Raw genomic sequence first — 40,619 nt, 5'->3', positions numbered from 1 at the left:
CAGAGGGGTGATTTTCTCGTTTCTCATGGCTGTACCTCCTGAAATGAAAATGCTCTAAGTGACTGCTTCACTAACCATGACAAAAACCATGATTAAGAAGTCACTTAGAGCATACATCTCCCGCCGCAAGTTTGTACTTCTTGTACTGCTTCACCGCAAAATGTTCCGGGTCTTTCTGCTCCAAGCGTTCAAACATGAGGTCAACGGGGTTTTGAAAGTCCTCGTCGTCCTCGCGGGCTTCCGACGCATTTATCATTTCAAGCAGCGTCGTAAAGTTTTTCTCGCTTTCGGGGGCTTCGTACCAGATGTACCCAATCAAAGCGGTATAGTAGAGCTTTTCAGCCTTAACCCAAAAATCCTCCCCGGACTTTTCGCCGTCGCCTTTGGTGTTGGCGATTATCGTATTGACGAGCTTCAAAATGTCTTTTTCGCTGCGGATATACACAAAGGGGTTGTACTTCATGCTTTTGCGGAAATTGATTGTATTCAGCACCTTGATATGGTAGCCGCCGCGCTGCAAGAGCTTTCCACACTCGATTAAAACCGTTCCTTTCGGGTCGGTTACAACATAGGAGCTGTGCATTTGCATAAGGTTTGGTTTTACAAAAAACCTCGTCTTGCCGCTGCCGGAACCGCCGATTACAAGCACGTTTTTGTTCCTTGCATACTTCGGGTGCTTCGGGCGGCTGCTCATCATCAGCCTTTCGGTCTGTGTCAGAATGACGTTGTTTTCAAATACGGGGTCTACATACGGCTTTATATCTTCTGCGCCGCCCCAACGTGCAGAGCCGTACTCCATGCCTTTCCGGTATTTCTTCGCGTTCTTGCCTTTCACATAGACCGCAAGCCGGATAACGACAGCCCCGATAATGCCGATAAGCAAATCCGCAGGGGCAAAGCTCGGCAGGACATTTGAAAAGGCAGCGGAAAAGCCGCTGCCAATGGAAAGCAGCTTGCCGGAGAGGTCGGCCCCCGGCGAGAGCCGCACCGCCTGTCCGACTTTATCAAAGAGATACACAAAGAGCAGATAGGGGGCGTTTAGGATAAGCAGCTTTTTGATATTCGGCTTCATAGCGACACCTCCCTGTCCTTGTTCTTTGTCTTTTGACGGTTTGCGTTAAGCTGCTTTGCCGCTTCCCGAAATGTGGCAAGTGCCTTTCGGATAGAGGGCTTTTGCTCCTTATTCAGTTTCTTTGCGGAAAACTCCTTGAAAGCTGCGGTCATAGCGTCCGCGTCCCGCCCCTTGAAAAAGACAAGGTACCGGGGCGGGGTTTCCGTCGCGTCCTTTTTCAGCGCAAAGTCAATCCCGTACTTTTTTGCCGTACTCTCAAAGGCTTTGATATTGTCGTTGGTAATCTCAATGTTGGAAACGCCCGCGTTCTGCCGCGTGAGCTGCTTTAGGGTCTGCTTGCCGTGGGGTATCTGCTGCTTGTCTATCTGCTTTTTTGCTTGCGACAGCATAAACTTTAAGGCTTTTTGCAGCACTTCGGCGGTCAGCTTTGTTGCCTTTATGGATATGGCAATCACTTTTTCGTTGACTTCATCTTGCATTTACCGTCCTCCTTTCGCGGTAGTGTGATAGTGGTTAGGGTGGTACGCCGCTTTTGGGCGCAAAAAAAGGACAGCCGTTTTCATAGCTGCCCCTGCGTATGCTGCGGCGCATGGTCTTAAATCCGTACCCGCAAGCCGGAGAGGTCGGCGGCGCGGACACCGACAAGATACCATTCCTGCGCCGGGTTCATCTCAATACGGGTAGGCTTCCATTTGCCGCCTGTGAATACGTCGAAACATTCCCCGCAATGCAAGCCGCCGTAGTAGTCGGCAAGGTCAAAGCGAATGTCGTATCGGTCGGTGGTTTCATCAAAAATCAAAGCTCCCTGTTTCTGCGTCATGTGGTCGTCCTCCTTTAGATTTTGCCGCTTGCCATGTCGTGAGCGACAAGGGCGGTATAGTAGTTGTCAATGGTGGACGGGGCATTGAAAAGCACCGCCCTTAAATACTGCTTGATGTTGCGGATTTTGGTTGTGTTCTCCCGCATACAATCAAGGGCAAACTCAATGTGGCTGCTGTTGAGCTTCATAAACTTTGCCTTGACAAGCTCGGCGGGGTAGTCGTCCCCGGCGATACGGATTGTTTTTCTTGCGCTGCATACCGTTTCAAGAATAAGGTCAAGGATTTCATTCAAGCGGTCTTTGTCAAGGGTGTTGTACTGCATGAGGTGGTCGTATTCGATATTGTCCTTGATGATTTCTTCATAGATTTTGTATGCGTCATTCGCTCCCGTTCCTTTCCGTTCCACGGCTGCGCTTGCGCTGCCGTTAGCTCCTGCCGCTGCGTCGTCCTCCAAAGGTGAGAGGTAAGGGGAAAGGATAGGAATGGAATGGATACTTGATATATCCGTATTTAATTTTTCTTTTTTGGGTAAGTCAGTTCTTTGTCTATCTTTATTTAATTGCGTTGGATTTTCCGACGTCGGATTATCCGGTGTCGGGTTTTCCAATATCGGCTTACCCGCTGTTGGATTTTCCAATATCGGATAGTCCAATTCCGGCGGCGTATCGGTGGGTTGCTGCGGCTGCTCATAAATGGTGTACTCGATAGCGGTCATTTTGCCTTTGTCGTCGCGTCCTTGCCGCCTTGTGATATAGCCCGCTTTTTCAAGCTCCCATATCGCGGTGCGGATTGCGTCAATGCTTTCCCGGTTGATGTAGGACAGTCCCGCAAGGGTGTAGTCCCAATCTTCCGGCAAGGACAGCATTTGCGACAACAAGCCTTTTGCCTTTAAGGTCAGGTCTTTGTTGCGTAGGTGGTGGTTGCTCATTACGGTATAGCCCCTGCTCTTTTCCACTCGGAAAACTGCCATAGCTTCATCACTCCTTTGCTGTGGATTTGTTACGCTGTTAAACGGCGATTTTGAGGGTAAAGGTATCAATCCCTTGCCCGGTCAAAACCGCGCCCGCAAAGCCGCATAAAATCAGGGCTTTTTTGCTCCTACTGCGTAACATAAGGGCATAAAAATAGCGGCGTTCCTGTTCTCCCGTTAAGAGAGTGAGAAACGCCGCCTGTGCGGGTCTGTATTTAATTTTCCTCGGCTATGAGGTCTTGTATGACTTCGCCAAAGTCTGCCGTAAAGGAAAAGATGAAGTATTCCAATGCGGCGGGGTCTGCGTCCATAGGCTCGGCTTCCTCGGAAAAGGGCAAGCCCATAAGCCCGTAAAGCATTTTGATGATTTTGAACAGTTTACCCCGGTCGGCGGGGGTGTTCATGGTAACGAGTATGTCCGTCAAACGGTTTACAGTTTCCATGTCGCCGCCTGTCGTTACCCATACCATTTCTGCGAATGGCTGCGTGATTGCTCCGGCGACAAGGTTTATCTTATCCTTGTTGATTTCGCCGGACGGGAGTATAATACCCTTATCCAAAAGTGTGTTTTTCATGTCGTCCTCCTTGTTTTTTCCCTTTGCGCGTGACGCTTTTTTGCCGCCCGCGCTTACAAAACGGATTTATGCGGAGTTATGACAGAATATAAAGAGAAACGGCAAAACCCTTGAAAACAAAGGCTTTCTCGCCGTTCCTATAAACACCTATAAGAAGTTATAAGACAATTTTCGTCTATAAAATCAATAAAATATAATGTAAAAAACGGAGGGCGCAGCTTTGTTGCAATATGAAATTCTTTACTATGCAGTTTTGTTCGGTTTGCCGTCAGGAGTGTTTATATGGTTATGTTGACGGAGTATATCCGATAGTCAGCGGCTTTTATGCTGTTTACCGTAAGAATAATGACGATCCTAATATTCGGAAGCTGATCAGTCGGATATTATCAGAAGAGGAACAGCGAACCGTATATGAAAGCGGTCATATTCAGGCGGAATAGTTTCATTTTTATTTCATAAGATCCTTTTTATTCAAAAGTTCTCTCCAATAATTTAAATGAGAATACCCCATGAAAAAACGTATATAATCCTTGACAAAACTTTAACAAAAAGGTACAATAAAAGCATAAGGATTGTTAAGATCAGAGTTTTATTGAGAGTGAAAGGAGAGAAACTCCTGATGAAAATGAGAGGCATTTATAATTCGGTTACGGATATAAGAAGAAAGGTATTTACAGAGGTTGCAAGGCTCGCATATGAAGGCGGGGATTACAGCAGGATAGATACTCTTCCGTATAAAATAGTACCGGGAAAGGTTGCGGTATACCGCGAGTCGATCTTTCTTGAAAGGGCTATCGTTGAAGAAAGGCTTCGTCTTGCTATCGGACTTCCGCTTCGTCCTATCGACCAGCATGAGTCTGTTTCAGACGGGATTGAGGAAACGGCTATTGCTGAAAAGTATTACGATCCGCCGCTTGTAAATATAATCAATTTTGCCTGCAATGCCTGTCCGGAAACTCATTATCACGTTACCGACTGCTGTCAGGGCTGCCTTGCACACCCCTGCAAGGAGGTATGCCCAAAGGGAGCAATTGAAATAGTTCACGGAAAATCGGTCATTGATCAGTCAAAATGTATTAAATGCGGAAGATGTCAGAGCGTTTGTCCGTATAACGCTATAAATAAAATGGAACGCCCCTGCGCAAGGGCCTGCGGAATGGACGCAATAGGCTCGGACGAAAACGGCAAGGCTAAGATAGACTACGATAAGTGCGTTTCCTGTGGAATGTGCCTTGTTAACTGTCCATTCGGCGCTATCGTTGATAAGGGACAGATATTCCAGCTTATTCATGCAATTAAAAAAGGCAAAAAGGTTATTGCGTTGGTCGCTCCTGCATTTGTAGGGCAGTTTGGACCTAAGGCGTCGCCTGAAAAGCTTACGGCGGCTATGAAAAAGCTGGGCTTTGACAGTGTTGTAGAGGTCGCAATAGGAGCAGACCTCTGTGCGGTAGAGGAAGCTAAGGATTTTATGCGGGAGGTTCCCGAACATCAGCCTTTTATGGCTACCTCCTGCTGTCCGTCCTGGTCTGTAATGGCTAAGAAGCTTTTTCCCGAGCTTGCGCCGTACATATCTATGGCAATGACTCCTATGGTTCTAACTGCAAGAATGGTAAAAAAAGAGAATCCTGATGCTTGTATTGCGTTTATCGGGCCTTGCGCCGCCAAAAAGCTGGAAGCCAGCAGGCGTTCGGTACGCTCTGACGTAGACTTTGTTCTTACCTTTGAAGAGCTTATGGGAATGTTCGAGGCTAAGAATGTTAAATTTGAGGATATTACGGACGATGAAACTGTTCCGCTCAGCGATGGAACAGGTGACGGAAGGGGCTTTGCTGTCAGCGGCGGAGTTGCAAAGGCAGTTGCTGACGTAATAAAACGTCTTGACCCCGACCGTGAAATAAAGGTCGCTTCAGCTCAGGGGTTGAAGGAATGCAGAAAGCTGCTCCAGCTTGCAAAGGCAGGAAAATACGATGGCTACCTTCTTGAGGGAATGGGTTGTCCGGGAGGCTGTGTAGCGGGAGCGGGAACGCTTCAGGCAGTAGAAAAGTCTACAGCTTTGGTCAATAAGTATGTAAAGGACGCAGATAAGCAGAATTCGCTGGATTCTGAATATGAAATTACACTCGGCTTCAAAAGAGAGTAATGGTCAGCATAAAATAGTAAAAATAGAGATCGGTCAGTTTATTAAAGCTGACCGATCTTTTCTATTTATATTGCCTGCCGTTTGCAAATTATAACTGCGGCGTTAAGATGAGCATTATTACAAACGAGCGACGTCAGGAGCGATCACGCGAATTGCGCCGTCCGCGCCAGGACTAGGACTCGGGGTAGACGGACATTATAGCGTCTATTATTTCCTGAAAGTTCCATGCAGGAGGCAGACTTCTGTCCATCAGTCCAAAGTTTTCACCTGCGCCTGCGGTCGCACCATTATCCCACCAGATACAGGGAACGCCAGCCTTCTTTGCCGTATTGAGATAGTATTTTGCACACTCAACTCTGTCCTCAATATTGTATTTGTTTACCGAACCGTATTCTCCGACTATAACAGGAATATTCTTGCTAAGGAATAAATCGTTAAGGTCTATGAACAGATTGTCGATAGAAGAACCGTCAGCTTCGGCATTGAATACGTCCGTACCCTTTGTATCAAGCGCAAAGGAATAGGGAAGATATGCGTGTACCGATACAATTACTTTATCGTCAAAGCCGGAAAGATCTATTGCTTCAAGACAGTTTCTTGAGGACGACGCAGCGTAGCCTGTGATCATAAGATGACGCTTCGGATTGTTTCCGCCGCTGTTTCTTACGGTTTCGTAAAATGCCTTTGCGTATTCGTTGACGATCGCCCTTGAAGCAGAATCGCCGCCTGTCCATTCGCCGGGAGTATTTCTGAGCCTAGGCTCATTCAACCCCTCGAAAATAAGGTGTTCGTCATAGTTTTTAAATTCGTCAGCTATCTGAGTCCATAAAGCCTTGAGCTGCTTGATGTCCTCCTCTTTGTTTTCTTCGGTCGGGAAATACCAGTCCTCATGGTGCGTGTTAAGAATTACAAACATATCGTTGTCAATGCCGTAATCTACTATTTCCTTTACTCTTGTCATCCAAGCTTCGTCAACGTTATACTCGTCGTCCATGTGAGTGCCCCAGGACACGGGTACTCTCAGTACGTTGAAGCCGCTTGATTTCAGCAGGTCTACCATCGCCTTTGAGGTTTCCTTGTTTCCCCAGGAGGTTTCAGCGTCAACTCCGCTTCCGCCGGTTGCGTCCATGGTATTTCCCAGGTTCCAGCCGGTCTTCATTTCCTTGACAAGATTCCATGAGGTTATGTCACGGATCTCCTTCGGTGTTTCCTCTGTCTGTGATGTGCCGCTTTCGGAGTCCTTTTCGCCGTCCTTGTCAGAGCAGGCAGCAAAGCCTGAAACGGCAATCGCCGTACCGAGAATAAGCGCCAGTGTTTTTTTGATCTTCATTATATTTATCCTTTCATCATTTATTTTACAGGTTATCTGTATTTTTCAGCTTCAAATTGGATCCTTTCCAGAGTAAGCGCTCCGTTTTTTACAGCTCCGATATAGTCTTGTGCACAGGCTATTTTGTTTTTTGTACATACCGCACAGAATTCTCCGCCGGGACAGTAATGATTATCCGTTCCGCCGGTAACAGGCAGACCGAACTGCTCTGCGTACCATTGCGCTCTTTTATTTGAAAGCTCGTCGCCGCTGTGGGTGTTGATTATTTCGACAGCGTCGGTATGATCGGGAACAAGCCTTATTTCACGGAGATAGCTTGCACGCCTAAATGGGTGAGCATGAACCAGAAAGCCTCCCGCTTCATGAACAAGCTCAGCATATCTGAAAAAGTCGTTGTCTTCAAGCTCGGGGTGAGAAAGAAGCCACTGCTTATCAACTCCGTAGGTAAGAAAATCAGCGCCGCCGTAGGTGTATTCAATTCCGAAAAGAACGGTAAGTCCTATCTCTTTTCCTTTTGCTTGTGCGTTTTCAAAGCCTCTGCAATAAGCGCTGACCTTATCGCTCCATTTAAGAGAGCGGTCAACTGCACTGTTACCGTTGAAAAAATGATCTGTTACAAATATAGTATCGTATCCCAGCGCCTTGTAGCGTTCTGCCTGCTGTGAGCCGCCTATTGAAGCGCAGGCGCTCCCCTCGCTTGTGTGCAGATGAGCTTCGCATAAATACCTTTTCATCAGAAGTCTATACCTCTCTTTATTACCTCAAGGCACATTCTTCCGTTGTGATACGGACATTTCCACGGGCCTACGATCTCCTTGAAGCCGTGGGGTTTATGCTCAAAGGAAACCTCGCTGTACCATTCAGAGCCGGGACGCTTGTCGATAATATCCGACTTTATGTATTCCCAGACCGATTTTGCAGCTTCAAGGAATTTCTTATCGCCGCTGTGCTGATACGCATTTATAAAACCAACGACAGACTCTGCTTCTACCCACCATACTCGCTTTCTGTCTATCTTATCGTTTTCACGCTCGTTGTTAAGAGCTCCGTTCTCCATTGCTGTATTAAGAATATTATTCGAGATATTCAGATCCATATCGGCAAACTGTTTTTTAAGCTCCTCGTCCTCCAGCGTATCGCAGGCAAGGTCCATAAGCCAGGTTGCTTCAATATCATGACCGTAGGAATGAATATCTCCGATCACTTCCAGCTTTTCATTAAAGAAAACCTTGAGGGCGTTTGTCTGAGAATCGAAAACCTTATCCTTTATTTGAGAAAGCTGAAATTTAAGACGCTTTGCAACTTCTTCATTTCTGTCAGCTTTATAAAGCTCGGTGTAAGCTTCGATCAGGTGAAGAATCGCATTCATAGTTTTATCTGCCATAAGGCCGTTTTCCGAAAGAGCATCGTTTGGTACAAGCTTCCAGTCAACGGTAAAAGCTTCACGGTAGCCGTATTCGTCGAGAGTATTTGCTTCAATATCGCTGAAAAGCTTATAGGCAAGGTCAAGAGCGAATTTATCGCCGACAGCGTTGTAATAAGCTGAAAGCGCATAAATTGCAAAGGCTATGTTGTAGGTATGCTTCATAGTATCCGACGGTTCGCCCTTAAAGCTTGTCATCCAGTAAACTCCGCCGTTATCGTAATCGACACAGTGATTTTTTATATACTCGAATGCATGATCTGCAAGCTCCCTGCATTTTTCGTTCTTGAGAACGGCATAGCAGCTTGAAAAGAACCACAATATTCTTGAGTGAAGAATAACTCCCTTATCGGCCTTTTTGTCAAGCTCAAGATCATAGCTCATATATCCGTAAAAGCCGCCGTTTTCCTCGTCCTTCAAATTTGCCCAGAACGGAATGATATGTTCCGTAAGCTCTTTTTTAACCTCTGAAATAATCATAGCTGATCTGCTCCTTTATATTAATGTGATGAACATTTGGTTTTTGTACGCTTCTGATATTTATCCACAATACTTTTGCAGTCATTCAGATGAATGATCTGGTGTTTTGTCAAAGGCATAGTAATTATCCCCGAAACAGTTTTCCTTCCCCAATAATTCATCAGTCCCTCGGTTTCCGGAATAACTGCACCCTCATCTTTTATTCTGATGATCTGTGACGGCAAAAAGGTTTTTGAAAGCTGGTCGAGGGTAAGCGTTTTAAGAAACTTTTTAGTTTTGCGTCCCACGTTTTCACGGTATGCGAACAATGCTTTGACAGAAAGACTCTCACTCAGCGAAAACACCTCTTCGTCGTTGCAAAGAAGAATGCTTGCGGTAATATCCTCAATTTTGGTTATATGCCATAAATCCCATGCCGGGGTCATGTTTCTTGCCGTAGGACAAAGCTTGAAGTTTTCCTCATTTATTCCTGCGACAATTTCATCAAAATAGGTATTGTTGATTCCATATACCGAACTGCTGTGAAGCTGTGAGTGAAGATACATTGCCTCTGCTTTTATAAACTCCGAATCGGCAGTATCTTTCAGCGCATCCTGCAAATTAACAAATCTCGGATATCAAAGTTCTTTAGGGTAATATGACATACTGCTCACTCTCTACTCGGCAATCTTTCTCGCTTCTACATAAAATCTTTTATCCTCGGCGTGACCCATTGAAAAGGTTTTTCTGGGGAGCGCTCCGTCACAGATGACCGTCGGGAAAAGCTCTGATTTCGCCATATCCGGCAGGATAAAGCCGATCGTATCCTCGTTCATCGAAAGCCTGTCTACAACTTCCGTGCCGTGTATATAGTCGATTTTTCCTCCCGCTTCGGGCAGCAGTCTGTCCAGTACTGTCTGAAGGCTTCCGACTGCAAGTTTGGAAAGCGGCTTATGTACATATTTTTCTTTGTGAACGCCGTTTTTTACGATAACGATCTTCTGTGCGCTTATACTATCGCTGAGTTCAAGCTCTTCAGTCACCTTTTCCTCAAGCTTTTGTGCGTCAACGCCGGTCACGATCCTATGGATAGCTTCAAATTCCAGGGCAGGCGAATGAAGATCAACTATTTCGGCAAGAGCGTACCTTGCGGGACTGTGCGCCATATCCTTATCGGGATATTTAGCCTTCAGTCTCTCATAATACTCTTTGGCGGTAGCAAGAGAATGATTTCCGTCGCCCATTGCGTAAACGAGCGGAGAGGTTTCGCTGATACCGTATTTTTTATTGAATGAATCAAGGTCGGCAAGCTTTTCAAGAGCAGCCAGCACATTGTCCGCGGATTTTTCATCAAGCAGCCAGCCCTTTATGCTTCCTCCGTTCTGCATAAGCTTGAAATCATAAAGCTTTTCCATACCGCCTGTTTTTTCAGCCAGCGGCTCTATTACCGTTTTTTCAGTATCGTCTATAAGAATCATAATATGAGGAAGCTCTATCTGCGCACCCTCGCGTACCTTTATTCTTGGCGGAATACGTTCTACTACCGTAGCCTCAGTGGCTCTTACCTGAGATCGAGAACCCTTTCGGTAATCATATTCTTCAAGGTCGATAGCTCCGACTATTCCAGATCTTACTTTTCCGTCGGACTGAGTACGCTCAATATATATAAGGGAATTTTTAAGCTCTTTAAAAGTATCCGTTTCAAGGTATTCGGTCATATTATTATGTATTTTCTCTATACGCATTTCAACGTCAGGGTTTTCCAGATAAACCTCCGGAAGTATCAGGTTTAGAGCGGATTTTGAACCGGCGGCAAGCCTTTCCGTTTCAGACCAGTATTCCGGCTGAGAGGTATACTGATCGCAGGCCACGACCGCCCATTTTGTCATATCAGTATTCTTGGGAATTAGAATATCGGCTTTTTTAAATGCAGATGACATAAATTAAAACTCCTGTCTTATGTAAGCGTTATAGGATATTGCTTTTTCATATTTTTTGATAACGTTTTCGTTCCGTATACTCCAAAACAGGACGGTAAAAAACCGTCCTGCAAGGCTTATTTATTCGTTTGTATTCTGTCCTGCTCCGCAGCATTTTTTGTATTTCTTTCCGCTTCCGCAGGGACATGGATCGTTCGGTCCGACTTTACTTGTTTTTCTCTGGATATTATGATGCTGAGCGCCCTCGTTGAGAACCTGTTCTCTCTTGGGAGCAGGCGCAGACTTTCTTACCTGAATGGTAAACAGCATTCTTACCGTATCCTCGCGTATAGCGTCGATCATAGCGTCGAACATATCGAAGCCTTCCATACGGTATTCAACAACAGGGTTCTTTTGACCGTAGGAGCGCAGACCGATACCGCGCTTCAGTTCTTCCATATCGTCGATATGAGCCATCCACTTTGTATCTACGACTTTAAGCAGAACAACACGTTCTATTTCTCTTAGAAGCTCTCTGCCGAGATCCTCCTCACGCTTAGCATATATCTTGTCGGCTCTGTCGTTGAGCATTTCTACAATATCCTTCTTGGATACCTCGTCAAGCTGCTTTGCGTCGTATCTGAAATCGCTGTCAACGGTAAACAGACCCATAAGATGATCGCGCAGGCCCTCCAGATTCCAGTCGTCGTGTATCTCGTCGTCAAGCAGGTACATATTGACCGTTGAATCAATGTATTCCTTGATCATTCCGACGATATAGTCGTGAATATCTTCTCCGTCGAGAACCTTCTGGCGCTGACCGTAGATAATTTCACGCTGGGTATTCATTACGTCGTCGTAGTTAAGAACGTTCTTTCTGATATTGAAGTTTCTGCCCTCTATCTTCTTCTGAGAGGACTCGATAACGTTGGCAAGCATTTTTGACTGGATAGGCGTATTTTCGTCGACCTTCAGCGCTTCCATCATAGCGTTTATCCTGTCGCCGCCGAACAGACGCATAAGATCGTCCTCAAGTGAAAGGAAGAACAGGCTTTCTCCCGGGTCGCCCTGACGTCCCGAACGTCCTCTCAGCTGATTGTCGATACGTCTTGACTCATGTCTTTCCGTACCGATAATAAACAATCCGCCGGCTTCCTTTACCTTTTCCGCTTTTTCGGCAACTTCAGCGGAATATTTGGCGTAAAGCTCCTTGTACTTAGCTCTCGCCTCAAGCACCTGCTCATTGTCTGTCTCCGCAAAGCCGGTCGCTTCAACGACGATTTCCTCGGGATAGTCCATTTTATAAAGCTGCTCTGTAGCAAGATATTCGGCGTTTCCTCCGAGGAGAATATCCGTTCCTCTTCCTGCCATATTGGTAGCTATGGTAACAGCTCCGTACTTACCTGCCTGAGCTACTATCTTAGCTTCCTTGTCGTGATATTTAGCGTTGAGAACCTCATGCTTTACGCCCTTATTTTTAAGCAGTCTTGACAGATATTCGGATTTTTCGATCGAAACTGTACCAACCAGAACCGGCTGTCCTTTTTTGTTGCATTCGATTATCTGCTCGATAACGGCGTTGAATTTGCCCTTTTCGGTCTTGTAAACAACGTCCGGATGATCCATTCTTACAACAGGCTTATTTGTCGGGACCTCGATAACGTCCAGCTTATAGATCTCCCTGAACTCGTCCTCTTCGGTGATCGCAGTACCTGTCATACCCGAAAGCTTTGAGTAAAGACGGAAGTAGTTCTGATAGGTGATAGTAGCAATAGTTTTGGACTCGCGCATTACCTTAACGCCCTCTTTTGCCTCGATAGCCTGATGCAGACCGTCGTTGAAGCGGCGTCCTATCATTATACGTCCTGTAAATTCGTCGACTATAAGTACCTCTCCGTCCTTTACTACATAGTCGATGTCCTTTCTCATTGTGCCGTTGGCTTTTATAGCCTGATTTATATGGTGCAGCAGAGTCATATTGTCGGCGTCCATAAGGTTAATTACGTTAAATACCTTTTCAGCCTTTTTGACTCCCGACTTTGTAAGGGTTGCAGTCCTTGCCTTTTCATCTATGATGTAGTCGCCGTCAAGAGCATCGTTATCCGCCTTGTCGTCCATTTCAACAACGGTAATCGGTTTAAGCGTTTTTGCAAAACGGTCTGCAAGAGTATAAAGCTCTGTAGACTTATCTCCCTGACCTGAAATAATAAGCGGGGTCCTCGCCTCATCGATAAGGATAGAGTCTACCTCGTCCACGATCGCAAAGGAATGTTCCCTCTGTACCTTGTCTTTTTTATAGATGACCATGTTGTCGCGGAGATAGTCGAAGCCGAACTCGTTGTTGGTTCCGTATGTAATATCCGCATTGTATGCAGCACGCTTTTCATCTTTGTCCATACCCGAAAGCACTACGCCTATAGACTGTCCGAGGAATCTGAATACCTTGCCCATTTCCTCTGACTGGAATTTTGCAAGATAGTCGTTTACCGTAACAACGTGAACTCCCTTGCCGTCCAGCGAATTAGCATAAGCCGCAAGACAGGCTACAAGGGTTTTTCCTTCTCCTGTCTTCATCTCGGCGATTCTGCCCTGATGAAGGATTATAGCTCCTATTATCTGAACCGGGAAAGGCTTTTTGCCAAGCACACGGAAAGCGGCTTCACGGCATACCGCAAGAGCGTCCGGCAAAACGTCGTCCAGAGAGCTAAGTCCGTCGGCGATCTTGTCCTTCATTATCTGAGTCTGTTCTCTCAGCTCATGATCGGACATCGGCTGATACTTTTCCTCAAGCTCAAGCACCTTATTCTTAATAGGCTCTATTCTTTTCAGCTCTTTTTTAGAGTAATTACCGAATATTGCTTCAATCAAACCCATTCTTTCATTCCACCTTTTAAATTTTCAGTCCTGAGAAATATATATGAAATCTGTTCCCAAATATATTATTTCAGTAAAGCTGCTGTTCCCTTTAAAAAGACTGCGTGTAAATTCAGAATAAAATACAGTATAACAGTATTTCAGCCATGAATCTTGTATACTTTTAATAAGGGCGTCAGTAGTAAGATATAAAAATACATATTAATTATAGCAAATAATTATCTGTTTGTCAATTGATTTTAATACAATTCGCTCAAATCAATTTTGCTGATCTCAGCAGGTATAATTTCAGGGCGCTTTTGCTTGTAAATAAACATAAGGCAAAAGCGGCGGACTGCATAAGTTATGCTGTCCGCCTGCTTATATAGCTTTACATTTTAGCTCTTTCCTTGGCTCTGAGGGTATTGCTGAGAGTTCTCTTTCTTATTCTGATATTTTTGGGAGTTACCTCAAGAAGCTCGTCGTCGGCGAGAAATTCAAGGGAATCCTCAAGACTCAGATTTCTCGGCGGGATAAGCCTTAAGGCATCGTCGCTGCCGCTTGCTCTGGTATTTGTAAGATGTTTTTTCTTGCAGACGTTGACAACGAGATCCTCAGCTTTCGGAGAAGCTCCGACTATCATTCCCTCATATACGGGAGTTCCCGCAGTTATAAACAGCTCTCCTCTTTCCTGAGCGTTGAAAAGGCCGTAGGTAACAGCCTCTCCTGTTTCAAAGGCAACAAGCGAGCCTGTGCTTCTTCTTGCGATTTCGCCTTTATATGGCTGATAGCTGTGAAATACCGAACTCATTATTCCCTCGCCCTTAGTATCGGTCATAAACTCGCTTCTGTAGCCGAAAAGCCCTCTTGCGGGGATCAGAAATTCAATTCTCATTCTGCTTCCTACAGGAGTCATCTGGGTAAGCTCGCCTTTTCTTGAACCTAGCTTTTCCATTACCGAACCTACGCAGCTTTCCGGAACGTCTATAACAAGTCTTTCAATAGGCTCGTTAAGCTTTCCGTCAATTTCCTTATAAAGCACATGAGGCGTAGAAACTGAAAGCTCGTAGCCCTCACGGCGCATATTTTCGATCAGTATAGACAGGTGCATTTCTCCTCTGCCGGCTACCTTGAAGCTGTCGGTTGAATCGGTTTCTGAAACCCTGAGGGAAACGTCTTTCAGAAGCTCCTTGAACAGCCTGTCCCTGAGCTGCCGAGAGGTTACGAATTTACCCTCTCTTCCGGCAAACGGAGAGTCGTTGACCGAAAATGTCATTTCAACTGTAGGCTCTGAAATTTTTACAAAGGGAAGTGCCTCAAAGCTGCCAAATTCGCATATTGTATCGCCTATAGTAATATTCTCAATACCGCTTATACAAACTATATCGCCGGCCTTTGCTTCGTCGCAGGGAACTCGGTTAAGTCCCTCTATCTGATACATTGTAACGATCCTGCCCCTGTATTCCTTTTTGGTCTGATGAAAATCGCCGACGGTAACTTCCTGATTAACTTTCATGACTCCGCGTTCTATTCTTCCTACGGCAATTCTTCCGACATATTCATTGTAGTCTATAGCCGAAACAAGATACTGCATAGAGCCTTCAGCGTCTACCTCAGGGGCAGGGATATAGTTCAGTATTTCGTCAAGCAGAGGAATAAGATCCTCTCCCTGCTCATTGGGGTGATAAGAAGCCGTTCCGTCCCTGCCTGAGCAGTAAAGAATAGGACTGTCAAGCTGCTCGTCACTGGCGTCAAGATCCATAAGCAGTTCCAATACCTCGTCGCCTACTTCGTTGAGTCTTGCGTCGGGGCGGTCTATCTTGTTAACTACAACGATTATTTTATGTCCAAGCTCCAGCGCCTTCTGAAGAACGAATCTGGTCTGAGGCATAGGTCCTTCCGCTGCGTCTACCAGCAGAATAACTCCGTTTACCATTTTTAGAACTCGTTCTACCTCGCCGCCGAAATCGGCGTGTCCCGGAGTATCTATAACGTTTATTTTAACGTCCTTGTAATGAATAGACGTATTTTTGGCAAGTATAGTGATTCCTCTTTCGCGCTCAATGTCGTTAGAGTCCATGACTCTGTCGTCGACCGCCTGATTATCGCGGAAGGTTCCGCTCTGTTTGAGCATTTCGTCAACGAGGGTCGTTTTACCGTGGTCAACGTGAGCGATAATAGCAATGTTCCTTAAATCTTTTCTTATCATAAATATCCTCCCTTTAAGCCTGTGCAGCCAGAACGGAGTCTGTACAAAGGACGGCTTAAATAAAATTCATATCTTTCCAAACATTTATTATACCACAAAAAATCTCTTAATGCAAATATAAATTCACTCTGAATAGAACTGCGGATTTGTGGATTATAACAACAAAATGCCGCAGAATGCGAAAATTATGCATTCTGCGGCAACAAAAGCTTAATAACTCGGGATTTATCAATAATTCTGGACTACAACTGATTCGCCGGTGCTTTTATTATATGCAACGCTGTAGCCGTGGCTGTCCTCTGTAAATATGTAGTAATACCTATAGTTCCCGTCGTCCTCTCTGAATTCATAGGAAGAGATCGTTCCGCTGATCTGTGATGAAACAGAAGCAATTATAGCGCTGTCGTCAAAGGTATCTGGGGCTGATGAAGTATCTGCCGCCGAAGACGTATCCGCTGATGAGCTGTCGCTTGTGGAGGAAGTATCTGAAACGGAGGAGGTATCGGGCAACGAGCTTGAAGCGTCAGCTTGTGAATGATCCGCAGCCGACGAATCTTCAGGCAAAGAGCTTGCTTCGGAGGAATCCTCAGGCTCGGAAGATGTATCATTTGATGAAGAAGCTTCCGGTTTGCTGTCTGATGAATTATCGGCAGAGGACTGCGGGTCTGTCTGCTGAACAGAGGATTTATCATCTGACGTATCGTTCAGGCTCTGAGAAGAGGAGGTTTTGTCGGAAAGTCCGTCAAGCTCGTCTGACGAATCATTTCCGCCTGAGAAGCCGAATATCTTATATCCGACTATAACGGCTATAATTACGATAACAAGTATACCTATTGTAATTACCGCAGCTATCATAAAGGTTTTCTTTGACGGGTCTATTTCGCCGTCGTCATCGTCGTATTCCTCATCGTAATCCTCATATTCGTTTTCATCGTATTCTTCATAGCCTTCAGTTTGTGGGCTGCCGTAATTATCCTCTCCGCCGTCTGAAGCGGAACGGCTGTTAAACTGCTCGTTTACCTGAGCTGCGGAAAAAATACGGGTCCTGTCATCGTCCTGCTGAAGCTGCTGCTTATTGAATACAATGGTGCTTTCTTCATCTGAGGGAACATCATCTTCTTCTGCGTTTTCGTTCTGATCGTCTATGAGAAGCGAATGGCAGAATTTGCAGAGTATTGCTTCTTCGGATATTTCCGCATTACAGTGAGGGCATCTTTTAGTTTTCATAGAAACAGTCCTTTCCTTTGCTTTTCAATACACTATTTATTAATATAATAGCATACTTCCTAAAAAAAATCAATGGATATCCTTTAATTTTCACCAAACATTCTTATTTCTCGATTTAATTCGGCAATCCGATGGTTTCTGACTGCAATAAGCAATACAAAAGGGCTTTGTGATATTGATAATTTGTGCAATATGCAGAAAGTTTCACTTACGCTTGACATTTAATATTAAAAAGTATATAATTATAACGCTGTCTGATGACGCAGACGCAGTAATGAGAGAAGAATAGAATATCCATTACGTGTGCAGGGTTCAGGAATTTGCTGCACACTATTCGTCAGCAACGGGGCGTAACTCAGTTTGGTAGAGTGCTTGGTTTGGGACCAAGATGCCGCAGGTTCAAGTCCTGTCGCCCCGACCACATAGCATAAAAACCACGCAAAATGCATGGTTTTTATTTTTATATACACGTTTTTATTTAAAATATTAATCTCTGGCTATCTCCTGCATATTAATAGCTTTGTTTGCAAGCAACGACGCATGAGAGCGCCTATAATCGTGTATGTGTATCGTTTTAATGCCTGCGGAATCAGCAGTTTGCACGGAAGTGTCACGCAGTGCCTTGATACATCCGCAAATTTTGTAATCATCCCTAAAACCGTCAATGCTTTTACAGCGTTTTCGGTGCTTATCCAGTATGCTGATAAGCGGATCGGGCAGCTGCATCGTATGTATGACGACTTGTTTTTAGGCGGAGTTATTCTGTAAATGAAAAGCTCTATTCTGCTTTCCCGTCTGTAGAACTGAGAAATGGCAGTCTTATGGAGATAATCGAATGTCAGGTCACAAAGGATAGTTCAGATACTGATATTAAGGAGTTGGAAAGCGATCTTCTCGGACAAACAAGTGAAGGCTGGGGCGAAGGTTTTGAGCAGCAGGAAATATCAATTGACGATGACAGGTCAATTTATTGCAGTTTCTACACTGGTTCTGCTGACGAGAGGCGGAGAAAGAATCAGCTCAGGATATTTCGGAAGATAATGATATGGATATAAAAATGTGAGGTTGAAATATTCGGCTGGGTGTGGTATACTGTTTGTAGTAAACGGAGTGACAAATCGGAATTGGTGGAGGAATATCCATGATAAAAGTGGAAAATAAATCAAGGAAAGAAATTGCAGACATTGGCAGAAGAATCGGTGAGGCATTTGCTGATGAAAAAGCCGGAACTGTTACGATGCTCACAAGAGAGCAAACAATAAAAGGTTTTGAGATTATGACGGAATGGTTTTACAGAGCAGGAACTCTGTATACCACATCGGAAATAGGAGAGGGATACCTTGCTTATTGGAGTAAGAGGGCAAAACCTTCAATGGGTCCGACCTTACATATGATCAAGCGACTTTTATGCGAGTTACCGCTTAAGGCACTGATAGCTATGGCACAAAGCGGAGACGAACAGTATGCGAAGATTTTCAAAAAAGAGCATGACTATATTGCAGTATCCATGGTTGTTGTCCTGCGAGAATTTCAGGGGAAAGGATATATGCGCAAAATTTTGGAGCAACCTTTTGCCGAGGCGGACACAAAGGATATTCCCTGTATTCTGGATACTGATACGCCGTTAAAAGTAAAAAAATATACTCGATGTGGAATGGAACTATGTGGCGAGAAAAAATTGAAAAATGGCATTTCACTGTATACGATGGCGTATAATAAAAATTAATATGGATAGTGGAAATGAAATGTTTCAAATGTTGGATGAACTAAGATGATAATTCTAAGTTGTAAAGGTGGAGCATTATGAAGAATATTTTAATTCATGGGCTAGGGCAAAATCATAAAAGTTGGAATGAAACCATCAAATTTTTAGAGATAGATAATATAGATGTTCTTTGTCCTGCACTTTTTAAAATGTCAAGTGGCAATAGCAATGATTATCAAAACATATTTTCTTCTTTCTCTGATTTCTGTAACAATCAGGAAGGAAAACTTAATTTATGTGGACTTTCATTAGGTGGAATATTGGCATTGGATTATGTAAAAAAGTATCCAGAAAAAGTAAACTCTATTATTATCATTGGAACTCCTTATGATATACCCAAAGTTCTTTTCAAAATACAAAGTATGATATTTCACTTCATGCCAGACTCACAATTTAATGATATGGGCTGTTCAAAAAAAGATTTTATTACTTTAGTAAACTCAATGAGCAATCACAATATAAAAAACGGTTTGGATAAAATTAATTGCAAAAGCCTAATATTGTGCGGAAGTAAAGATAAAGCGAATATGAAAAGTGCTAAACAAATTAGTCAGAGTATAAGAAAAAGTGAATTCAAAATAGTTAAAGATTCTTCCCATGAGGTTAATGTTGATAATCCAAAGGAACTTGCACACATAATTTATGATTTTTGGAAGGAATTTCTGTAACGCAAATTCCAATTTGAAAGGATAACCATTCATGACAGAATGTTTATTTCAATATGACAGACTATATCTGAACGCAGCCTACCACGAACCGGATGAACACAGACATCTTATGTCTCACATGATTATTGGAGTTTCTCAAAGAGTAAGGTGCAGTGTGAATCATTATGAATTTGAGGCAGATGGCGTCTGCATTGATTCTCATGTTCTGCATACAGCCTGCGTGACAAAGGGGGAACTGCTTATCTGCCTGTTCGACAAAACATCTTTATTTGCGGACGCACTCTCCCGCCGATACCTGAAAGAACAGAATTATGCTGTTTTGGGTGAAGAAACAGTTCAGATAATAAGAGATACATGGCTTGCGATCCACTCACTGGCGGCTGTGGACGAGGCGATTATCGGCATGCTTGGGATAAAAGACATATCTTTTTCCACGGACGAACGGATACAAAATGCTCTTGAAACGCTGAAAAATTATGAGGAAGCTGTCCCCTGAAACCCGGAAATGGACAAAAATAGTGTAATGCAATGATAACAGGTCAGCAGATGCAGAACAGTGTGAAACGACAAAATTATTTGAAACGGTTTCCGAAAATCTATTGACTATTTCAGGCTTTTTTGTTTTTTAATATTAAAGGTGAGTCCTACCTATAAGTGGAGGTCGTAAAAGCGTAAGAATCACCTCTGGTGATTCTTCATGGTGGCTATGCTTTTTAGCACAGCCACTTTTAATATCAAGGAGTTTTATGGAACAGGAAAGACTAAATCTATCCGGGAGATACGAAAGACGCAATCGAAGTGTTTCAACTGTATGAGGCACAGGGCGATTATTTTGATATCAGCAATCCATCAGAATCACTGTCTGCATTGTGGAAGTTGTGATAATGCCAATACTTGTAATTGTGACTGTTGTATTTGCAGCTTTATGCGTCGGTCTTTTTTGGAGAAGAGAGAAGAAGAAAGGAGATAAGTCCGCTTTACTTTGATTAAAAAGTATCGTATAGTAAACATTGGTTAATGACAACTAACTTGTGCAAAGTGTGGATTATAGGAGGTGCACTTGATATGAAAAATTCTATCGGGGTATTATCAGTAAGTAAGTTCTATCATAGTGCGGTTAAGGCTGAACTAAAAAGGCGTGGATTTCAAAAGAATACCGCAAAGAAAATAATAAAGACGCACAAAGAAATTATGAACAGGGCGAAAGAAATTGGCAACTCAAGGCTCGTGAGCAGTTATGTAATGGGAAGCTATTTTATTGCAATGAACCGCAGCACAGGTAAGTCGCCGGAGGAGAACTACCAGATATTCAGAGATGGACTTTGTGCTTCGTCTTTATTCAGGAAAGTGATGGGAGATGCGGAAAGCTATCTGTCGCCTAAGAAGATGGAAGGACGTTTGAAGTGGTCCGAAGAAAGTCATAAGAGAAAATATGAAAATGACTGGGTGGTTGATATATTACCGGGAAATGACGAGTATGATCTTGGATATGATTATCTTGAGTGTGGAATTTGTAAGTTGTGCAATGATGAGGGATGCCCGGAATTAGCACAATACTTGTGTCGTATGGACTTTGTGCTTGCCGATATTATGAACATGAAGCTTGTGAGAACGGGGACTATTGCCGAGGGAGCCAAATATTGTGATTTCAGGTACAGCAGACAGTAAAAATTCAGCTTGTAGAATTGGAAAAATCGAAATATGAAGGAGGAATATTTCAATGAGCTTTTTTGAAAATACCCGTAAGCCACAAGGATTCGGCGGAAAATTGATGACAAAGATGATGAACAGCGGCCACTCCAGGCTATCGCAATGGGGGTTCTCGAATATCTCTGTAAATACGGACGCTGAGGTGCTGGATGTTGGATGCGGAGGTGGTGCAAACATTGCGGTCTGGCTGAACAAATGCAGGAAGGGCCATGTGACAGGATTGGATTATTCGGAGGTTAGTGTGGCAGAATCTCAAAAATTGAACGCTGCTGCCATTCAACAGGGAAAATGCAAGGTCGTTCAGGGAGATGTATCTGCCATCCCATTTCCAGATGCAAATTTTGATCATGTCTCAGCTTTTGAGACGGTTTACTTCTGGCCAGAACTGAAAAAATGCTTTTCTGAGGTAAATCGTGTTTTGAAATACGGAGGAACCTTCCTGATTTGTAACGAGAGCGACGGAATGAATGCCTCAGACGATAAATGGACAAAGATAATTGATGGTATGAAGATTTATAATTGCGATCAACTTATCACCGCTTTAAAAGAAGCAGGTTTTATGGAAATAAAACCATATGCCGATGCCAAAAATCATTGGCTTTGTATTGTGGCAACAAAATAGATAAATTCCAGTTTGCCAACTTGCCCCTTGAGAGAGGAGAAATCCTTTTCTCAAAGGGGTTTTTCTATTTATACGGATAATCGCAAACTACAAGATAAAGCCAAAACTTTATATACTCTAAGCACAAGGAGGTTGCAAGTTATGGGATGCAGGAGAAAAGGGACTTATATTATCTGCTTTTGAATGGGAGAAGGATAGAAAAACGCTGATATATGGGCAGGTAGACTATATGTATGGAGAAGCACTTTATAAGCCTGAAATGAAAGAAGGAAATCCTATAAGGTTATATAGTTTGGATGAAATCACGGAGATATTCGGTAAATTAGGACTTCGTATTTGTAACAGCTTTGCTGACTTCAGTGGAAAGCCGAGTTCTGATAATGATATTCAATTGATGGTTTATTCCATACGAGAATAAAAATAGAGTAGACGAATTATTTAGCAAACTTCATCAAATCTTTATTTTTCCCTGATAGATTATATTTCAGTAAGAAATGAAATATGGAAGGAAGGATAGTAAAGATGGAAATGATGTTGCAGACACAAAATTTGTGTAAATATTTTAAAAAGCAGAAAGCGGTAAATAATGTTTCACTCAATATAGAAAAAGGACAGATTTATGGACTGCTTGGACCGAATGGTGCTGGTAAATCTACTACATTGAAAATGCTGACCGGTATGATGAAACCAACTGCAGGAAAGATTTACTTTGATGGAAAACTTTTGGATAGGAAGGATTTGTCAAAAATAGGAGCGTTAATTGAAAATCCGCCTATTTATGAAAATCTTTCCGCTAGAGAGAATTTGAAGGTAAGACAATTATTGCTTGGTACAGATGAAAACAGAATTGATGAGGTCTTGCAGATTGTATCACTTACAAATACTGGAAAGAAGAAAGCTGGGCAGTTCTCTTTGGGAATGAAACAAAGACTAGGTATTGCAATGGCATTGCTTGGAGAACCGGAACTTTTGATATTGGATGAGCCTACGAATGGATTAGATCCAATAGGCATCGAGGAATTACGAGAACTGATTCGCTCCTTCCCAGGACAGGGAATAACTGTAATTCTTTCCAGTCATATTCTTTCAGAGGTACAGTTACTTGCAGATAAAGTCGGGATTATTTCAGGTGGAATCTTAGGATACGAGGGAGCATTGAATCAGGGACAGAATCTTGAAGAACTGTTTATGGACGTAGTAAGGAAAAACCAGAAAGCAGGTGAAATCCATGGTTAATATTATAAAAGCAGAACATCAAAAAGCCAAAAGAACCATGCGAAAAAAGTTTATCTGGGGATTTCCTCTTCTTACATTTGTCATGGCATTTATATTTACTCTTGGGATGACAAATGCTTATGCAGAAAGTGTTTGGAACTGGTGGTATACACTTTTGCTGCCGGGGATGATTGCTCTATTTTGTTATCTTTCTGTGGCGCAGGAGAAAAAGATAAAATACTATCATTTAATGACTATTCCCACAGACAAAAGAAAATTGTTGCTGGGGAAAATTATTTATATTGGGTACATGATTTTGTTTTCTAATGTGATTGTGTTTGCAGGAGCAACGCTTGGAGGCTTTCTTCTAACGACACATGTTCCAGTTGGAGGAGCGTTGATTGCAGTATTGTTTCTGACGGTTTCTGAGTTATGGGAGATTCCGGTAGCTTTATTTTTAAGTGAACGATTTGGAATGATTGTAAACCTGTTCGTCTGCCTGTTTATTACCGTCAGCGGTGTGGTAATATCACAAACCAGAATCTGGTATGTACTTGTATCTGCAATTCCTATGCGAATCATGTGCCCGTTGCTTCATGTTTTACCAAATGGACTTGCCGCAGAAGCAGGGAATCCTCTTTTGGATATGGGCGTTATTGTTCCAGGAATCTGTCTCTCAATTGTCTGGTTTGTTTTTGTAACGGTTCTGTTTTTGAAATGGTTTGAGAGAAGAGAGGTGAAATAAGATGATTGGAAGATCTCTTAATGCAGACTTGCGAAAGATGAAAGGAACATCTGTGATTCTGGCACACTTACTGATTCCGATTATAACCAGCGTTATATTTTTAATATATTACCTTTTTTCACCGTGGAATGAAAATATGAAAGTGATTGCATTTTATCAGGCAATAGGAGCAGGACTTCCGGTACTTATTGGAATTTTTACAGCAAGTGTGATGGAACAGGAACAAAATGCAGGTGATTTTCAAAATCTGTTGTCTTTACCGGATAAACCTGCAGCATTTTTATCGAAACTGTTGATGCTACTGGTTTTGTGTCTGTGCTCTATCATATTGACAGCAATCATATTCGGAATTGGATTTGGAAGAATCGCATCAAGCGATATCGAAATCATGAAAGGATGTATATTTGCAGCATTGCTGCTGTGGGGAAGCAGTGTTCCACTTTATCTGTGGCAGCTGATTCTGGCTTTTCAGTTTGGAAAAGGGGTATCCATTGGAGCAGGGATTATATCAGGACTAATTAGTGCATTGATGCTTACCGGACTTGGAGATTATGTGTGGAAATATGTATTTGTCTGCTGGACGGGTAGAGTACCATATACTTATCTGCAATCTGTATTGGGAGAAACTAGTGTAGGTGAATGGTTGTCATTCATACCAGGTTGCTTAATATTTACAGGGATTAGTATGGTATACTATTTTTGGTGGGTAAACCACTGGGAAGGAAACAGAATATCGGAATAGAATCGAGGGAAACTATGGCAAAAATACTGGCAGTTGATGATGAACCGGCAATTTTGGAAATGATAGAAAGCATTTTGAATAAGGATGGACATCTGGTTACCAAAGTAAGTAATCCACTAAAAATTAATATGGAAGAATTACATCGTTATGACCTGATTTTACTGGACATTATGATGCCTGGAATTGATGGCTTCGAATTATGCAAAAGAATTAGGATACTTGTGGATTGTCCGATTTTGTTTCTTACGGCAAAAACGGAGGAAAACAGTCTGGTAAACGGACTTTCTTTAGGAGCAGATGATTATATTTCAAAGCCATTTGGAGTGATGGAACTTCGGGCAAGGATCAATGCACATCTTAGAAGAGAGCACAGGGAACATTCTGTCCGGATGGTTTTAGGGAGAGTCTGCATTCAGATGTCTCAAAAGAAACTGTTGATGGATGATAAAGAACTTCCGTTTACGAAAGCAGAGTACGAAATCTGTGAATTTCTGGCTAAAAACAGAGGACAGGTTTTCTCGAAGGAACAGATATTGGAAGCGGTCTTTGGCTTTGACAATGAGAGTAATGACAGTACTATAATCACGCATATCAAAAATATAAGAGCAAAATTTGCGGATTATGATTATATGCCGATAAAAACAGTCTGGGGGATTGGATATAAATGGGAAGAGTAAAGAGAAGCAATGCACTCAGCAGGATTTTTATGAGATATGTACTGGTCATGCTTGGATCATTAGTTGGTTTGGTGATTGTTGCTTATCTGCTGCTGTACCTTTTGATTAGTGTGGGCTGTATTTATCCGGCAAATTATGCAGAGCAAAAGATTAATGAAGCATATGATACGATTCTACGTGCAGATAAAGTGACTGCTGAGATGATTCCCGCACTTTGTGATTATGTAATCTTTTCAGAGAATGGAGAGAAAATAGGTGGAGATTTGTCAGAACAATACGAACAGATAGCATGGAATGTTGCAAAGCACGGAAACGCATCCGGGAAATATTTTTATAAAGTAATTGTAAGGGAAAATGAATATGTTGTATTGCAATATCGCCTGACACCTCAATATCATTCAGCTTTTTTGAGGGAGCATTTTATAGGACCACAGAATGTGATGATTATTATGTCTGTGATTGGAGCGGTAGCGATTATCATCATTCCGTCCATACGTTTTGGAAAAAGAATCAAAAAGCAGATGCAGCCTGTATTAGACGCAATCGGACAAATAAAGGATCAAAATCTGGAATATGAGACATCCTGTTCCGGTATCAAAGAGTTTGATGACTGTTTATCGGCAATCGATGATATGCGAGATGCATTGCGAGAATCTTTAGAAAAGCAGTGGAAAACAGAGCATGAAAAGAAACAGCAGATGTCTGCTTTGGCGCATGATATTAAAACACCTCTTACGATTGTACGGGGAAATGCAGAACTACTTTCAGAGACTGAACTGACCACAGAACAGAAGAAAAATATCACTTATGTTTTGAACGGCACAACACAGATACAAAGTTATGTAAAACAGTTGATAGATGTCACAAAATCATGGAATTGCAGTGATGTTACCTATACAACGGTGAGGTTAGAAGATTTTTTCGCAGATATAAAGGAACAGGCACTCGGACTGGTAGAAATCTATCACCAGAAAATAGATTGGAAGGCGGGACAAAGTGATAAAAAGGTAACGATTGCTTATGATCCAATGTTCCGGGCCGTAATGAATGTGATTCAGAATGCAGTGGAGCATACAAAAGAAAATGGAATCATTTATATTGACGCAAAGGAGCAGGATGGCCGGCTGACATTCATTGTGGAGGATAGCGGATCAGGATTTACAAAAGAAGCATTATTGCATGGCACAGAGCAGTTTTTTATGGATGACACAAGTAGAAATGGCGAAGCCCATTATGGGATGGGACTATTTTTTGCAAAAACTGTGGCTGAAAAATATGGTGGAGGTATTAAACTTTCAAATTCTGAAAATACAGGTGGGGCGAGGGTAGAAATATTTTTCCTGAGTAGTCAGGAAACAAGCTAAATAGACCGCAATTAAGCTATGTAAAAGAAATTTTACATGCTTTTATCTAATATGTAAAAGCCTTTTGATAGACATTACTACTACGTTTGCTGTAATCTCATGGAAGAAGGAGGCATGCTTTACCGCCAGAGTCTGTTATGACACCGGAAGCAGCCGCCTATCCGAAGTTAAAAAAGATAAAGACAGAACTGGACAGCCAGAATGCCATTATCTTTGAAGCTGAGAAACTAAGAGGCAGTCTTGAAATCGAAATGTCAAACTTAAAGGGACTGGCGAAGCTCACCAGAAAAGGTGATTTACAGAGAAAGATTGACGAAAAGACGGATTATATCAACAGATTAAAGGTAGGACTATCAAACATGGTTCGTAATAGCGGTTTTGAAAATATGAACGAGTTCCTGCTGACATTCAGAGAATGCAGGAATGCTTATATGGATTATCAGAGACAATACGAAAGCTGGAAGAATACCTGCAGAAAACTGGATACACCTACGCATAAGGATGAAAAACTGTCGGATAAACTTGCAAGACTACAAAGGGAAGCCGCTGAAAACCAGAACAGTATCAGCAGGCAGACAAAAAACAGAGGGGCAAGATAATATGCCCTTTGTTTTATATTCTTTTGACGGAATTACGATAGAATATTGGAACTTAGCATGATATAATAATAGAAAATTTTTAGGAAGAGGTGAGAACGATATGAAAATTATCCGAGATAACTACTCAGTACAGTTGATGTAAACTGTTGGCAGATTGTGCTGAGGTTAAAAGAAACTTGCCAGTAGTCGTTGACTGTACTGTCCTGATGCTTGAAATACAATATGTAAAGGAGTACAGTTATGCGTTATATAAAAGATATATTAAAGAAAAACAGCATATGGGTATTGGTCTACATTGGACTAGGTATATTTAATTCATTTGTGGCTAATTACAAGGTTGACTATTTCCAAAAGGTTATTGATGGATTGGCTGATAGAACACTTGCATTTGCGGGAGTTGCAACATATGGCTTTATTTTGCTGGTAAATTATTGTATGAATTATCTGGATAATTACCCTAAAAAGAAGTTGGAACATGGTATTTATCTGGATTTTAAGGTTTTGTCACTTAGAAAAATAAGTACAATCGATTATACGGAATATCAGAAAATAGGTACGGGCAAACTTGTTCAAAGGATTGAGAATGGTTCAGCAGCAGGAAGAAATGTATTATTCAATTTCTGGTTGTGTTTAATTCGTGACTTACTTCCTACCATTGGTTTTAGTATATACTTTATTTGGAAAATAGATGAAAAAGTCACTTATGTACTGTTTGTAGGCTATGCGTTTATTTTTATAATAACCAACATTCTATTAAAGTTTCTTTACAAAATAAAAGAAAAGATTTTGAATAGTGAAGAACTATTAAATCACTATTTGGTGAGAGGCTATATGGAAATGTTGGTATTTCGTATGAGTAAACAGTTCCCGAGTGAAATAAAGAAGACTTGTAATGCAAAAGAGGATATTGTTTCATCAAAAGTAAAAATGAATATGATTCATGAAGCATTCTTCACGATATTTGCACTACTTGTGGCAATGTTAGATATTGGTATTCTTTTTTATGCATGGAAAACGAAAAACCTTACAGTAGGTTCTGTGGTTGCACTAATTGCACTGATTGAAAATGCTTATACACCAATTGCCATTTTTAATGTACTTTATGTCCAATATAAATTGGACAAGGCATCATATAAGAGATTTGAGGAATTTTTAGGCTTAAAAGACGATGTTCAATTAAGAAACGGTAACGCAATAAATATAAATGTTGGAAAAATTGCAATAAGAAATTTATCATTCCAATATGAGAAACGAAAAATTATTGATGGCTTGAGCCTGTCAATACAAAAGGGAGAAAAAATAGCTTTTGTAGGAGAAAGTGGTTCCGGAAAATCGACCTTGATTAAGATTTTATTAGGGTTGCTAAAATATAATCAGGGAGAAGTTCACTTAGGAGACATGGAGTTAAAAGAAATTTGTCTTAATAATCTGTATGATAGAGTTAGTTATCTATCACAGGATGCCCCTGTTTTTGACGGAACAATAAAAGAAAATCTGGTATTTGGGAAACAAGTGTCAGAAGAACAAATGCTAGGGGCATTGAGTGAAGTGCAACTATCTCATTTAGTTGAAAATCTTGCGGAAGGTTTAAATACTGAAATTGGTGAGAAAGGTACTTGTTTATCAGGTGGAGAAAAACAAAGACTTGCATTAGCTCGCTTGTGGTTTGAAGACTCTGAACTTGTCATTTTGGATGAAGCAACATCTGCAATGGATAATTTAACAGAAGAAAATGTAATGAAATCAGTTATGCAAAAAATGAAAGATAAAACTGTCATTGCCATTGCACATAGATTAAATTCCATTGCAGGTTTTGACAGAATTATTCTCTTTAAAGAAGGGAGGATTGTTGGACAAGGTACTTTTGAAGAACTACTACATACAGATTCTTATTTTATGGACTTGTATAATGCGAATGTGAAATAATTGTTTTTTAGGTCGAAACTTGTAAAAATACAAAGGGGCTGTTGCTCTTGCACTTTTTTAATTGTTAGAGTAGCAGTCCCTTAGTGTACTTAAAGTTCAATAGAGTCTTCTGCGTCTACCCATATCTGCATAGTTCCATCCAGATATAGTTTTGCATATTCAAGAGGTTCATCAATAGCAAGAGCATTTAATGCACACTGAGAGCATGGTGTAGTTTTAATACCATCTTCTGCCTTGTTGCAGTCAATACGGAGCATATATCCGGCACAGGTGTAAATGTCTATGCTATTCCGGTACATATTGTATTCTGCGTAAATAATATTCATATCGTGTCTCCTTCAAATCAATTAATCAAAATAAGAAATTCAGAAGCATTTCAATCAGTTCACCATGTCAGTTTCATTTTGTGTTATACTGTGTTATATGATTTTGTTTCCCTTGCTTTTTCCCTTACCAGAGTCCATAAACACTGATGGAACGATATAACACAAGGGAATATATAAGGGAAAGCACACCTGTCACAAACTTAGTATTTTCAATGGTTTGTGAGAAATTTGATAACAAAATATAACAGTTATTAAATCTCTTAAAATAGGTGAAATCTCAATCGGAATTTGTAGGATAAAATATATATCTGATAGGAAGTGGGCATATGAACGATATCATTAATCATTATGATTTACTTATTGATGAAAAAAATGATCCAGTGCGTGATCCACAGGTTTTAAGAGACTATATGGATAAATGGGACGGACAAATTTTCATCAACTCTTTACAACTCAACAAGAATAAAAATGTTCTTGAAATTGGTGTAGGTACAGGACGTTTGGCATTAAAAGTCATTCCTAATTGCAAGCATTTTACAGGGATTGACTTTTCTCCGAAAACCATCGAACGGGCAATAGAAAATCTTGAAAGATTTGATAATAAAACTTTGATTTGTGGAGATTTTTTTGATTACTGTTCTACTAAAAAATTTGATATCATTTACTCTTCTTTGGTCCTGTGGCATATTAAAGAAAAACAAGCATTTATAGATAAAGTCGCATCTTTGCTATCAAAAAACGGGCGTTTTGTTCTTTCAATTGCAGATGATCAGTCTGAGGAACTTGACTTCACTATACGTAAAATACATATGTATCCCGATACTATTGAAGATACAGTGAACTTTCTTAAAAAATCCAATTTGAAAGTGACATCAATAAATCGCGTGGAATTCGGTACAGTTTTTACAGCGGAGAAATAACGCTCAGGTATTCAAAAGATAAGTATAATTTTCATCTCTACAAATCCCCATTTATCGACCAAACCAAATTAAACAAAACCAACCCAGCCGTTATGAGAAATCATAACGGCTTTTTTCATGCCATGAAACAGGAGGAATTTTATGCCTAACAATATAACAAATAAGGTGATTCTTCACGGTGATAAAGAACAGATACAAGAACTGCTTGAATATGTAAAATGCGATGACGAGGAAATCGGCTTTGTAGATTTCAATATGAAAAATCTCTCAAAGCAATATTTTGGAGCTTTTACATATTGAAAAAACATAGCCAATCTGCCCTTTGGACAGCTATGGCTTTGTGTGGTGTTGCCCTAGATAAATGCAGAAGCGTGATGAGTGGATCTGTCTGTCGGAGCAAGAACGATCCGTCTGAATCCCTGCAAATGATTGAAAGCCCGCTGATTTGCGGATGAACTGAAATTTATGCCCAAAGGACCGCTTGCAGTGGTGAAAACCGGCTTCTATCGCATAAAGGTCAGGCTGAAGCTGTTCTTTAATTTTGGTATCAAAATCTTTCATTTTATCTGTTTGAAAGGTTTGCAAAAAATATTTTTTGTGGACCTATTGACTTTTGTCCGCTTTCGGACTACAATAGTAATATCCGAAAACAGACTAATAATATGGAGGTATTAAATATGACTACAATCAGAAAACAAATGCTGGAGATCAGCCGACTGTCCGAGGAAAGCGACGGGATCTATCACGACATTGCGCAGAGTTACCACCTTCCTGACAGTGTATACTGGATACTCTATATTCTGTACAACTATGACGAACCGGTTTCTCAGGTGGATCTTTGCGACCAGTGGGCGTATTCCAAGCAAACGATCAACAGTTCTATCACTTCGATGATCAAAAAAGAATGGATCACACTGGAATCGCTAACTGGAACAAAAAACCGCAAGCGCATTATACTCACTGAAGCCGGTCAAAAATTTTGTGAGCAGGTGATTGGCGAAACAAGGATGATCGAAGAAGCTGCATTTTCAAGAATTACCGAGGAAGAACGGAAATTGTTTCTATCTCTGTTCCGTAAGACCAATCAGTATATGCGTGAGGAATATGAGAAACTACACGCAGAGAACAAAAAGTGATTACTTTGGAAAACGGAAAGGGTTATTCTATGACGGCAGGGAGCTTGGAAAGCGGTTGGCGGACGAGATGGGTTTTTCCTACTATGCAAAGGAGATTATCGGAAAAATAGCCGAGAATCTCGAACTGGGCGAACAGTATATTGAAAGCGTTCTCGACCGTGCCGATTGTAGCTTTTACTGAAAAATATTTTGAAAGGAGATTTCAATGAATATTCAGTTATCTGACCATTTTGACTATAAACGCCTTTTGCGCTTTGTGGCACCGTCCATTATTATGATGGTATTCACTTCTATTTACGGAGTGGTGGACGGTCTGTTTGTTTCCAATTTTGTTGGAGACACTGCGTTTGCCGCCATTAATCTGATTATGCCGATTAACACGATTCTCGGCGGCGTGGGCTTTATGCTGGGAACAGGCGGTAGTGCACTTGTGGCAAAGCTGCTGGGAGAGCAAAAGAGGGAGCAGGCAAGCCGTTATTTCACTATGATGATCTGGACTTCGGTTATTGTCGGCGTGGCGCTTTCGGCAGTCGGCTTTCTGGTGATGCGTCCTGTAGCGCTTTTGCTGGGCGCAACTGAGGGAATGCTTCAGCACTGCGTCACCTACGGCTCTGTTACCATGATTTTTAATGCTTCGTTCATGCTGCAATATGCGCTTCAGGCGTTTCTGATCGCAGCGGAAAAGCCAAAGCTTGGACTTTTTTCAACTGTTGCGGCAGGTGTGACTAATATGGTGTTTGACGCATTGTTCATCGCTGTTTTCAAATGGGGCGTTGCAGGTGCGGCAGTTGCTACGGGACTCAGTCAATGCATCGGCGCTGTGATCCCGCTGATTTATTTTCTGCGAGAGAACAACAGCCCGTTGAAGCTGACAAAAACCCGGTTTGAGCTGAGGCCTATCCTAAAGGCTTGCGGGAACGGTTCCTCCGAGATGGTTTCCAATGCAACCTCTGCCGTAATTGGTATCATTTACAACTTTCAGCTTCTAAAACACGCCGGAGAAAATGGAGTCGCCTCCTACGGTGTGCTTATGTATCTGCAATTTGCATTTGTAGCGGTTTTTATCGGTTATTCCATGGGCAGCGCTCCGATTATCAGCTATCACTACGGTGCGGAAAATCTTGCAGAGCTGAAAGGACTGCTTAAAAAAAGTAAGCTGCTGATGTTTATCACAGGTGCTTTTATGGTTGTGGCCGCGCAGGTTCTTGCCGTTCCGCTGGCGAAGCTTTTTGTGGGTTACAGTCAGGAATTGTTTACAATGACGGTACGGGCGCTGCGAATTTCCACCGTGTCTTTTGTTATCGTTGGATTTAATATTTTTGCTTCGGGTTTCTTTACGGCGCTCAATGACGGAGGTGTGTCAGCAGCAATTTCCTTCCTTCGAACTTTCATTTTCAAAATGGCAGCGATTCTGTTTCTTCCGCTGATTTTAGGACTTGACGGCATTTGGCTGGCAGATGTGACGGCAGAAATTTCTGCCTTTGGAATTTCTCTGATTTTCCTGTTTGCGAAGCGAAAAAAATATCAATATATGTAAAAAATAAAGGGAAAGAGGAAATCATGAAGCATTCAAAGCTTAAGGATAGAATAAAAAAGTTTTTCAGATTTCTGTTGAATCCGAAATTTCTCCTCTGCTTTGGCATCGGATGGATGATCACAAACGGGTGGTCATATATCCTCATGGCAATTGGCACCTATTTTCAAATCGGGTGGATGATGGCGGTGGCGGGCGCAAATCGGCTGTTGTTTATATAAAAAAGCAGCCTCTTGGCTACTGAACAGATCCACATTGTACAGACAGCACAAAAAAACCACCATTGGTATAATATTAAGTTTTAAGCAAAAAACTGATTTTGCAATTAAAGCGGAGTCAGTTTTGTATTTAACTGAATACGCTGTTGATTGCAAAAGTATATGTATTCGTCTATGATGAAACAAACTCGGACAAATCATCCACTTTAGCTGAAATATCCAATTCGTCTTTTGCCGCATTTAAACTATCAAAATCGAAATCGCTGGTTTTTCCGTTTATAATTTCATCGATTTCTTTTTCAACCGATTTGATTTGATCTATATGTTTATTTATAATTGAGGCTCCCGATGATATAATTTCGCTTGCTAAACTGAATTGTTCTGAGATAACATCTCCGAGAATACCGGGAATATTTCCGGTTAAGGTACTTCCCATGCTAAAAATACTTTCACTGATTTGTGCTATTGCATTTCTTCTCTCATCATTATCTTCCGACATATAAGTTAATTTTTTTATAGTATCTGATATATTAATAGCTTCATCAACTAAAGCAACCAGATCGTTTGCTCCTTTATAAAGCGAATCATAGTTTTTAATCCACTTGCTATAATCCTTATTACTTGAAGCAAGTTTATCTAATGCTTCGTTTAAAGCAGCTGTATCAGGTGAGTCAGTAATAAATTTTGATAGTTTACCGTAATTTACTGTATTATTAAGACTTTCCAGCGTAAATCTTATAGAAATGTCTCCCCACGAAACAATATTATTTTTTAATATTTCACAAAAACCATCTACGGTATATGTTTCTTCGTCAGATAGTTTTATCATTGTATCTTCAACTTTTTTCATGTCCTTATCTAACTTTAATATGATCTCGAATCCTGTATCAATATTAATTGACATTTTATTTTCCTCCCAATTTAAACTCTATAATATTTAGGTTCCCGCTATTAAAAGAAAGGGTCATTCGCTTATTATCAATAGAATAAATATATAATTCAAAATCATCAGAATCTTCATACTTATCTATTGGTTCACCAAACATTTGAAGTATTTCTTCTTCAGTACTATCAAAGGTTATTCCGCCTATTGAAATGTTATCAATCGTATCCTGCCTTTTGAAAGCACTCGCAGTAAAGCTTATACAAATAATATCATTATCACTATAATCATTATCGTCTGCTGCACAATGCATTGTTACCGCAGCCAAAGATTTTTTGTCATATAATAATCCACAGCTTCTTAATTCTGTTTCCTCTTCATATATCATGGTTTCTTTTCTAAAAGTAAAACCATCACCCAAATCATCCAGCGAGCATGGAAATGAAAAAGTTTTATCGCCTATAACAACGTTACTGACGATCTTATCAAAAACATCCTCGTTAAATGTTCCGTCGTACTCATTTATTTCCGACTGAACCTCAGTTTTGCTCTGAGTATCGCTTTCCGTACTTTCCGATACCGATTCGGAAATACTGCTTTGTGTACTCCGGCTTTTATCATTATCGTTCGATAATGTGTTTTCAGAATTTTTGCAGGCTGTTAAATTCGAAGCTAAAATAACAGCAGCCATAATTAAAACAAGTTTTCTTTTCATAGAACCTCCATCCAATATAGCTATTAAAATTATTTATATATCATATTAAGTATTATAAAATATCACTTAATATACCTATATTAATTAAAATATTAGCACAATATATATAATAATTCAAGAGTTTAATTAATAATTCTTGGCAATTTTTAAAAAATCTATAATTTGCATAAAATTAGCAATAAAATTTTGGTAGATTTATGCATAATTTTGTCCCTGTTCCTCCTTGATTCCCAGGGACTGTTTCTTTTATAAATTTGGGAAAAAAATAATTCAATAAAAAAAGGATACAGCGCCGATCAGCGCTATATCCTTATTGTTTCTGTTATTTATTAAGAGCCGCTTTTATCATATCGTCTGACAAGCCAAGCTCTTTTAATCTTGCTGCGATATTGGCTCTTTCTTCTTCTTTGCCTTTTTCTATGCCTATCTGCTCTCCCTCACGCCTTGCATGACCCAATGCGCTGGCTTCATCGTGCAGCGCCTTTTCTCTTAATCTTGCAAGCTCCTGTATCTTTTCATCCTCGCTCATCTGGTGTATTACCATTACCGCTTTCTGTATTTCCGGCACATTTGTCTGTCTAAGCATTTCCAGTTCCTCCTCGCTCTCCGCATTTATCAGTTGAAGCCACAGCTCCATGCGGTTATTCTTATTTATCTTCTTGTTTATCTTTTTCAATTCAAAAAAGTGTATCGCGCATTTATCCGTCAGCAGCTCATGCCTGTTTACTTCCAGTACCTTGAAGCATGAATGAAATTCAGGGCATTCAAACATATTGAAGTTGATTATATTTATTGATATGCTCTGTTTCAGGTCGCCGTATTCGTCGCCGCTTTTCAGATCTCCGCTGTAAAGCTTCGACCAGTAATACAATACTCGGTCATTGAAATCAGGCTCATTTTTTATCTGCATTTCAACATTGACTAATTTATTGTCAACCTGCATTTTCAGATCAAGCCTGCTGAATTTCCCAGTTATCGTTTCCGGCAGTATTTCGGAGTTCTGAATCACTATCTCTTTTATCGAATCATATGGCAGTTCAAGCATAGTCGATAAAAAGCTATGCAGTATATCCTCATTTTCCGATTTTGAAAACATCGTCTTGAATATTATATCCAGCTTTGCTTTCACTATGTTTCTGCCCATTGGTATCAGCCTCCGTTACGTCTGTTTTCCGTCCTTTTTCTAACTTCATTATATCATACTATGCCAATCATTGCAAGCTTTATAAAAGTAAATTTTACTTCGGTCCCAGTGGAGCCGAAGTTAATGAAACAAGGGCACAGATAACTGTACCCTTGTTTTTGCTTTCAGCGCTAAAGTCAAGTCGGAAGCAGTGAAATAAACCATGAAGATGTAAAGGAGGTTACTTCTTTCTTGAGGCGATAACGCCGATTGCTGACAACAGAATTATTCCCGCTGCCGCAGCCGAAGCTGCTCCGGTGTTGGGGTTAGACGTTCCGCCGGCTCCTGAGTTATTGGCATTTTCTGTTATCCCCGCCTTACTGTCGGAGCCTGCGGAATCCGTCTTTGACGTGATGTCGTTTGACGAATCGTCGGTTTTGCTTGACGAATCATCGGTCTTTGAGCTTGATTCATCGTCTGTTTTTGATGACGAATCGGCGTCTGTATCGGACGAGCTTTCGGAATCTGGCGTTGATTCTGAATCAGGAATTGATTCTGACGAGGAATCGTCCGTCTTTTCAACCAGACCCGCAACAGCCGTTTCAATCGCTGTTTTAGCGGCTTCGATATCTGCCTTTTCAGAATCCTCCGGCAATTCCTTTGCCGCTGTCAAAGCCGTTGTCAGTTCCGCATAGCTGTCCTCGGTGTAATTGTCGGATTCAATTTTTTCAGCTTCCGCTATTGCCGCTTTCAGTTCGTCAAGCGCAATAGTTCTGTCCGTAACCGCCTTGACTACCTGTCCGACAGCATTGATATATTCCACCTTTGTTACTGCATAAACATAGTCGTTTGCGTTTGCCCATGCCCATGTATACGCTACAAGCTTCACATCATCGCCGGAGTTGATTGCATTTGTCAACGGCAATTCAATCGTAAATCCCTTTGCTCCGGCTGTCTGGGAACTGTCTGTTCCGGCAAACTTCATGTAGCTTTCCACGCCTGCGATTGCAGCCTTTGCTTCTATGCTTGCGTACTGATTAAACGAAACATCGTCAGCGCAGTCGAACGTTATCTTGATTTTTGTCGCTCCTGCAACAGCTTCGTCCGCCGTAAATTCTCCGAGGGTGGTTTCAACGGCGTTTTTCTGAATTACAGCTATCGGCTCTCCGGCTTCCTCAACATTCTGAGGTTTCAGTTCCAAGGTACTCATTGCCGCTTTTAAATCCTCAATGGCGGCAATATATTGTGAAACTAAACCGTCAGTAATTGACTTTGCGTTTGTAATAGCCGTTTCTACTGCCGACCAGCTGTCTTTGGTATAATCCTTTTCATTCAGAGCCTCTAACTGATCGATTATTCCATTCATTTCAGTTATCTGAGCTTCAGCGCTTTTCTTCGTTACTGCCGCCTGTGCCGCCTTTAAATCTGCGCATGCTTTATCTATTTCTTCCTGAGAAGCGCCTTCATCATAATATACTGTACTTGCGGAATTTGCCGCAGCTCTTAAATCGTTTAAATTATAATCTATATCCTTTTTCCCTTGTATAAAGTTATTTTCCTCAACCAACGCATTTTTAAGTTCAATTACATTAGTTGTTTTTAACTTTATATTATTATATGCCGTATTCAGATCTTCAAGAGCCTTATTTACTTCTGCTTGAGTATAATTATCCCAAACATTCACCCTTATCGCTGCTGAAAGAGCATTGCTTAAAGCGTTAATGCCTGTATACAGACCTCTATCTAATCCTAAACCATTTATATATGCACTGATTTCTTCTATTTTTTCATTAAGAGCTGTTTTATCAACGATTTCCTCAACATTATCGAAAGCAGCAGCTAATGAATTAGTGGCATTATTTACTTCTTCCTGAGTTGCAGACGCATTATTATACACAGTCTTTGCATTTTCAAGCTCTGTTTTCAAAGCTTCGATGTTTGTATACTTAGTATCACCTATTCCCGAAAGAAAAGTTTCTACTTCATTTATTTTAGATGATAATGCAGATTTATTTACATCTGAACTTGAATTCTCTCCTAATGTCGGATCAATCATAATAACCCCGGGCCATTTTAATGATTCCATTGTAGATTTTACATTATCATTCTTTACATATGCTGTCGCTGTTGAGGGAACATTTTTGAATAACGAACTCTTAACAGTAATTGACGGCTCACTAATTGAATTAGCGTATATATATAATTGTTCTAATCCGGTACAATTATTAAATCCATACGAATCAAATTTTAGATCATCTCCGGTATATTCAATTACTGCGCATTTTAATGTTACTGTTTCTCTGCAAATATATTTAGGTATAGCCTTATATCCTTTCGGTATAATCAGCTTTTCAATCGAAAATGTTTGACTACTGGTTGTTCTGAATAATGATTGTCCTATAACGAGCGTTTCATCATCGGCTTTGTAAGTAATACCGTCAATTACTATTTCGCTTGGTAATGTTACATCTGTAACGGTATTATCGAAAGTCGCTATTGTTGCTACTCCATTTTCAACCGTATAAGTAAAATTACCAGAGTAATCTGTATTTTCCGCTATTGCAGAAAATCCAATAGAATTAACTCCGATCAGTCCCACAAGCAAAACGCCTAATGCACGTTTTAGAGCTTTTAGTTTTTTCATATTTACCCTCCCATATCATGAAAATGGCGTTTGTTATTTAATAACAAACGCCATTTTATTTTACTTTTATCCTTAAGCTATCCTATAATAGAACTCAATAATACTTGTCCCGCTGTCGTTACATTATTATTCGTCCTATCAAAAATAGCGAAACCATATTGTCCGGAATTACCGTTATCCCAATAAGCTGTTACTATTCCCAATTCAGTTGCAATAGCATTAAATGATACTATATATTCTTCTCTGCTATCAATATTATTCTTATCAATCGCGCCATATTCACCGATTACAACCGGCATATTCAGTCCGTTTGCAAAAGTAACTATTTTCTGCAATTGACCTTCCATATACTCTGTATCAGCATCCCATTCGCTTGTACCATTTTCATTTAATGCGAAATCATATGGATCATAGTAATGAACAGAAAGCATTAATCTGTTTTCAATTATAACATTGCTCGCTGTTTTATCATCTGGTTTTGCAAAACCATTAACAGTGTTATCAATGTCTGCGTTATAACCATTTAAAATCAGTACGCGATCTTGATTCTTTTTGTTTTCTCCGCCGGAATTTCTAACAGCAGTAACAAATGCCCGATTTAATTCGTTTACATTGCTTAAATTTGAAGCAGATGGCTCGTTTTGAGTACCGTTGTTAAGCTCGTTAAATCCCTCAAATATCAGCTTTTGATCGTAGTCTGCAAATGTATTTGCTATTGATGACCAAACTCCCGCAAATTTGTTTTGAACAGCAGTAAACTCATCGCCTGTCTTTGTAATGTCAATCCACATATCCTTAACGCCGTTTCCGCCGTCGTTATGTATGTTAACGATTACAAAAAGATTCGCGGAAATTGCTGCGTCCACTACCTGTTTTACTCTTGCCATATATGCGGAGTCGATAGTGTACGTTCCGTCGGCGTTCTGAACAATTTTGTCCATATAAGAAACAGGAATACGAACTGTGCCAAAACCTGCGTCTTTCACTGCGTCGAACATTTCCTTGCTAACAGGGAACTTATTGTTCCAGAGAGTTTCTCCGGCTGTTCCGTTGCTTGTTGAATCCAGTGCGTTACCAAGATTCCATGCTTTGCCCATCATGCCTGCAAGTTCATCAGCAGTTTTTCCGCCGACTTCTGCCGGAATAGGCGAGCGGTTGTCATAGATCTTAACCTTTGTGACTGCACATCCATCGAAGCATACGTTAAACTTTGTCAACGTGTCACTTACGTCAAATGTAAATGTTTTTGTACCTGTTTCCGTAACCGGAACAAATGAACCGCCGATTTTAGCTCCATCGCTGTAAAGCTCTGCTTGCATATAGCTGCCATCCGCCGGAATTGAGGAGTAGTTTGCTGTTACCTCAACCGTAGGACTTCTGTAGCCTTCCAGAGAGAAGTTGAAAACATAGATGTTTTCTGCTCCTGCGTATGTCCATACGTCAGGATCGCTTGAAGCCATTGTTGACTCTGTGCCTTTTGTCCAATTGCCTGTTATGTCGATCGGATCAGGCGTTTTGTCATAGACCTTTATTTCAGATACGGTGCATTCATCGAAACAAGCGAACAGCGAATGACGGGTACCGTCTATGCTGAATGAATATGTTACCTGCTTGCCTGCCTGAACTTCCTTGTATCTTGCGTTTTCCGGCTCTACTCCTGTCCAGACTTCTTGGTCAGTGTTATAGTTGTCAACATAATAAAGTGTTGCTTCCTTATAACCCGAAGCTGTCGAATCGTAGCTTACCGTTACATCGATCGTCGGATTGGTAAAGCCATAGCCTGAAAATCCCGACATATATATGTTGTACGCATTAGCGTCAACCGTTATGTCTGTGTCTCCTGTTACAGTCATAGCCGATGCTGTGCCTTTATGCCAAGAGCCAGTGATCGTTGTTTCCTGACCTTGCTTGTCATTTAACTTGACATAATTTAGTTTTACTGATCCTTCTCCGAAATTGTCTGTTATAAGATTAAAGCCGTAAGCGTCTTTTCCTGTATTAAGCGTTGATTCGATTTGTTCCATGCCAACAATACTCGTATAATTCACGCCTAATTCTGGGTCGGTTTGTCCTACCGAGGTAGTAGTCC

Annotated in this window: 39 protein-coding genes, 1 tRNA gene and 2 pseudogenes; 23 read left to right on the top strand and 19 right to left on the bottom strand. The window is 41.2% G+C overall.

What is annotated here, in order from left to right; translation table 11 throughout:
• Positions 1 to 118: 118 nt before the first annotated feature.
• The 5 genes and pseudogenes from ACYQ0H_RS11675 to ACYQ0H_RS11655 all read right to left on the bottom strand — a co-directional run.
• Positions 119 to 1,072: pseudogene (locus ACYQ0H_RS11675) on the bottom strand (type IV secretory system conjugative DNA transfer family protein); the annotation flags it as partial.
• Positions 1,069 to 1,551 (bottom strand): PcfB family protein, encoded by a 483-nt coding sequence (locus ACYQ0H_RS11670; protein WP_459812998.1) that lies wholly within the window; start codon positions 1,549 to 1,551, stop codon positions 1,069 to 1,071. The gene ACYQ0H_RS11670 and the pseudogene ACYQ0H_RS11675, both read right to left, overlap by 4 nt.
• A 116-nt stretch (positions 1,552 to 1,667) precedes the next feature.
• Positions 1,668 to 1,892 carry a DUF5348 domain-containing protein gene (locus tag ACYQ0H_RS11665; RefSeq protein WP_459812997.1) on the bottom strand — a complete coding sequence of 75 codons (225 nt, stop codon included), beginning with the start codon at positions 1,890 to 1,892 and terminating at the stop codon, positions 1,668 to 1,670.
• Positions 1,893 to 1,906: 14 nt separating this feature from the next.
• A complete protein-coding gene (locus ACYQ0H_RS11660) occupies positions 1,907 to 2,929 on the bottom strand; it encodes a DUF6017 domain-containing protein (RefSeq protein ID WP_459813000.1) in 1,023 nt (340 codons plus the stop codon).
• A gap of 149 nt (positions 2,930 to 3,078) precedes the next feature.
• Positions 3,079 to 3,438: a hypothetical protein gene (locus ACYQ0H_RS11655; RefSeq protein WP_459812996.1), complete on the bottom strand. Its 360-nt coding sequence runs from the start codon at positions 3,436 to 3,438 to the stop codon at positions 3,079 to 3,081.
• 230 nt (positions 3,439 to 3,668) lie between these two features.
• On the opposite strand from ACYQ0H_RS11655, the gene ACYQ0H_RS11650 reads away from it, so the two are divergent.
• On the top strand, positions 3,669 to 3,878 hold the full coding sequence (locus ACYQ0H_RS11650; protein WP_459812995.1) for a hypothetical protein: 210 nt from the start codon (positions 3,669 to 3,671) through the stop codon (positions 3,876 to 3,878).
• Between the two features lie 185 nt (positions 3,879 to 4,063).
• A complete protein-coding gene (locus ACYQ0H_RS11645) occupies positions 4,064 to 5,578 on the top strand; it encodes a 4Fe-4S dicluster domain-containing protein (protein WP_459812999.1) in 1,515 nt (504 codons plus the stop codon).
• Positions 5,579 to 5,750: 172 nt separating this feature from the next.
• On the opposite strand, the gene ACYQ0H_RS11640 is transcribed toward ACYQ0H_RS11645, so the two are convergent.
• From ACYQ0H_RS11640 to ACYQ0H_RS11605, 8 genes are all read right to left on the bottom strand, one after another.
• The gene (locus ACYQ0H_RS11640; protein WP_459812994.1) at positions 5,751 to 6,908 is read right to left on the bottom strand and encodes a glycoside hydrolase family 5 protein; all 1,158 of its coding nucleotides are present in this window, start codon (positions 6,906 to 6,908) and stop codon (positions 5,751 to 5,753) included.
• A 32-nt stretch (positions 6,909 to 6,940) separates the two neighbouring features.
• On the bottom strand, positions 6,941 to 7,642 hold the full coding sequence (locus ACYQ0H_RS11635; protein WP_459812993.1) for a PHP domain-containing protein: 702 nt from the start codon (positions 7,640 to 7,642) through the stop codon (positions 6,941 to 6,943).
• Positions 7,642 to 8,811: an AGE family epimerase/isomerase gene (locus ACYQ0H_RS11630; protein WP_459812992.1), complete on the bottom strand. Its 1,170-nt coding sequence runs from the start codon at positions 8,809 to 8,811 to the stop codon at positions 7,642 to 7,644. Before ACYQ0H_RS11630 ends, ACYQ0H_RS11635 begins: the two co-directional genes overlap by 1 nt.
• Before the next feature lie 20 nt (positions 8,812 to 8,831).
• Entirely contained in the window at positions 8,832 to 9,410 is a 579-nt protein-coding gene (locus ACYQ0H_RS11625) for a hypothetical protein (RefSeq protein ID WP_459812991.1), read from the bottom strand.
• A 57-nt stretch (positions 9,411 to 9,467) separates the two neighbouring features.
• The gene (locus ACYQ0H_RS11620; RefSeq protein WP_459812990.1) at positions 9,468 to 10,730 is read right to left on the bottom strand and encodes a DUF1015 domain-containing protein; all 1,263 of its coding nucleotides are present in this window, start codon (positions 10,728 to 10,730) and stop codon (positions 9,468 to 9,470) included.
• Between the two features lie 120 nt (positions 10,731 to 10,850).
• A complete protein-coding gene (secA, locus tag ACYQ0H_RS11615; protein ID WP_459812989.1) occupies positions 10,851 to 13,583 on the bottom strand; it encodes a preprotein translocase subunit SecA in 2,733 nt (910 codons plus the stop codon).
• Between the two features lie 370 nt (positions 13,584 to 13,953).
• Positions 13,954 to 15,771, bottom strand: coding sequence for a translational GTPase TypA (gene typA, locus ACYQ0H_RS11610; protein WP_459812988.1), 1,818 nt, complete (start codon positions 15,769 to 15,771; stop codon positions 13,954 to 13,956).
• Positions 15,772 to 15,999: 228 nt separating this feature from the next.
• Positions 16,000 to 16,998 carry a hypothetical protein gene (locus tag ACYQ0H_RS11605; protein ID WP_459812987.1) on the bottom strand — a complete coding sequence of 333 codons (999 nt, stop codon included), beginning with the start codon at positions 16,996 to 16,998 and terminating at the stop codon, positions 16,000 to 16,002.
• Positions 16,999 to 17,342: 344 nt separating this feature from the next.
• On the opposite strand from ACYQ0H_RS11605, the gene ACYQ0H_RS11600 reads away from it, so the two are divergent.
• From ACYQ0H_RS11600 to ACYQ0H_RS11530, 15 genes are all read left to right on the top strand, one after another.
• Positions 17,343 to 17,419, top strand: a tRNA-Pro gene (locus ACYQ0H_RS11600).
• A gap of 400 nt (positions 17,420 to 17,819) precedes the next feature.
• Positions 17,820 to 18,053, top strand: a complete 234-nt coding sequence (locus ACYQ0H_RS11595; RefSeq protein ID WP_459812986.1) for a hypothetical protein — start codon at positions 17,820 to 17,822, stop codon at positions 18,051 to 18,053.
• Between the two features lie 86 nt (positions 18,054 to 18,139).
• Positions 18,140 to 18,724 carry a GNAT family N-acetyltransferase gene (locus tag ACYQ0H_RS11590; protein ID WP_117910483.1) on the top strand — a complete coding sequence of 195 codons (585 nt, stop codon included), beginning with the start codon at positions 18,140 to 18,142 and terminating at the stop codon, positions 18,722 to 18,724.
• Positions 18,725 to 18,801: 77 nt separating this feature from the next.
• Positions 18,802 to 19,431 carry an alpha/beta fold hydrolase gene (locus ACYQ0H_RS11585; RefSeq protein ID WP_117910482.1) on the top strand — a complete coding sequence of 210 codons (630 nt, stop codon included), beginning with the start codon at positions 18,802 to 18,804 and terminating at the stop codon, positions 19,429 to 19,431.
• 154 nt (positions 19,432 to 19,585) lie between these two features.
• The gene (locus ACYQ0H_RS11580) at positions 19,586 to 19,927 is read left to right on the top strand and encodes a hypothetical protein (protein ID WP_459812985.1); all 342 of its coding nucleotides are present in this window, start codon (positions 19,586 to 19,588) and stop codon (positions 19,925 to 19,927) included.
• A gap of 569 nt (positions 19,928 to 20,496) precedes the next feature.
• On the top strand, positions 20,497 to 21,099 hold the full coding sequence (locus ACYQ0H_RS11575; RefSeq protein WP_118149268.1) for an L-2-amino-thiazoline-4-carboxylic acid hydrolase: 603 nt from the start codon (positions 20,497 to 20,499) through the stop codon (positions 21,097 to 21,099).
• A gap of 52 nt (positions 21,100 to 21,151) precedes the next feature.
• Entirely contained in the window at positions 21,152 to 21,763 is a 612-nt protein-coding gene (locus ACYQ0H_RS11570; protein WP_459812984.1) for a class I SAM-dependent methyltransferase, read from the top strand.
• Between the two features lie 229 nt (positions 21,764 to 21,992).
• The gene (locus ACYQ0H_RS11565) at positions 21,993 to 22,181 is read left to right on the top strand and encodes a hypothetical protein (protein ID WP_055040005.1); all 189 of its coding nucleotides are present in this window, start codon (positions 21,993 to 21,995) and stop codon (positions 22,179 to 22,181) included.
• Positions 22,182 to 22,285: 104 nt separating this feature from the next.
• Complete coding sequence (locus tag ACYQ0H_RS11560; protein ID WP_459812983.1) at positions 22,286 to 22,999, top strand: lantibiotic protection ABC transporter ATP-binding protein; 714 nt, start codon at positions 22,286 to 22,288, stop codon at positions 22,997 to 22,999.
• On the top strand, positions 22,992 to 23,723 hold the full coding sequence (locus ACYQ0H_RS11555) for a lantibiotic immunity ABC transporter MutE/EpiE family permease subunit (RefSeq protein ID WP_459812982.1): 732 nt from the start codon (positions 22,992 to 22,994) through the stop codon (positions 23,721 to 23,723). The genes ACYQ0H_RS11560 and ACYQ0H_RS11555 overlap by 8 nt, the downstream gene beginning before the upstream one ends.
• Before the next feature lies 1 nt (position 23,724).
• Positions 23,725 to 24,465 (top strand): lantibiotic immunity ABC transporter MutG family permease subunit, encoded by a 741-nt coding sequence (locus tag ACYQ0H_RS11550; protein WP_118008768.1) that lies wholly within the window; start codon positions 23,725 to 23,727, stop codon positions 24,463 to 24,465.
• Between the two features lie 14 nt (positions 24,466 to 24,479).
• A complete protein-coding gene (locus tag ACYQ0H_RS11545; protein ID WP_055195474.1) occupies positions 24,480 to 25,142 on the top strand; it encodes a response regulator transcription factor in 663 nt (220 codons plus the stop codon).
• On the top strand, positions 25,130 to 26,506 hold the full coding sequence (locus ACYQ0H_RS11540; RefSeq protein WP_459812981.1) for a sensor histidine kinase: 1,377 nt from the start codon (positions 25,130 to 25,132) through the stop codon (positions 26,504 to 26,506). Before ACYQ0H_RS11545 ends, ACYQ0H_RS11540 begins: the two co-directional genes overlap by 13 nt.
• A gap of 137 nt (positions 26,507 to 26,643) precedes the next feature.
• Positions 26,644 to 27,105, top strand: coding sequence for a hypothetical protein (locus ACYQ0H_RS11535; protein WP_182433364.1), 462 nt, complete (start codon positions 26,644 to 26,646; stop codon positions 27,103 to 27,105).
• A 240-nt stretch (positions 27,106 to 27,345) separates the two neighbouring features.
• A complete protein-coding gene (locus ACYQ0H_RS11530; RefSeq protein WP_118351163.1) occupies positions 27,346 to 29,031 on the top strand; it encodes an ABC transporter ATP-binding protein in 1,686 nt (561 codons plus the stop codon).
• A gap of 89 nt (positions 29,032 to 29,120) precedes the next feature.
• On the opposite strand, the gene ACYQ0H_RS11525 is transcribed toward ACYQ0H_RS11530, so the two are convergent.
• Positions 29,121 to 29,357, bottom strand: coding sequence for a DUF6061 family protein (locus tag ACYQ0H_RS11525; RefSeq protein WP_118351162.1), 237 nt, complete (start codon positions 29,355 to 29,357; stop codon positions 29,121 to 29,123).
• A 326-nt stretch (positions 29,358 to 29,683) separates the two neighbouring features.
• Here ACYQ0H_RS11525 and ACYQ0H_RS11520 point away from each other — a divergent pair, with 326 nt between their 5' ends.
• From ACYQ0H_RS11520 to ACYQ0H_RS11495, 6 genes and pseudogenes are all read left to right on the top strand, one after another.
• Complete coding sequence (locus tag ACYQ0H_RS11520; RefSeq protein WP_459812980.1) at positions 29,684 to 30,277, top strand: class I SAM-dependent methyltransferase; 594 nt, start codon at positions 29,684 to 29,686, stop codon at positions 30,275 to 30,277.
• A gap of 141 nt (positions 30,278 to 30,418) precedes the next feature.
• Positions 30,419 to 30,577, top strand: coding sequence for a hypothetical protein (locus ACYQ0H_RS11515; protein ID WP_459812979.1), 159 nt, complete (start codon positions 30,419 to 30,421; stop codon positions 30,575 to 30,577).
• 65 nt (positions 30,578 to 30,642) lie between these two features.
• Positions 30,643 to 30,826, top strand: a pseudogene (locus ACYQ0H_RS11510) (type IV secretory system conjugative DNA transfer family protein); the annotation flags it as partial.
• A gap of 128 nt (positions 30,827 to 30,954) precedes the next feature.
• Complete coding sequence (locus tag ACYQ0H_RS11505; protein WP_459812978.1) at positions 30,955 to 31,413, top strand: MarR family winged helix-turn-helix transcriptional regulator; 459 nt, start codon at positions 30,955 to 30,957, stop codon at positions 31,411 to 31,413.
• The gene (locus ACYQ0H_RS11500; RefSeq protein ID WP_459812977.1) at positions 31,382 to 31,594 is read left to right on the top strand and encodes a cytidylate kinase family protein; all 213 of its coding nucleotides are present in this window, start codon (positions 31,382 to 31,384) and stop codon (positions 31,592 to 31,594) included. Before ACYQ0H_RS11505 ends, ACYQ0H_RS11500 begins: the two co-directional genes overlap by 32 nt.
• A 24-nt stretch (positions 31,595 to 31,618) precedes the next feature.
• Positions 31,619 to 32,950 carry an MATE family efflux transporter gene (locus tag ACYQ0H_RS11495; RefSeq protein ID WP_459812976.1) on the top strand — a complete coding sequence of 444 codons (1,332 nt, stop codon included), beginning with the start codon at positions 31,619 to 31,621 and terminating at the stop codon, positions 32,948 to 32,950.
• A 387-nt stretch (positions 32,951 to 33,337) separates the two neighbouring features.
• Here ACYQ0H_RS11495 and ACYQ0H_RS11490 read toward each other — a convergent pair whose 3' ends face one another.
• From ACYQ0H_RS11490 to ACYQ0H_RS11470, 5 genes are all read right to left on the bottom strand, one after another.
• Positions 33,338 to 34,069 carry a hypothetical protein gene (locus ACYQ0H_RS11490; protein WP_459812975.1) on the bottom strand — a complete coding sequence of 244 codons (732 nt, stop codon included), beginning with the start codon at positions 34,067 to 34,069 and terminating at the stop codon, positions 33,338 to 33,340.
• A gap of 1 nt (position 34,070) precedes the next feature.
• Positions 34,071 to 34,763 carry a hypothetical protein gene (locus ACYQ0H_RS11485; RefSeq protein WP_459812974.1) on the bottom strand — a complete coding sequence of 231 codons (693 nt, stop codon included), beginning with the start codon at positions 34,761 to 34,763 and terminating at the stop codon, positions 34,071 to 34,073.
• 322 nt (positions 34,764 to 35,085) lie between these two features.
• Positions 35,086 to 35,907, bottom strand: coding sequence for an Rpn family recombination-promoting nuclease/putative transposase (locus ACYQ0H_RS11480; RefSeq protein WP_459812973.1), 822 nt, complete (start codon positions 35,905 to 35,907; stop codon positions 35,086 to 35,088).
• Between the two features lie 220 nt (positions 35,908 to 36,127).
• A complete protein-coding gene (locus ACYQ0H_RS11475) occupies positions 36,128 to 38,530 on the bottom strand; it encodes a hypothetical protein (protein WP_459812972.1) in 2,403 nt (800 codons plus the stop codon).
• 77 nt (positions 38,531 to 38,607) lie between these two features.
• Positions 38,608 to 40,619 (bottom strand): glycoside hydrolase family 5 protein (locus ACYQ0H_RS11470; RefSeq protein ID WP_459812971.1); only part of this gene is annotated, 2,012 nt, incomplete at its 5' end.

It is taken from the genome of Hominimerdicola intestinalis, from assembly GCF_054655215.1.
This window is presented reverse-complemented; position numbering and strand designations above follow the sequence as displayed.

Excerpts from the sequence above, each read along its gene's own strand:
- ACYQ0H_RS11500 (WP_459812977.1), top strand. The coding sequence starts at position 31,382 with ATGAGAAACTACACGCAGAGAACAAAAAGTGATTACTTTGGAAAACGG.
- ACYQ0H_RS11645 (WP_459812999.1), top strand. The coding sequence starts at position 4,064 with ATGAGAGGCATTTATAATTCGGTTACGGATATAAGAAGAAAGGTATTT.
- ACYQ0H_RS11565 (WP_055040005.1), top strand. The coding sequence starts at position 21,993 with ATGTATGGAGAAGCACTTTATAAGCCTGAAATGAAAGAAGGAAATCCT.
- ACYQ0H_RS11530 (WP_118351163.1), top strand. The coding sequence starts at position 27,346 with ATGCGTTATATAAAAGATATATTAAAGAAAAACAGCATATGGGTATTG.
- ACYQ0H_RS11485 (WP_459812974.1), bottom strand. The coding sequence starts at position 34,763 with ATGAAAAGAAAACTTGTTTTAATTATGGCTGCTGTTATTTTAGCTTCG.
- ACYQ0H_RS11595 (WP_459812986.1), top strand. The coding sequence starts at position 17,820 with ATGGAGATAATCGAATGTCAGGTCACAAAGGATAGTTCAGATACTGAT.
- ACYQ0H_RS11525 (WP_118351162.1), bottom strand. The coding sequence starts at position 29,357 with ATGAATATTATTTACGCAGAATACAATATGTACCGGAATAGCATAGAC.
- ACYQ0H_RS11560 (WP_459812983.1), top strand. The coding sequence starts at position 22,286 with ATGGAAATGATGTTGCAGACACAAAATTTGTGTAAATATTTTAAAAAG.
- ACYQ0H_RS11515 (WP_459812979.1), top strand. The coding sequence starts at position 30,419 with ATGCCTAACAATATAACAAATAAGGTGATTCTTCACGGTGATAAAGAA.
- ACYQ0H_RS11535 (WP_182433364.1), top strand. The coding sequence starts at position 26,644 with ATGACACCGGAAGCAGCCGCCTATCCGAAGTTAAAAAAGATAAAGACA.
- ACYQ0H_RS11585 (WP_117910482.1), top strand. The coding sequence starts at position 18,802 with ATGAAGAATATTTTAATTCATGGGCTAGGGCAAAATCATAAAAGTTGG.
- ACYQ0H_RS11555 (WP_459812982.1), top strand. The coding sequence starts at position 22,992 with ATGGTTAATATTATAAAAGCAGAACATCAAAAAGCCAAAAGAACCATG.
- typA (WP_459812988.1), bottom strand. The coding sequence starts at position 15,771 with ATGATAAGAAAAGATTTAAGGAACATTGCTATTATCGCTCACGTTGAC.
- ACYQ0H_RS11640 (WP_459812994.1), bottom strand. The coding sequence starts at position 6,908 with ATGAAGATCAAAAAAACACTGGCGCTTATTCTCGGTACGGCGATTGCC.
- ACYQ0H_RS11630 (WP_459812992.1), bottom strand. The coding sequence starts at position 8,811 with ATGATTATTTCAGAGGTTAAAAAAGAGCTTACGGAACATATCATTCCG.
- ACYQ0H_RS11575 (WP_118149268.1), top strand. The coding sequence starts at position 20,497 with ATGAAAAATTCTATCGGGGTATTATCAGTAAGTAAGTTCTATCATAGT.
- ACYQ0H_RS11520 (WP_459812980.1), top strand. The coding sequence starts at position 29,684 with ATGAACGATATCATTAATCATTATGATTTACTTATTGATGAAAAAAAT.
- ACYQ0H_RS11540 (WP_459812981.1), top strand. The coding sequence starts at position 25,130 with ATGGGAAGAGTAAAGAGAAGCAATGCACTCAGCAGGATTTTTATGAGA.
- ACYQ0H_RS11590 (WP_117910483.1), top strand. The coding sequence starts at position 18,140 with ATGATAAAAGTGGAAAATAAATCAAGGAAAGAAATTGCAGACATTGGC.
- ACYQ0H_RS11605 (WP_459812987.1), bottom strand. The coding sequence starts at position 16,998 with ATGAAAACTAAAAGATGCCCTCACTGTAATGCGGAAATATCCGAAGAA.
- secA (WP_459812989.1), bottom strand. The coding sequence starts at position 13,583 with ATGGGTTTGATTGAAGCAATATTCGGTAATTACTCTAAAAAAGAGCTG.
- ACYQ0H_RS11670 (WP_459812998.1), bottom strand. The coding sequence starts at position 1,551 with ATGCAAGATGAAGTCAACGAAAAAGTGATTGCCATATCCATAAAGGCA.
- ACYQ0H_RS11620 (WP_459812990.1), bottom strand. The coding sequence starts at position 10,730 with ATGTCATCTGCATTTAAAAAAGCCGATATTCTAATTCCCAAGAATACT.
- ACYQ0H_RS11505 (WP_459812978.1), top strand. The coding sequence starts at position 30,955 with ATGACTACAATCAGAAAACAAATGCTGGAGATCAGCCGACTGTCCGAG.
- ACYQ0H_RS11665 (WP_459812997.1), bottom strand. The coding sequence starts at position 1,892 with ATGACGCAGAAACAGGGAGCTTTGATTTTTGATGAAACCACCGACCGA.
- ACYQ0H_RS11475 (WP_459812972.1), bottom strand. The coding sequence starts at position 38,530 with ATGAAAAAACTAAAAGCTCTAAAACGTGCATTAGGCGTTTTGCTTGTG.
- ACYQ0H_RS11495 (WP_459812976.1), top strand. The coding sequence starts at position 31,619 with ATGAATATTCAGTTATCTGACCATTTTGACTATAAACGCCTTTTGCGC.
- ACYQ0H_RS11570 (WP_459812984.1), top strand. The coding sequence starts at position 21,152 with ATGAGCTTTTTTGAAAATACCCGTAAGCCACAAGGATTCGGCGGAAAA.
- ACYQ0H_RS11650 (WP_459812995.1), top strand. The coding sequence starts at position 3,669 with ATGAAATTCTTTACTATGCAGTTTTGTTCGGTTTGCCGTCAGGAGTGT.
- ACYQ0H_RS11480 (WP_459812973.1), bottom strand. The coding sequence starts at position 35,907 with ATGGGCAGAAACATAGTGAAAGCAAAGCTGGATATAATATTCAAGACG.
- ACYQ0H_RS11635 (WP_459812993.1), bottom strand. The coding sequence starts at position 7,642 with ATGAAAAGGTATTTATGCGAAGCTCATCTGCACACAAGCGAGGGGAGC.
- ACYQ0H_RS11550 (WP_118008768.1), top strand. The coding sequence starts at position 23,725 with ATGATTGGAAGATCTCTTAATGCAGACTTGCGAAAGATGAAAGGAACA.
- ACYQ0H_RS11545 (WP_055195474.1), top strand. The coding sequence starts at position 24,480 with ATGGCAAAAATACTGGCAGTTGATGATGAACCGGCAATTTTGGAAATG.
- ACYQ0H_RS11655 (WP_459812996.1), bottom strand. The coding sequence starts at position 3,438 with ATGAAAAACACACTTTTGGATAAGGGTATTATACTCCCGTCCGGCGAA.
- ACYQ0H_RS11490 (WP_459812975.1), bottom strand. The coding sequence starts at position 34,069 with ATGTCAATTAATATTGATACAGGATTCGAGATCATATTAAAGTTAGAT.